Annotated in this window: 53 protein-coding genes and 1 riboswitch (2 of these 54 cut by a window edge); of the genes, 40 read left to right on the forward strand and 13 right to left on the reverse strand. The window is 50.9% G+C overall.

Annotated features, from left to right (window positions below):
* The 5 genes from rnz to AC2JF6_RS00310 form a co-directional block, all read left to right on the forward strand.
* Positions 1-834, forward strand: partial view of a ribonuclease Z gene (gene rnz, locus AC2JF6_RS00290; protein WP_500728743.1) — the 3' portion only. 108 nt of this gene lie to the left of the window's left edge; only the last 834 of its 942 coding nucleotides appear in the window; the start codon falls outside the window, past its left edge; it ends in the stop codon at positions 832-834.
* Positions 827-1,621: an SDR family NAD(P)-dependent oxidoreductase gene (locus AC2JF6_RS00295; protein WP_500728744.1), complete on the forward strand. Its 795-nt coding sequence runs from the start codon at positions 827-829 to the stop codon at positions 1,619-1,621. The genes rnz and AC2JF6_RS00295 overlap by 8 nt, the downstream gene beginning before the upstream one ends.
* Positions 1,622-1,630: 9 nt before the next feature.
* Positions 1,631-1,843 (forward strand): lipopolysaccharide assembly protein LapA domain-containing protein, encoded by a 213-nt coding sequence (locus tag AC2JF6_RS00300; RefSeq protein ID WP_500728745.1) that lies wholly within the window; start codon positions 1,631-1,633, stop codon positions 1,841-1,843.
* Between the two features lie 120 nt (positions 1,844-1,963).
* Positions 1,964-2,155 carry a 50S ribosomal protein L32 gene (gene rpmF / locus AC2JF6_RS00305; protein ID WP_500728746.1) on the forward strand — a complete coding sequence of 64 codons (192 nt, stop codon included), beginning with the start codon at positions 1,964-1,966 and terminating at the stop codon, positions 2,153-2,155.
* A 65-nt stretch (positions 2,156-2,220) separates the two neighbouring features.
* Positions 2,221-3,768: a bifunctional metallophosphatase/5'-nucleotidase gene (locus tag AC2JF6_RS00310; RefSeq protein WP_500728747.1), complete on the forward strand. Its 1,548-nt coding sequence runs from the start codon at positions 2,221-2,223 to the stop codon at positions 3,766-3,768.
* 49 nt (positions 3,769-3,817) lie between these two features.
* Here AC2JF6_RS00310 and AC2JF6_RS00315 read toward each other — a convergent pair whose 3' ends face one another.
* Positions 3,818-4,024, reverse strand: a complete 207-nt coding sequence (locus AC2JF6_RS00315) for a DUF2929 family protein (RefSeq protein ID WP_500728748.1) — start codon at positions 4,022-4,024, stop codon at positions 3,818-3,820.
* A 109-nt stretch (positions 4,025-4,133) separates the two neighbouring features.
* Here AC2JF6_RS00315 and AC2JF6_RS00320 point away from each other — a divergent pair, with 109 nt between their 5' ends.
* From AC2JF6_RS00320 to AC2JF6_RS00395, 16 genes are all read left to right on the forward strand, one after another.
* A complete protein-coding gene (locus AC2JF6_RS00320; protein ID WP_500728749.1) occupies positions 4,134-7,262 on the forward strand; it encodes a DNA polymerase III subunit alpha in 3,129 nt (1,042 codons plus the stop codon).
* Positions 7,263-7,427: 165 nt separating this feature from the next.
* A complete protein-coding gene (pfkA, locus tag AC2JF6_RS00325) occupies positions 7,428-8,387 on the forward strand; it encodes a 6-phosphofructokinase (protein WP_500728750.1) in 960 nt (319 codons plus the stop codon).
* Positions 8,388-8,417: 30 nt separating this feature from the next.
* A complete protein-coding gene (pyk, locus tag AC2JF6_RS00330) occupies positions 8,418-10,187 on the forward strand; it encodes a pyruvate kinase (RefSeq protein ID WP_500728751.1) in 1,770 nt (589 codons plus the stop codon).
* A 174-nt stretch (positions 10,188-10,361) separates the two neighbouring features.
* Positions 10,362-11,249, forward strand: a complete 888-nt coding sequence (locus tag AC2JF6_RS00335; protein ID WP_500728752.1) for a CvfB family protein — start codon at positions 10,362-10,364, stop codon at positions 11,247-11,249.
* Positions 11,242-12,141, forward strand: coding sequence for a site-specific tyrosine recombinase XerD (gene xerD / locus AC2JF6_RS00340; protein WP_500728753.1), 900 nt, complete (start codon positions 11,242-11,244; stop codon positions 12,139-12,141). The genes AC2JF6_RS00335 and xerD overlap by 8 nt, the downstream gene beginning before the upstream one ends.
* 8 nt (positions 12,142-12,149) lie before the next feature.
* On the forward strand, positions 12,150-12,509 hold the full coding sequence (locus AC2JF6_RS00345; RefSeq protein WP_500728754.1) for a reductase: 360 nt from the start codon (positions 12,150-12,152) through the stop codon (positions 12,507-12,509).
* Positions 12,503-13,243 carry a segregation and condensation protein A gene (locus AC2JF6_RS00350; RefSeq protein WP_500729091.1) on the forward strand — a complete coding sequence of 247 codons (741 nt, stop codon included), beginning with the start codon at positions 12,503-12,505 and terminating at the stop codon, positions 13,241-13,243. The genes AC2JF6_RS00345 and AC2JF6_RS00350 overlap by 7 nt, the downstream gene beginning before the upstream one ends.
* Positions 13,233-13,841: an SMC-Scp complex subunit ScpB gene (gene scpB, locus AC2JF6_RS00355; protein ID WP_500728755.1), complete on the forward strand. Its 609-nt coding sequence runs from the start codon at positions 13,233-13,235 to the stop codon at positions 13,839-13,841. The genes AC2JF6_RS00350 and scpB overlap by 11 nt, the downstream gene beginning before the upstream one ends.
* Positions 13,841-14,560 (forward strand): pseudouridine synthase, encoded by a 720-nt coding sequence (locus AC2JF6_RS00360; protein WP_500728756.1) that lies wholly within the window; start codon positions 13,841-13,843, stop codon positions 14,558-14,560. Before scpB ends, AC2JF6_RS00360 begins: the two co-directional genes overlap by 1 nt.
* A gap of 30 nt (positions 14,561-14,590) precedes the next feature.
* Positions 14,591-14,705: riboswitch (FMN riboswitch) on the forward strand.
* Between the two features lie 85 nt (positions 14,706-14,790).
* The gene (locus tag AC2JF6_RS00365) at positions 14,791-15,489 is read left to right on the forward strand and encodes an ECF transporter S component (protein ID WP_500728757.1); all 699 of its coding nucleotides are present in this window, start codon (positions 14,791-14,793) and stop codon (positions 15,487-15,489) included.
* Positions 15,490-15,597: 108 nt separating this feature from the next.
* On the forward strand, positions 15,598-16,098 hold the full coding sequence (locus AC2JF6_RS00370) for a LysM peptidoglycan-binding domain-containing protein (RefSeq protein ID WP_500728758.1): 501 nt from the start codon (positions 15,598-15,600) through the stop codon (positions 16,096-16,098).
* A gap of 41 nt (positions 16,099-16,139) precedes the next feature.
* Positions 16,140-16,826, forward strand: coding sequence for a (d)CMP kinase (gene cmk, locus AC2JF6_RS00375; protein ID WP_500728759.1), 687 nt, complete (start codon positions 16,140-16,142; stop codon positions 16,824-16,826).
* A gap of 60 nt (positions 16,827-16,886) precedes the next feature.
* Positions 16,887-18,092, forward strand: a complete 1,206-nt coding sequence (gene rpsA / locus AC2JF6_RS00380; RefSeq protein ID WP_500728760.1) for a 30S ribosomal protein S1 — start codon at positions 16,887-16,889, stop codon at positions 18,090-18,092.
* A 60-nt stretch (positions 18,093-18,152) separates the two neighbouring features.
* Entirely contained in the window at positions 18,153-19,460 is a 1,308-nt protein-coding gene (der, locus tag AC2JF6_RS00385; protein ID WP_500728761.1) for a ribosome biogenesis GTPase Der, read from the forward strand.
* A 182-nt stretch (positions 19,461-19,642) separates the two neighbouring features.
* The gene (hbs, locus tag AC2JF6_RS00390; protein ID WP_500728762.1) at positions 19,643-19,918 is read left to right on the forward strand and encodes a non-specific DNA-binding protein Hbs; all 276 of its coding nucleotides are present in this window, start codon (positions 19,643-19,645) and stop codon (positions 19,916-19,918) included.
* Between the two features lie 120 nt (positions 19,919-20,038).
* Positions 20,039-21,295: a tetratricopeptide repeat protein gene (locus AC2JF6_RS00395; RefSeq protein ID WP_500728763.1), complete on the forward strand. Its 1,257-nt coding sequence runs from the start codon at positions 20,039-20,041 to the stop codon at positions 21,293-21,295.
* Positions 21,296-21,331: 36 nt separating this feature from the next.
* Here AC2JF6_RS00395 and AC2JF6_RS00400 read toward each other — a convergent pair whose 3' ends face one another.
* Positions 21,332-22,219, reverse strand: coding sequence for a YitT family protein (locus AC2JF6_RS00400; RefSeq protein ID WP_500728764.1), 888 nt, complete (start codon positions 22,217-22,219; stop codon positions 21,332-21,334).
* Positions 22,220-22,319: 100 nt separating this feature from the next.
* On the opposite strand from AC2JF6_RS00400, the gene AC2JF6_RS00405 reads away from it, so the two are divergent.
* Positions 22,320-23,522 (forward strand): CCA tRNA nucleotidyltransferase, encoded by a 1,203-nt coding sequence (locus AC2JF6_RS00405; RefSeq protein WP_500728765.1) that lies wholly within the window; start codon positions 22,320-22,322, stop codon positions 23,520-23,522.
* A 6-nt stretch (positions 23,523-23,528) separates the two neighbouring features.
* On the opposite strand, the gene trhA is transcribed toward AC2JF6_RS00405, so the two are convergent.
* Positions 23,529-24,194, reverse strand: coding sequence for a PAQR family membrane homeostasis protein TrhA (gene trhA, locus AC2JF6_RS00410; RefSeq protein WP_500728766.1), 666 nt, complete (start codon positions 24,192-24,194; stop codon positions 23,529-23,531).
* Between the two features lie 121 nt (positions 24,195-24,315).
* On the opposite strand from trhA, the gene AC2JF6_RS00415 reads away from it, so the two are divergent.
* The 12 genes from AC2JF6_RS00415 to AC2JF6_RS00470 all read left to right on the forward strand — a co-directional run bounded on the left by AC2JF6_RS00415 (position 24,316) and on the right by AC2JF6_RS00470 (position 35,909).
* A complete protein-coding gene (locus tag AC2JF6_RS00415) occupies positions 24,316-25,176 on the forward strand; it encodes a DegV family protein (RefSeq protein WP_500728767.1) in 861 nt (286 codons plus the stop codon).
* 4 nt (positions 25,177-25,180) lie between these two features.
* Positions 25,181-25,411, forward strand: coding sequence for a YozE family protein (locus AC2JF6_RS00420; protein WP_500728768.1), 231 nt, complete (start codon positions 25,181-25,183; stop codon positions 25,409-25,411).
* A 52-nt stretch (positions 25,412-25,463) separates the two neighbouring features.
* Positions 25,464-26,303, forward strand: coding sequence for a ribosome biogenesis GTPase YlqF (ylqF, locus tag AC2JF6_RS00425; protein ID WP_500728769.1), 840 nt, complete (start codon positions 25,464-25,466; stop codon positions 26,301-26,303).
* A complete protein-coding gene (gene rnhB, locus AC2JF6_RS00430) occupies positions 26,300-27,061 on the forward strand; it encodes a ribonuclease HII (protein ID WP_500728770.1) in 762 nt (253 codons plus the stop codon). Before ylqF ends, rnhB begins: the two co-directional genes overlap by 4 nt.
* Positions 27,062-27,106: 45 nt before the next feature.
* Positions 27,107-27,958 carry a DNA-processing protein DprA gene (gene dprA / locus AC2JF6_RS00435; protein WP_500728771.1) on the forward strand — a complete coding sequence of 284 codons (852 nt, stop codon included), beginning with the start codon at positions 27,107-27,109 and terminating at the stop codon, positions 27,956-27,958.
* 71 nt (positions 27,959-28,029) lie between these two features.
* The gene (topA, locus tag AC2JF6_RS00440) at positions 28,030-30,135 is read left to right on the forward strand and encodes a type I DNA topoisomerase (protein WP_500728772.1); all 2,106 of its coding nucleotides are present in this window, start codon (positions 28,030-28,032) and stop codon (positions 30,133-30,135) included.
* A 92-nt stretch (positions 30,136-30,227) separates the two neighbouring features.
* Positions 30,228-31,544 (forward strand): methylenetetrahydrofolate--tRNA-(uracil(54)-C(5))-methyltransferase (FADH(2)-oxidizing) TrmFO, encoded by a 1,317-nt coding sequence (trmFO, locus tag AC2JF6_RS00445; protein WP_500728773.1) that lies wholly within the window; start codon positions 30,228-30,230, stop codon positions 31,542-31,544.
* Entirely contained in the window at positions 31,544-32,470 is a 927-nt protein-coding gene (gene xerA / locus AC2JF6_RS00450) for a site-specific tyrosine recombinase/integron integrase (protein WP_500728774.1), read from the forward strand. Before trmFO ends, xerA begins: the two co-directional genes overlap by 1 nt.
* A complete protein-coding gene (gene hslV, locus AC2JF6_RS00455) occupies positions 32,470-32,994 on the forward strand; it encodes an ATP-dependent protease subunit HslV (protein WP_500728775.1) in 525 nt (174 codons plus the stop codon). Before xerA ends, hslV begins: the two co-directional genes overlap by 1 nt.
* Before the next feature lie 15 nt (positions 32,995-33,009).
* Positions 33,010-33,579 carry an AAA family ATPase gene (locus AC2JF6_RS00460; protein WP_500728776.1) on the forward strand — a complete coding sequence of 190 codons (570 nt, stop codon included), beginning with the start codon at positions 33,010-33,012 and terminating at the stop codon, positions 33,577-33,579.
* A gap of 15 nt (positions 33,580-33,594) precedes the next feature.
* A complete protein-coding gene (gene hslU, locus AC2JF6_RS00465; protein ID WP_500728777.1) occupies positions 33,595-35,004 on the forward strand; it encodes an ATP-dependent protease ATPase subunit HslU in 1,410 nt (469 codons plus the stop codon).
* A 17-nt stretch (positions 35,005-35,021) separates the two neighbouring features.
* On the forward strand, positions 35,022-35,909 hold the full coding sequence (locus AC2JF6_RS00470; RefSeq protein ID WP_500728778.1) for an aldose 1-epimerase family protein: 888 nt from the start codon (positions 35,022-35,024) through the stop codon (positions 35,907-35,909).
* 125 nt (positions 35,910-36,034) lie between these two features.
* On the opposite strand, the gene plsY is transcribed toward AC2JF6_RS00470, so the two are convergent.
* Positions 36,035-36,670: a glycerol-3-phosphate 1-O-acyltransferase PlsY gene (gene plsY, locus AC2JF6_RS00475; RefSeq protein WP_500728779.1), complete on the reverse strand. Its 636-nt coding sequence runs from the start codon at positions 36,668-36,670 to the stop codon at positions 36,035-36,037.
* Positions 36,671-36,767: 97 nt separating this feature from the next.
* Between plsY and parE the strand changes: the two genes are divergently transcribed.
* From parE to AC2JF6_RS00495, 4 genes are all read left to right on the forward strand, one after another.
* Entirely contained in the window at positions 36,768-38,726 is a 1,959-nt protein-coding gene (parE, locus tag AC2JF6_RS00480; protein WP_500728780.1) for a DNA topoisomerase IV subunit B, read from the forward strand.
* Positions 38,727-38,740: 14 nt separating this feature from the next.
* A complete protein-coding gene (parC, locus tag AC2JF6_RS00485) occupies positions 38,741-41,194 on the forward strand; it encodes a DNA topoisomerase IV subunit A (RefSeq protein ID WP_500728781.1) in 2,454 nt (817 codons plus the stop codon).
* Between the two features lie 180 nt (positions 41,195-41,374).
* Positions 41,375-42,310 (forward strand): LysR family transcriptional regulator, encoded by a 936-nt coding sequence (locus AC2JF6_RS00490; RefSeq protein WP_500728782.1) that lies wholly within the window; start codon positions 41,375-41,377, stop codon positions 42,308-42,310.
* A gap of 64 nt (positions 42,311-42,374) precedes the next feature.
* Complete coding sequence (locus tag AC2JF6_RS00495; RefSeq protein ID WP_500728783.1) at positions 42,375-43,304, forward strand: manganese-dependent inorganic pyrophosphatase; 930 nt, start codon at positions 42,375-42,377, stop codon at positions 43,302-43,304.
* 52 nt (positions 43,305-43,356) lie between these two features.
* Here the strand turns inward: AC2JF6_RS00495 and AC2JF6_RS00500 are convergent, their stop codons facing one another.
* A complete protein-coding gene (locus AC2JF6_RS00500) occupies positions 43,357-43,716 on the reverse strand; it encodes a helix-turn-helix domain-containing protein (protein WP_500728784.1) in 360 nt (119 codons plus the stop codon).
* Positions 43,717-45,360: 1,644 nt separating this feature from the next.
* Between AC2JF6_RS00500 and xerS the strand changes: the two genes are divergently transcribed.
* The gene (xerS, locus tag AC2JF6_RS00505) at positions 45,361-46,452 is read left to right on the forward strand and encodes a tyrosine recombinase XerS (protein WP_500728785.1); all 1,092 of its coding nucleotides are present in this window, start codon (positions 45,361-45,363) and stop codon (positions 46,450-46,452) included.
* Between the two features lie 84 nt (positions 46,453-46,536).
* On the opposite strand, the gene AC2JF6_RS00510 is transcribed toward xerS, so the two are convergent.
* From AC2JF6_RS00510 to AC2JF6_RS00520, 3 genes are all read right to left on the reverse strand, one after another.
* Positions 46,537-47,172, reverse strand: a complete 636-nt coding sequence (locus AC2JF6_RS00510; protein ID WP_500728786.1) for an NUDIX hydrolase — start codon at positions 47,170-47,172, stop codon at positions 46,537-46,539.
* Positions 47,173-47,199: 27 nt separating this feature from the next.
* On the reverse strand, positions 47,200-48,093 hold the full coding sequence (locus AC2JF6_RS00515; protein ID WP_500728787.1) for a DegV family protein: 894 nt from the start codon (positions 48,091-48,093) through the stop codon (positions 47,200-47,202).
* Positions 48,094-48,168: 75 nt separating this feature from the next.
* Positions 48,169-48,582, reverse strand: coding sequence for a MarR family winged helix-turn-helix transcriptional regulator (locus AC2JF6_RS00520; protein ID WP_500728788.1), 414 nt, complete (start codon positions 48,580-48,582; stop codon positions 48,169-48,171).
* Between the two features lie 264 nt (positions 48,583-48,846).
* Between AC2JF6_RS00520 and AC2JF6_RS00525 the strand changes: the two genes are divergently transcribed.
* On the forward strand, positions 48,847-50,535 hold the full coding sequence (locus AC2JF6_RS00525; protein ID WP_500728789.1) for an Rqc2 family fibronectin-binding protein: 1,689 nt from the start codon (positions 48,847-48,849) through the stop codon (positions 50,533-50,535).
* Positions 50,536-50,585: 50 nt separating this feature from the next.
* Here the strand turns inward: AC2JF6_RS00525 and carB are convergent, their stop codons facing one another.
* The 5 genes in view from carB to AC2JF6_RS00550 are tightly spaced (at most 8 nt apart) and all read right to left on the reverse strand, a layout consistent with a single transcriptional unit that may run on beyond the window.
* Positions 50,586-53,765 (reverse strand): carbamoyl-phosphate synthase large subunit, encoded by a 3,180-nt coding sequence (gene carB / locus AC2JF6_RS00530; protein ID WP_500728790.1) that lies wholly within the window; start codon positions 53,763-53,765, stop codon positions 50,586-50,588.
* Between the two features lie 3 nt (positions 53,766-53,768).
* Positions 53,769-54,824, reverse strand: a complete 1,056-nt coding sequence (locus tag AC2JF6_RS00535) for a carbamoyl phosphate synthase small subunit (protein WP_500728791.1) — start codon at positions 54,822-54,824, stop codon at positions 53,769-53,771.
* A 4-nt stretch (positions 54,825-54,828) separates the two neighbouring features.
* Entirely contained in the window at positions 54,829-55,737 is a 909-nt protein-coding gene (locus AC2JF6_RS00540; protein WP_500728792.1) for an RluA family pseudouridine synthase, read from the reverse strand.
* Positions 55,727-56,194: a signal peptidase II gene (lspA, locus tag AC2JF6_RS00545; RefSeq protein WP_500728793.1), complete on the reverse strand. Its 468-nt coding sequence runs from the start codon at positions 56,192-56,194 to the stop codon at positions 55,727-55,729. The genes AC2JF6_RS00540 and lspA overlap by 11 nt, the downstream gene beginning before the upstream one ends.
* An 8-nt stretch (positions 56,195-56,202) precedes the next feature.
* Positions 56,203-57,671 carry the 3' portion of a formate--tetrahydrofolate ligase gene (locus AC2JF6_RS00550; protein ID WP_500728794.1) on the reverse strand. It continues 208 nt past the right edge of the window, so 1,469 of the gene's 1,677 nt are visible here — the last part of the coding sequence; its start codon lies off the right edge, out of view; the stop codon is at positions 56,203-56,205.

A 57,671-nucleotide genomic window follows, 5' to 3' on the forward strand; every position in this document is an offset into this window, starting at 1 on the left:
GATGTGGGTGAGGCCACGCAACACCAGATTTTGCGGACAAACATCAGGCTGCGCAAGGTGACCAAGATTTTCATCTCCCATAACCACGGTGACCATATCTTTGGCCTTCCGGGGCTCTTGGCAACAAGGTCGTTTCAGGGCGACGTCGGCCCCTTAACGATATATGGACCGCCCGGCCTGGAGCAGTTTGTGCGGACCGCATTAAAGGTTTCGCGGACGCAGGTTTCGTACCCGATCAGGTTTGTTAAGCTTGAAGAAAACGGCATCATCTTCCAGGGGCAGGGGTTCAAGGTCTACGCCGAAAAATTGGCGCACCGTGTCCCTAGCTTTGGCTTTCGTGTAGTCGAGGAGCCGCACCAGGGCGAGCTGTTAATGGATAAATTGGCGCGGTATAATGTACCTAACGGGCCGCTTCTGGGCAAATTGAAGAACGGTGAGCGGGTCGAGCTGGCCGATGGCACGATCCTAGATGGAAATGATTTTTTGGGGCCGAACAAGGCGGGACGGATCGTAACGATTATCTACGATACCCGGTCTACGCCGGCGATTGCCGAACTGGCACGCGATGCGGACGTGCTCGTCCACGAGTCGACCTTTGCGGGCGACGAGGCGGACATGGCGCACTCTTACTATCATTCCACGGCCCTGGAGGCCGCGAAGGTGGCACGCGCTAGCGGCGTCAAGCGCCTGTATTTGAACCACATTTCGGCCCGGTACCTCGGGTCCAAGGCCAAAAAACTAGAAGAGCAGGCAGAAAAAGTTTTCCCCCATACAAAGTTAGCAAATGATTTTGACCGGGTCGTAATTCCAATGGAAGGTGAAAAAAATGAGTGATTCTTTAAGGGACAAGGTTGTTGTTGTAACGGGTGCATCTAGCGGCATCGGCCGTTCCATTGCCCTGGAAAGCGCCGGCCGGGGCGCTACCGTTATTCTGGTTGCAAGGAGCCGGGACAAGCTTGAGCGCATTGCGGCCGAGGCGCACGAAATGTCTGGTGCGCCGACCCACGTTTTTGCGGCTGACATGAGCGACAGCGAAGCAATCGAGACAACCTTCAATGGCATTGTCAAGGTGACCAAGCACGTCGATTACCTGGTCAACTGTGCCGGTTTTGGTAAGTTTGGCAGCTTTGTCGAAATGGACCGGCGCCTGGTTACGGCGATGTTTCAGGTCAACGTCTTGGGGCTTATGTACTTCACGCGGCTGATTGGTCGCCTCATGATGGACCAAAAACACGGCCAGATTATTAACTTTGGCTCGATTGCAGGCAAGGTGCCGACCGCCAAGTCGGCCGCGTACAGTGCCTCCAAGGCTGCCGTCATTCAGTTCTCCAACGTTCTGCGCCTAGAACTCAAGCCCTTTGGCATCAAGGTGATGACCGTCAACCCGGGCCCCGTTTACACCAACTTTTTCAATATTGCGGATAAGAGCGGCACCTACGTTGAAAACGTCCAAAGGTTCATGCTGGATCCGGACGACGTTGCCTGGCAGGTTGTGCACTCCTTCGGCAGTAGTCGGCGTGAACTCAACTTGCCGCTCAGTCTGGCCTTTCTGGCTAAACTGTATAATTTGTTCCCAACAATCGGCGATCAAGTGTCACTCAAGTTTGCGTCAAGAAAGTAGGAAAGTGCAATGAAGAATAAAGCAAGTCAAGCAAAACTGGTGGTCACGCTGCTTCTTACCCTGCTGGCGGTGATTTTTGTCGTCCTCAACACCGACACCGTGGCAATCAACTTCGGTCTCTTCAAGTTTAAGCTGCCACTGATTATTATTTTGGTTTTGATGCTCATTATCGGCGTTTTGATCGGCTGGTTCTGGGGGTCAAGCAGACACAATCAGGAATAAGAATGACTATAGAGCTTGATTTATTCGCAATCAAATAGTATCATTAACAAGCGTGAAGTGTTTACGGGGCATTTTTATGCCTCCCAGAAACACAATTCTACAATAAAGGAGATCAAGTAAATGGCAGTTCCTAAGAGACATACTTCTAAGCAAAAGAAACGTTCACGTCGTGGTCATATCAAATTAGCTGTCCCAGCAATGCACTATGATGCAACTACTGGCGAATATCGTTTGAGCCACCGTGTATCACCAAAGGGTTATTACAAGGGTCGTCAAGTTGTTAGTGAAACTAATGGCAGCGACAACAATTAATTAAGAGGCACCGCGTTTGGTGTCTTTTTTTTGCCAAAATAAGTTTTACCAGGGGAAAAGCAATAATGAAACTAGTCTTTTTGAGTACCAGCGATATTCACGGTTACATCATGCCCACCACCTACGAGGATAATTCCAGCTATAATGCGCCGTTTGGTCTGAGCCGGGTCAGCAGCATAATCCAGGCTCAGCGTGCCGAGTATGGGGCGGACCACGTTGTGGTAACCGATAGCGGCGACTGCCTGCAGGGTTCCCCGCTGGCCGAATACGTTCACGCTACGGGCGAGCGGGGAAATTTGCGGGCGTTTACGGGCCTTTATAATGCCGTTAGCTATGACGCGCGCTGCTTGGGCAACCATGATTTTAATTTTGGCCTCAGCTACCTGAACTACTACGTCAAACACAGCAGTGCCCCGATTTTAACCGCTAATATCTTGGATGGTGCGACTGGCCGGCCGGCCCTGGGCCAGGCGTACCGGATAATTACCAGGAGCGGAATCAGGATCGGGCTTCTAGGGCTTACCACGCAGCGTGTGCCCGTGTGGGAGCCCACTGAGAATGTTGCGGGGCTGAAGTTTGCCTCCGCTTTTGCACGGGCAAAATACTACGCCAAGGTGCTGCGCCCGCGGGTTGATATCCTGGCCGTCATCTACCACGGCGGTTTTGAAGCCGACATTGAGAACGCGCTCGAAACGGAGCCGCCCACCGGTGAAAACGAGGGCTACCGCATTTTAACGGAGATTCCTGAGGTCGACGTCATGCTAACCGGTCACCAGCACCGCAGGCTTAGCGCGGTCAAGCGGGGCACGGCCATTGTCCAGCCCGGTTACCGTGGCGAGGCGGTCGGCAAGGTTGTGGTGGACATTGACGAGACGACCAAGAAAATCCGCTCAATGTCGACCGCGCTGCTTGATGCCAGTGGCAGCAAGCCCGATAAGGGGGTTGCACGTCTGGGCACAGGCCTGAACCAGGCAACGCAAAAGTGGCTCGACCAGCCAATTGCCCGTCTGGATAAACCCGCACCAATCGGAAGGCCGAACCAGGCACGCATTGAGGGTGCCCCCTTCATCAACCTCCTGCAGCAAATGCAGCTCTTTTTCACGGGCGCAGACATTTCGGCGACCGCGGTCATGAGCGAGACGGCCCCGGGGTTTAAGACGACGGTCACGATGCGCGACCTTATACTTAACTACCCGTACTCTAACCAGCTGTGCGTGGTAAGTGTGACGGGCAGTGAACTGCGGCGCATTATTGAGCACAGCCTGGCTTTTTTGGAAAAAAACGAGCGGGGCGGGGTGGACTTTGCGCCTAAGTGGCGTGACCAGCTCTTTAACTTCGACGTTTTTTACCCGCTGGTCTATGAGGCCGACGTCGCGCGGCCCGTAGGGCAGCGCCTGACCCGGCTGGAATTAAACGGGCGGGGACTAGAAGATAGCCGCACCTACCGCCTGGCCGTCAACAGCTACCGCGCTTGCGGCGGGGGCTTTTACCCCGTATACGGTCCCAGTCGGATTGAAAACATCATCGACAAGGACTACATTCAGATGTTTAAAGAATACCTGACCGCGCCCCACGTCAAAGTTGACGAACGCCGGAACTACCATTTTGAATAACAAAAAACCGCTAGCAGGAGACCCGTTAGCGGTTTTAATTTGCTTTTATTTACTTGAGTTTGGCATACTTGCTGTCGTCCTTAACCGAATGAGCGGTAATCGTTGGAATAATGGCCGCGAACACAACGCCAAAGACCACCCCAACAATCGCAGCTTCACCCAGGTTAAAAACGTTTTGCGTTAACGGTGCGGCGATAAAGCCCACAATCAACATGTAAACAACACTCCAGCCAACAGTCACAATATAACGACCCATAGCAGTTCCCTCTTTCATACATAGGAGAATTTTACCAAAGTTTATGCACGTTTTCAAACTAAAAGTGCGGTTTTTGGTATACTAATTTTATGGGAAAGGTGGCTTTAAAATGAAAATAGCTGCATTGCAAAACATAAGCGCGTTTACGCTGCTTGAGAGTCCCGTAAAAATCCGGGATCTCCTGACGGCCGCCAAGAGCCAGGGCTATGGTGCCGTCGCTTTAACCGACGTAAACGTTACCTACGGGTTGGTGAATTTTTACGAACTGGCTAGAGAGGTGGGCATCAAGCCCCTTTTGGGAATGCAGGTGCGCCTGAACGGCCTGATTGACACTGCGCGTCAGTATGACCTGATTGCGCTCGCCCGAACCGACGCGGGCTACCGCAATCTGCTGCGGCTTTCGAGCAGCATCAACCTGTTGACCGCGAACGGAACGAATAAGAAGGTGCTGACGCTTGCAAAATTAACCAAGTACCTTGAAGACATGGTGCTAATTGTTCCGGCAAACACGCACAGCGAACTGGTGAACCTGCAGGTGCAGGACGAACAGCTGGGGAATGATTTTGTGCGCCGGCTCGCCGGTCTAGTTCCGGGGTCCAGCAGTCTCTACCTGGGCGTTTACGCTGCTGACCGGCAGAAAAACTACATTGCCTACGTCAGGGCGCTGGCCAAGCAATTCGACCTGCCCGTTGTCTGTGTAGAGGATACCTGCTACCTGAAGCCCCAAGACCAGTTTCTGCGCAAGACGCTTTTGGCGGTTAAAGACGGCAGTCTTGTGGAAGATGCAGCGGACCTGGCCAAACAGAAGGGGTCGCATTACCTGGCCTCCGTGGCGGAGCTGAGTGCACGCGCCCATGACCTAGGCCTGGACGACGCGGTCGACAACACGTGGAAAATAGCCCAGGAATGCGATGCCCACGTGCGTTTTCAAACGCCCGTCTTGCCCAAGTACAAGCAAAACAAGTTTGCTACCTCCAAAGAGTACCTCGGCTTCTTGGCGCAGCGCGGCTTGCAGGAGCGCTTTAGCAACCAACAGATACCGGCCCGCTACCAAAAGCAGCTTGACTATGAACTCGGCGTGATCGATCAGATGGGCTTCAACGATTATTTCCTGATCGTGTGGGACGTCATCAATTACTGCCACCGGGTGCGCATCGCGACCGGCCCCGGGCGGGGTTCAGCGTGCGGGTCGCTCGTTTCATACGCACTGCGCATTACCGAGGTTGATCCGCTGGAGTACAACCTGCTGTTTGAGCGCTTCCTCAACCCGGCAAGGCATGAAATGCCTGATATTGACCTGGATATTCCGGACAACCGCCGCGATGACGTGATTAAGTACATGTTCACCAAGTACGGCATGGACCACGTGGCCCAGATTCTGACCTTCGGGACCCTGGCTGCTAAGCAGGTGCTGCGGGACACGGGCCGCGTTTTTGGCTTGAGCGAGGCTGAACTGGGCGAGTGGTCGCGCAGCGTGCCTTTTTCCAAGGGCAAGATTACCCTGGCCCAGTCCTACGAGGAGTCGGGCGCAATGCGGATGCTGTGCGGCGCGAGTGCAAAGAATGAGTTGCTGTTTAAGACTGCCAAAAGCCTGGAGGGGCTGCCCCGGCACTATTCGATTCATGCTGCTGGCCTGGTCCTCAGCGATAATTCGATTGCGGCCATTGCGGGGCTGCAGTCGGGCCAGCTCGGCATCCCCATTACCCAGCAGACCAAGAAGTACGTTGAGGCCCTGGGCCTGCTCAAGATTGACTTTTTGGGCCTGCGCAACCTGACCATTTTGGGCAACACAGTGGAAATAATCGCAGAGCAGGGGAAAAATATTGTCCTCAACCAGATTCCGCTCGATGACCCCAAGACGATTAAGCTGTTTCAGCAGGGCGCAACGGACCTGGTCTTCCAGTTCGAATCGGGGGGAATAAGGGACGTCTTGCGCGAACTGCACCCCGATAACTTTGAGGATCTGGTTGCGGTCAACGCGCTTTACAGGCCGGGCCCGATGCAGAACATTCGCTCCTTCATCGCCCGCAAAAAGGGCAAGCAGAAGGTGACGTACCCGGACCCGAGCCTGAAGGAAATACTTGCGCCCACCTATGGCATACTGGTTTACCAGGAACAGGTCATGAAGACGGCCCAGGTTTTAGCCGGTTTCTCTTTAGGAGAAGCCGATATCCTGCGCCGCGCAATATCCAAAAAGGACCCCCAGGTCATCGAGCAGGAACGCGTGAAGTTTGTCTCCGGGGCGGTAAACAAGGGGCGTTCCCGCGAAGTAGCAGAGCGCGTTTACAGCTACATCGAGCAGTTTGCCAATTACGGTTTTAACCGGTCCCACGCCGTTGCGTATACCATGATTGCCTTTTGGCTGGCCTACCTGCAGGTTCACTACCCGGCCGCATTTTATGCGGCAATGCTTAATTCTAACAGCGGCAATCGCCTCAAGGTTAACGACTACGTAATGCGGGCCCAGGGGGCAGGGGTTAAGATCCTGCCGCCGGACATTAATAAAAGCGGTATGGACTACCAGGTGGTCGACGGCCAGCTCTTGGTGAGCCTGCGCGCCATCAAGGGGCTGCGCATCGATTTTCTCAAACAAATAATTGCAGTGCGGGTCGACAAGCCCTTCACGTCCCTCGGCAACTTTTTGCGCCGGATCAGTCCCAACTTTATCCAGGTCAAGGTCATTGAATTGATGATTAAGGCGGGCTGCTTTGATCATACCGGTGCTAGCCGCAGCGTGCTGCTTGAAAACTGCCAGGAAATCGTCGAGAACGTCGAGTTGACGGGGCAAAACCTTGCGCTTTCCGAAAGTCTCGGCGGCGTGCCGCTTAAGCCGGCTAAAGAAGCAACAAAGCAGGAAAAGGCGGCGATGGAAGAGGAGGCACTGGGCTTTTCGACCATGACCTCGCCGCTTGTGGCCGCCCAAAAATACGCGGAGAAGTTTAACGCGCGGCTGTTGAGCCAGTTTGATATTGGTGACAGTGGGGTTGCCGTGGGCAAGCTGATGACTTTGAAGCTAATCAGAACCAAGAAGGGCACGACGATGGCCTTCGGCAGCTTTGCCGATTCGACCAGCAGGCAGGACGTGACGATTTTCCCTAGCGTCTATGAGCACGACCAGGCAATCCTCAAGGAGGGCGGCATTTACCTTCTTGGCATCAAGGTCCAGGCCGACCGCTTTGATCCGGGCAAAAAGCAGTATATATTAACTAACCTGAAGGCAGTCAATTTTAAGGGCTAGGACAGAGTGGACGTGAGTTTGCGTAAGGTTTGTTCTGGTAGCGCTAACATTAAAAAGACTGCTAAATAAAGAAAATATATTGTTTTTGTGAGATTTTTTGCAAAAATAATGTTAAAATTTAGGGGATGTGAGAAATTACACAATAAAATCTTGATGAGGTGAATTATGAAACGAATTGGTATTTTAACGAGTGGTGGCGACGCCCCCGGCATGAATGCAGCCGTTAGGGCGGTCACTAAAACTGCTATTCACAACGGTCTCGGCGTTGTCGGCATCCGTTACGGCTATGCGGGCTTGGTTGCTGGCGATTTTGTTCCGTTGACTGCTGAAAGCGTTGACCACTTGATTAACCTGGGCGGCACATTTCTCTACAGCGCGCGTTACCCGGAGTTTGCGCAGGACGAGATCCAAGAAAAGGGCGTCGAGCAGCTGAAGAAGCACGGAATCGACACGGTTATCGTCATTGGCGGCGATGGTTCATACCACGGCGCACTTGCTCTAACCCGGCGGGGCATTAACTCGATCGGCCTTCCTGGAACCATTGACAATGATATTCCGTGCACCGATTATACGATTGGCCTGGACACGGCGTGCAACACGGCGATGCAGGCAATCGACCGCATTCGCGACACCGCCAGCAGCCACCACCGCGTGTTCGTTGTCAACGTGATGGGCCGCAACTGCGGCGATATTGCAATGCGGGTTGGTCTTGCCAGCGGCGCGGATGCAATTGTCGTTCCGGAGCGGGAGTACAATGTTAAAGAAATTGCCAAGACACTGAAGCGCGGCTTCCAAGACGGTAAGGACCATGGTATCATCGTATTGGCTGAGGGCGTGATGAACGCGGCCGACTTTAGGAGCGAACTGCTCAAGTATGGTGACTTTGACGTTCGGGCCAACGTTATCGGACACATGCAGCGCGGCGGCGCACCTACGGTCATGGACCGGATGAACGCCACCAAAATGGGCAATTATGCGGTTAAGCTGCTTCTTGACGGCAAGGGCGGCCTGGCCGTCGGAATGAAGAACGGCCAGCTTGAAACCCATGATATCCTTGACCTGTTTGAAGAAAAGCACAATAGTGAAGAAGTGCTGATTGATATAAATGAAGAAATGACTAAGTAGTTAGTCAATTTTGAGGAGATTTTTTAAATAATGAAGAAAACTAAAATTATTAGTACATTAGGGCCAGCTTCTAACGATATTGAGACAATTACTGCTTTGGCAAAGGCTGGCGCAAATGTCTTTCGTTTTAACTTTTCACACGGCGACCACGCGGAACACTTGTCAAGAATGAAAATGGTGCGTCAGGTTGAAAAGGAAACGGGGCTGGTTCTCGGCATCGACCTCGATACCAAGGGTGCTGAGATTAGAACCACCGACCAAGAAGGCGGCAAGTTCACCATCAACACGGGTGATGAGATTCGGGTTTCAATGGATGACTCGCAGGCGGGCAACAAGGACAGGATCCACGTCACTTACCCAGGCCTGTACGATGACACCCACATTGGCGGCCACGTTTTAATCGATGACGGTTTAGTTGATTTATTAATTAAGAAAAAGGACGAGCAAAACCGGGAATTGGTCTGTGAAGCCCAAAATACCGGCGTAATCGGTTCTAAGAAGGGTGTCAACGCGCCGGGCGTGGAAATTCGCCTTCCGGGTATTACCGCAAAGGATACGGAAGACATCAAGTTTGGCCTTGCGCATGGCATTAACTTTATTACCGCTTCCTTTGCGCGCAAGGCGCAGGACATCTTAGACATCCGCAAGCTTTGTGAGGATGCCGATTGTGACTACGTCAAGATCTACCCTAAGATTGAGTCCCAAGAAGGAATTGACAACGCCGACGAAATCCTGCAGGTTTCGGACGGATTGATGGTTGCCCGCGGCGACATGGGCGTTGAAATCCCGTTCATCGACGTTCCGTTCGTTCAAAAAGACCTGATCAAGAAGGCCAATGCACTCGGCAAGCCGGTTATTACCGCAACGCAGATGCTGGACTCGATGCAGGAAAACCCACGTCCAACCCGTGCTGAGGTTTCCGACGTTGCCAACGCGGTCCTGGACGGCACGGACGCAACCATGCTGTCCGGCGAGTCTGCTAACGGACTTTACCCGGTTAAGGCGGTTAAGGCAATGGCCGAGATCGACGAGCGGACCGAACAGGACCTGCTCAAGCGCAATACATTGGCACTGCAGCGGTTTGAAGAGTACAAGGGTTCTAACGTTACCGAGGCAATCGGTGAATCCGTTGTCCGGACCGCTCAGGAGCTAGGCGTCAAGACCATTATCACGGCCACGAACTCCGGCTACACGGCGCGGATGATCTCGAAGTACCGGCCAAACGCCGACATCCTGGCTCTGACCTTTGACGAAAAGATTCAGCACTCGCTTGGTATTACCTGGGGCGTTCAACCGTTATTGACCGAAAAACCAGCCTCAACCGACGACATGTTTGAACTGGCAGCCAAGGTTGCCAAGGAACAGGGCTACGTCAAGGACGGTGACCTGGTGATCATCGTGGCCGGCGTTCCTGTGGGTGACTCGGGCACAACCAACCTGATGAAGCTGCAGATCATCGGCAGCAAGCTTGCCCAGGGCCTCGGCGTTGGCAACGGCTCCGTAGTCGGCAAGACCGTTGTCGTAAATAGTGCTGAAGAGGCCAACAGCAAGGCCAAGGAGGGCGACATTATCGTTGCCCAGACCACGGACCCTGACTACATGCCTGCAATTAAGAAGGCCTCCGGCCTGGTTGTAGAGGCCTCCGGGTTGACCTCGCACGCAGCCGTTGTTGGTCTGTCGCTCGGCATTCCGGTTGTTGTCGGGGTGACCGGCGCAACCACAAAGATTGTCGGCGGCACGACGATTACGGTTGATGCGCGGCGCGGTGCAATTTACCAGGGCGAGATTGCCAACCTTTAATTAACGTGATTTAACAATAGCCAGTACATGCTGGCTATTTGTTTGCCCGTAAATTGGCTGCGTGCCCGGCCGGAATAGCGCAGTCGGGGGAAATTTAAATTGACTTATGTTAACTTAACCGGGTAAAATGTTATACTTATTAAAAGAATTAAACTAATTTAGGAGAATAGCATAATGCTGGGCATAATTTCGACGGGTAAAATAATTGATCAAAATGAAAATTCATATTATGTTCAGGTGGATGGCGTTACTTATGAGTTGAAACGCAAAGAAATAACGCAGGAAGAAAAGCCTGAACTGGGCGATGAAATCCGGGGCTTTTTATACGATGACAAGCAGCACAGACGTGAAATGACTCAATTCTTGCCGTTTGCCCAGGCCGACCAGTACGGCTGGAGCAAGGTTACCGACGTTAAACCGGACCTCGGCGTTTTTCTCGATGTCGGTCTGCCCGACAAGGACGTGGTCTTGTCAGTTGACGACCTGCCCTTCAACAAGGCACTTTGGCCGCGTGAGGATGACCAGCTGCTGGTTCACCTGGAAACCGACCAGAAGGACCGGATATGGGCCAAGATGGCCGATGAAAACATCTTTGAGCAGCTGGCGGCGCATTTTCCGAGTGACATGAAGAACAAGGACGTGTTCGGCACGGTCTATTCAAGCCGTGAGGTTGGTGCGTTCGTAATCACGAGCGACTACTACTTGAGCTTTGTGCACGCTACGCAAATGATTCGCCCCCTGCGCTTGGGCGAACAGTTCAATGGCCGCGTAATAGGCGTAAGCCAGTATGGGCGCCTGAACCTGAGCTGCTTGCCGCGTGCCTTTGAGGAAATTGACGACGACGCCCAGATGATTTTGATGAGTCTGCGGCGCAAGCGCACCAAGTCCCTGCCGTTTTACGATAAGTCCGATGCCGAGGAAATCAAGAATTACTTCGGCATCTCGAAATCGGCCTTTAAGCGGGCGCTGGGCCACCTGCTCAAGGCTAAGTACATCGCCGAGGACAAAGAAGAGGGCACAATTACCCTGATTAATGATCCCGAAGCCGCCGAAAATGAGTAATTTGCGCCGGGACGTTGAAGATTATTTGCGTTATAGTCAAATTGAGCGCGGCCTGAGCAACAATACGATTGCGGCTTACCGCCAGGACTTGACCACCTTTTTGGCGTTTTTAAAAGAGGAAGGCATCAATTCATGGCCGACCAAGGCGGTCGACATTGACGCCTTCTTGGCGCAGCTGCGTGACGAGGGCAAGGCCAGCAGTTCGATTAGCCGCATGATTTCGAGTCTGCGCAAGCTCTACCAGTGGCTGGTTCGGCAGGATATCCAGAAGCTGAACCCGATGCTGGAAATTGATTCGCCGAAAAAAGACCACCGGCTGCCCGTTACCCTAAGTGTTGATGAGGTGACAAAGCTGCTGGAGCAGCCCGACGTCACGCAGCAACTCGGTCTGCGCGACCGTTCACTGCTTGAAACGCTGTATGCGACGGGCATCAGGGTGAGTGAACTGATCGGCCTCAAGTTTACCGACCTCCATGAGGAACTGAAATTACTGAAGGTTTTGGGCAAGGGCGCAAAGGAACGCCTGATCCCAATCAGCGACGTGGCCATTTCCTGGATCAAAAAGTACCAGGAGGAGGTGCGCGAACCCCTTCTTCTCCGGGTGGGTAAGGACAACGACTTCATCTTTCTCAACAGCCGCGGTGGCGCCTTGAGCCGGCAGGCGGTCTGGCAGATTATTAAGCATTACTGCCTGCTTGCTGGCATTCAGAAGAACGTCACCCCGCACACCCTGCGGCATACCTTTGCCACCCACCTCCTTGAGAATGGGGCCGATCTGCGGGTGGTGCAGGAGATATTGGGGCACTCAGACATCAGCACCACGCAGATTTACACCAACCTGTCACAGAAACATATTTTGGATGTGTATGCCAATACGCATCCGCGCATATAGGTAATAGCATGTTAATCGAATGTAAAAATGATAAAGAAAAGGTGGCCATGGGCTTATTGTCCTACCTGCCCGACTTTAAGAGTCTGGATAATCTTCAAGATGAGATCAGGCTAAACAAAAACAGTGCGGAATTCAAGCTCTACCTCTACCGCGTTAAGGCCCCCAACTTTATTGGCCTGGTCGGGACGCAGACAAGCAGCCATTTCATTGTTATTCGCTACCTCTCACTCGCACCGGACTACAGGTCGACCAAGTATGAGGCGCAGATTGTCCGGGAGATGGCGGCCGTCAATCCGCAAAAAAGGCTGACGGCGGTGCCTGAATACATCTATTTAATGAAATATGCAGTTAAAAACAAGAAATCATGACGAGCAATTTAACTTTAGAATTACCAAATTTCGAAGGTCCGCTTGACCTGCTGCTGCACCTGATCAAGTCGCAAAAAATCGATATCTACGATATTCCCATCGCGCAGATCACCAGCCAGTACTTGGCGTATCTGCACGAAATGCAGCGGTTGAATCTAACCATTGCCGGGGAATACTTCGTCATGTCGTCAATGCTTTTGCGGATCAAGTCCCAATCGCTTTTGCCCCAAAACGATTTTGCCAATGCAGATGAAGCTGAGGAAGACCCCCGTGACGAATTGGTCCAGCAGCTTATTCAGTATTCTGTCTTTAAGAAGATTGCGGCTTACTTAAAACAGCGCGGCGATGAGGTGCCGATTACCGCGGCCAAGGAGGAAAGCGCACCCCAAACCAAGGAAATCCAGCCGCTTCCGCCTGGTCAGGCAACGTCCGCCGAATTGGCCCGCGCTTTTGTCCTGGTTCTGCACCGGCAAAAGATAAGGAATCCCGAGGTTATGGCGGTTGAGGCCAGTGAAACGCCAATCGCCGCGATGACTGATTACCTGCACAAGAAGCTCGCTCACAGCAAGAAGGTTAGCTTCTTTGCCTGCAGCGCGCAGATGAAGAACCTGTCCGACGTGATTGGCCTGTTTCTGGCACTCCTTGAACTCTGCAAAAAGCGTGAGGTCAGGGTCGTGCAGGCGCGAATTTTTGGTGACCTAGAACTGGAGGGAATTGATAATAATGGCGAGTAAATTAGCGCAATTGGGGGCCTTGCTGTACCTTGCCGGCGATAGCGGCATTAGCAAGACAGACCTATGCGCAGTGCTTGAGATCGAAGCGCCGGCCCTGCGGGAACTGGCCCAGAGACTGACGGAAAAACTGGCTCAAGACCAGGACGCGGGCTTGCAGGTGCTGCACCTTAACCATAAGTACAAACTGACGACAAGACCGGAAGTGGGGGAGGTCGTAGCCAGTTACTTTCAAAAGGACGTGTCTAAGACCCTGAGTCAGTCGGCCCTGGAAATTCTGGCGATTATTGCATACCGGCAGCCGATCACGCGGGTTGAAGTTGATGCAATCAGGGGCGTCAACTCGTCTGGCGCGCTGCAGACACTGATCTGGCGCGGCCTAATCAAGGTTAACGGCAAGAAGGAGGCACCCGGTCACCCCAATTTATACGTGACCAGTGACTATTTTTTGCAATACTTTGGCTACGAAAGCCTGAACGACCTGCCCCTGATTGAAGACTTTGAAGACGGTGACATTAACGAAGCCGGTGAAATAAACTTGTTTGCGGCCAAGGGCCGTGCAGACAAGGGGTTAGCGCAGGCGCATGAAGGAGAACAATAATGGTTTTACAACGTTTACAAAAGGTAATTGCTGAGGCGGGGGTCGCATCGCGACGCAGTGCAGAAAAAATGATTACACAGGGACGCGTGACGGTCGATGGCAGAGTTGTCACCAAGCTGGGCACCAAGGTTGAAACCTTTAGCAACATCACGGTCGACGGTGAACCCATTGAGCGTGAGAGCCACCACACGTACCTGTTTTACAAGCCGCGCGGCGTGGTCTCAACGGCCAGCGATAATAAGGGGCGCAAGACGGTGGTAGACTACTTTTTAGACGTGCCGTACCGTTTATACCCGGTGGGGCGTCTGGACTATGACACGTCAGGACTGCTGCTCATGACCAACGACGGCGAGTTGGCCAACCAGCTGATGCACCCGCGCAACAATGTGGCTAAGGTCTATGTGGCCAAGATTGAAGGTCAGCTTCTGCCGGAAGAGATTGCCCGGCTGACGCACGGCGTGGAAATCGATCACCGCAAAACGGCCCCGGCAAGGGTGAAGGTTGTCCGGACTGATCGCAAGAAGAAAATCCAGATTGTGCAGCTCACGATTCATGAGGGCCACTATCACCAGGTGAAGAAGATGTTCAAGGCGGTTAACCACCCGGTACAAAAACTGGCCCGGGAAAAATATGCTTTCTTGACGCTGGATTCGCTTGTTTCGGGCAAGTACCGCGAATTGACGCACGCCGAGGTTGACAGATTAAAGCACGTGGACTAGTATATAAATTGTTAATTGAATATTTAAGTTTGTTGTCTTCATGGCAGGGTGCAAGTCCCGACCGGTGGTGCAAGTCCACGACCCACGCAAGTGGTGGAATCTTTTGAGATACCGATAGTTACAGTCTAGATGAAAGAAGACAGGCTAAACTAAAATAAGTTTATTAAGCTTACTTTTAATCGGTCTGTTGCTAGAAGCAACAGACCGATTATTTTTTGGAGGTAAGTATTGTGAAGAGGAAAAATGCTAGTAATTTGGCTAACATTATTGCTTATGCACTGATCGGAACGATTGCGTTTATCTTAATGGAGATAGCCTTTCCACTTCCGGTAGCGAGTTTTTTAAAGTTTGACTTTTCGGACGTAATCATCACTATTGGGACATTTTTATTCGGCCCACTCCCGGGTATTTTTATTGCCCTGATTAGAATGCTGATCGACCTGATCTACAAGGGTTTTGCCCTGCCGAGCGTCGTTGGTCAGCTGGCAGCCTTGCTTGCATCGATATCCTTTGCGCTACCATTCTACTATGCCACAAAGAACGTCACCGCAAATACGGAGAATACGCCCAAGAGCAGTGCGGCTAAGCGCTACTTGAAGCCGCTTTTGGGAATTGTTCTCGGCATCATCGCCATGACGATTGTGCTGGCAACATTGAACGCCCTGGTTTTAACCCCGTTTTACGCCGTCACAACGGTGCCTAACTTGCCAGCCATCCACGGCTACGCGGGCCTGCTCGGCTTTACCGAAAAGGTCTACCTGGGGCAGCTGCTCCACATCCCGTCCATGAGCGCCTACATCTTTGGCATCATCGTGCCGTTCAACCTGCTTAAGGGCGCAATCAATGGCACAGTGGTCTACCTCTTGTTTGAAACGGTGCTGCGCAATTTAAAGCCGTTTGTCCGCAAGTACTTCAAACTGAAAAATTGATTTTTTAGCACATAAAGATTAATCGACCGTCACTTGGTCGATTTTTTTGTCCAATTTAAGGCTTAAATATGCTAGAATTAAACAAGTTAGTTGAGGGAGGTTTTTTAGATGAGGCAGAAACAGAAGGGGCCATATCAGCATTACCAGCGCCCAACGGTCCCGCGGACGGTGACGTACAGGTCTACGAGGCGAAAATGGTTTGTTCTCGAGGTTGCAATTGTGCTTGTGCTGGTGGCCCTGGTACCGGTCGGGTATTACTTGGCTTCTAATCTAATAACTGACAAGCAGGTGGTTAACGTGCAGAAGAAGGTCAAGAAACACGCCCCTGCAAAAAGCGCTTCGTCTGCAAAGGGCCAGACTAAAACGAAGGCCAAAGCCAAAGCCCCAAGCAAGCCTAAGACCAAGATTAAGACTGCGGCCCAGCCCCAAAAGGGGCCTCAGTCCAAGGCCAAAAAGACGGCCGGCGCTAAAAAATATACGGTTAAGGTGGGAGAATCCTTAACCGGAATTGCACAAGACCACCACATGACGGTGAGCAAGCTTGCGCAGCTTAACGATCTTGATGTCAACAGCCGGGTCGAAATCGGTCAGGTTCTTAAATTAAAATAACTAGAGAAAGGGTAGGGACGTGGTGTCCCTTTTTTATTGGAATGCAGGTAGCAATTGATGGGCCAGCTTCAGCTGGCAAAAGTACGGTCGCAAAAATTATTGCACAAAAGTTATCGTTTATCTACGTCGACACGGGGGCAATGTACCGTGCCTGCACGGTTATTGCACGTGCTAACGGGCTGGATTACGGTGATGAAGCGGGGATTTTGGCGGCAATTGACCGCACGGGCATTGAGCTCAAGGTTGTCGACGGCGAGCAGAAAGTTTACGTTGGCGACCGGGACGTCTCCCGGGAAATTCGCACCCCCGAAATATCGGATAATGTTTCGGAAGTTTCCGCCCTCAGCGGCATCCGGCAAAAAATGGTGGCCCTGCAGCGGCAGATGGCTGGCAAAATGAACGTTGTGATGGACGGCCGGGACATCGGCACCACCGTTCTGCCGCACGCCCAGGTCAAAATCTTCCTGGTGGCTTCCGCGCATTCGCGCGCCGTGCGCCGGATGCTTGACTTTAAGGAACGCGGAATCAAGACGGATAAAACGGTTGCCGAAATCGAGGAAGACATTGCAAGCCGGGATTATAAAGATTCTCACCGGGCGGTTTCGCCGTTAAAAAAGGCAGCCGATGCCATCGAAATTGACACGACTTCTATGACAATTGATGAGGTAGTCGCACAAATTATGGCCCAAATCGCAAAAAGTCAAAAAAAACTGCAAAAAAGGGGCTAAAAGAGTAGAAAAAAATCTAACTTTCATTTAAAATTAGGTTATGATATTGGGAGGTAAATAATGTCAGAAAACAGTAATCAATTTTTAGATGCACTAAAGCAAATGCAAGGAGTTGAGGTCGGCGATATTGTAGATGTTGAAGTCCTGGACGTTGAAGAAGGTCAAATCGATGTTGGCGTAACCAATGCCGGTATCGAAGGCGTGATTCCACGTCGTGAATTCACGACAGACCGCAACCTTGATTTACGCGAGGCAGTTAAGCCCGAAGACAAGTTCAAGGCTCTGGTTTTGAGAAAGGCCGGCGGCGACAAGGAGAACGGTGAATTCTTCTTCTCAGTTACCCGCTTGAAGGAAAGAGAAGCTTACGACGAACTGCAAAAGGACTTTGAAGCGGGCAACACCATCGAAGGTACTGTAACTTCATCAGTACGGGGCGGTTTGCTTGTTGATGTTGGTACGAGGGGCTTCTTGCCAGCATCACTCATTTCCAACCGCTACGTTTCAGATCTTAAGCCGTTCATTGGCAAGACAATGAAGCTCAAGATCACCGAGATCGATCCGAGCAAGAACCGTCTGATTCTTTCCCACAAGGACCTGATCGAGGAAGAACGTGAAGAGGCCTTTGATAAAGTTTCATCACAACTGGTTGTTGGTGATGTAGTTGAAGGAAAAGTTTCGCGCTTGACTAACTTTGGTGCGTTTGTTGATGTCGGTGGTGTAGACGGTTTGGTTCACATCTCTGAGATTTCGTACAAGCACGTTGATAAGCCTAGCGACGTTTTAAAGACTGGTCAAGATGTTAAAGTCAAGGTAATTGGTATTGACGATGACAGACATCGCATCTCCCTTTCAATTAAACAGACTGAACCTTCTCCATTTGAACAAGCAACGACAGACTTGCACGAAGGCGACATTTTTGAAGGCGAAGTTAAGTCTTTGACCAATTTTGGTGCTTTTGTCGAAGTTGCTGATGGTATTCAAGGTTTAGTCCACGTTTCAGAAATATCATACAAACACGTAGATAAGCCTAGTGACGTTTTAGAGATTGGCCAAACAGTTAAAGTTAAGGTCTTGAACATTGATCCTAGCGAACGCAGAATTTCTCTTTCAATGAAAGCAGTAGATTCTAAGGGTTCAAGCAATGAAGGCTCTCATTCACACGGTTCATACAACAGAAATTCGGTTAATAAGAAATATATGAACAATGATGACAGTGGTTTTGCTTTAGGTGACATTATTGGTGACCAATTAAAAGATCGTCGTTAATTGTAATAAAAGAGCCGACTTGTTTAAGTCGGCTCTTTTTATTTTAAGGAGGCTGAAAATATGGTTTTACCCGTAGTGGCAATCGTAGGACAACCAAATGTTGGTAAATCGACGCTTTTCAACCGGATTATCAATGAACGCCTGGCAATCGTCGAGGACAAGCCCGGCGTCACCCGTGACCGCAATTACGCTCAGGCGGAGTGGCTGGGGCACAAGTTCGAACTGATTGACACGGGCGGCATCACCTGGGAAGATGGTCGGATTGAGGACGAAATCCGGGCCCAGGCGGAGATTGCGATCGATGAGGCCGACGTAATCGTCGTCTTGACGAGCGTTACCAACCACCTGACGGACCTGGACGAGCGGATTTCGCAGATGCTTTACCGGACCAAGAAGCCCGTAATCATAGCGGTCAACAAGGCGGACAACCCCGAGCAGCGGCAAGACATCTATGATTTTTACAGCATGGGCTTTGGCGACCCCATCCCCATCTCCAGTGTTCACGGAACGGGCATCGGCGACCTGCTTGACCGTATTGTCGCAGAGCTGCCCAAGGACCTGGATATAAAAGACGAGGAGCAGATCTCCTTTAGCGTTATCGGGCGGCCGAACGTCGGCAAGTCATCGATCGTCAACAGCCTGGTCGGGACCGACCGCGTGATTGTCAACAACGAGGAGGGCACGACGCGGGATGCCGTTGATACGCCCTTTAGCGGTGAAGACGGCACCAAGTATCGGATAGTCGATACGGCCGGCATTCGGCGGCGGGGCAAGGTTTATGAAAAGACCGAGAAGTATTCCGTGATGCGCGCCCAGAGTGCCATCGAGCACTCCGACGTGGTCTGCATGGTTCTGGATGCAAGTACCGGCATTAGGGAACAGGACAAGCACGTTGCCGGCTACGCCCACGAAGCCGGCCGCGGCATCGTTATCGTGGTCAATAAGTGGGACCTGACCAAAAAAACATCCAGCAGCAAAGACTTTGAACAAACTATCCGTGATGAGTTTCAGTACCTAGACTATGCACCGATCTTGTTTGTTTCCGCCAAGACGGGGCAGGGGATTGCGGATCTGCCCGAAGCGGTCAAGCGGGTCTACCATAACCAGACCCAGCGCATTAAGTCGAGCGTTTTGAACGACCTTCTGCTTGAGGCAAGCAAGCTCGTGCCCACGCCGATGATTAAGGGCAAGCGGCTCCGGGTCTACTACATGACCCAGGTTGCGGTTAAGCCCCCGGCATTCGTTGTTTTTGTCAACGATCCGGAACTGATGCATTTTTCGTATCAGCGTTTTTTGATCAACCAGTTGCGCGCTAATTTCGACTTTCGGGGAACCCCAATCAAGATTATTGCCCGCAAGAGAAAATAATTTTATCCTGGTCCTGGCATAAAACGATGATTTTTGCAGAAAGTGCTTGTTGTACCGCGTGATTTGTGCTATTTTGAAAACAAGGAAGCGATGATTCGTCATGGTCATTTATTCCTCGTTCCTCTTTTGGGGAATAGGCTCTGAACCGCAACATGAGGTTCATTTTGGGAGGTGAATTACAGATGGCAAATAAGGCTGAATTAATTACTGAGGTTGCATCAAAAACCGAATTGACAAAAAAAGATGCAGCTATTGCTGTTGATGCAATTTTTAGTTCAATTCAAGAGGAACTTGCTAAAGGCGAAAAAGTTCAACTAATTGGATTTGGTACTTTTGAAGTGCGTCAGCGTGCAGCCAGGAAGGGACGCAACCCGCAGACTGGCAAGGAAATCAAAATTCCTGCAAGCGTAGTCCCTGCGTTTAGACCGGGCAAGGCACTCAAGGAAGCTGTTAAGTAATTTTAATAGTTTGCTAAAAAAGATGGCGGCATCGCGCTGCCATCTTTTTTGTGATATCATTTTCAGGTTGGGCTGCTGTTATAAGCAGGCCCATACGATCTAGCCAACGGAGGAATAAACATGAGTTATTCAAAACAACTGCTTGATACGATTGAACAGCAGGACTTTTCCCAGGAAAAAATCCTGCTGAAAAAGGCGCTGGACAACGACCAGCCGGAAATTTTGGCATCACTGGCCGAAAGCCTAACGGGACTTGGCTTTACCGACCTTGCAAAGGAGGTCTACCGGAGCCTGATTGCCCGTTTCCCGCACGAGGACCTGTTCAAGATCTACCTGGCTGAAATCCTCCTCAACGACGGCGAGGAGGACGACGGCCTGGCGCTTCTCTATGCTATTCCCGTGACGTCCGCGGACTACCTGGACAGCCTTTTGGTGCAGGCCGACTACTACCAGACTAACGGCCTGCTTGAGACCGCCTACAACAAGCTGCTTGAGGCGACCAAAATCGCCCCCCAAGAGGATGCCGTTAAGTTTGGCCTGGCCGAACTGGACTACCTTACGGGGAACTATGACCGGGCGCTATCCCGCTACGAGGACCTGCTCAAGCGCCAAAAGAACTTTGGCGAAGTTAATTTGAATGACCGGCTCTTTCAGACGCTGGCCAAATTGGGCCGCTACGAGGAAGCCAGCCGGGTAATTGCGCAAAACGGCGGCGATATCCTTGATATCGATACGAAGTACCAGGCGGCGCTCGTCTTAATCGCCGTGGGTAAAGACGATCAGGCGATCAGGTACCTAAACGAGGTGCTCGATCAGAGTCCCGACTACGCTAACGCATACCGGCTCCTGGCTGCTGCCTATGAGCACAAGAATAATGACGACCAGGTCCTGCGGTCAGCCCAGGCGGGCATTGCTTACAACGAGCTGGACCCGGTCCTGTACGAGAAGGGGGCACGGGCCGCCCTGAAGCTCAATGATGCCAAGACCGCCGAAGAGCTGCTGAAAAAGGGCCTCAAGTGCTTGCCGGAAAACATGGCGCTGCGCATGCAGCTGTCCAACCTGTACGTGCATGAAAACAGGAATACAGACAACCTGAACTTGATCAAGGGCATCGCCAGTGAGGACCTTGAACCCCAATTCCACTGGAATGCGGCACTTTCTCACCAGGCACTTGAACAAAATGACCAGGCCAAGAGCGAGTTTCTGCTTGCATACCCGTCGTTTAGGAATGATGCGGCCTTTTTGAAGCAGATGATCCGCTTTTTCACTGCCGAGGCTGATTCAACGGCCATCGTGAAGCAGCTCCTGGAGGAATACTTAGAATTAGAACCCGAGGATACGGAAATGCAGGACATGTACAATGACCTGCAATTATGATCAATAAAAAAGGGGCCGCACTGCTGCGGCTCCTTTTTACTTGCGGATGAAGAAATGGTTGTGCTTCTGCTTGTAGGTAAAGCCCTCGCCCAGGACCTCATGGACCTCAATTACGCTCACAAACGCCTGGGGATCCTCGGCGGCAATCAGCTCTTTAACGGCCGGGACCTCGCGGGGCGACACGACCAGATAAATTACCGGTCGGTCGGCCTGGCTGTAACCCCCACTGGATTTGAGGTAGGTGAAGCCCCGTTCTAGTTTGAGGTCGATCATCTGGGCAATTTTTTCGTAGCGCCCGGAGATGATCAGCAGGCCCCGGGCAGAAGAGGCCCCCTGCTGAACGGCATCCATGACGCGTGAGAGGATGAAGGACGCAACAAGCGTGTACATAATGTGCGTGATGTCCAGGTAGGACAGAGAAGCAAGGAGGACAAGCGTATCGAAGAACAAAAGCGCCTTGCCGGAGGAGACCCCGTAGCGCATCTGGAGGATGCGTGCGATAATGTCGGTGCCGCCGGAGGTGCCGTTATAGCGGAAGACAAGGCCCAATCCTATGCCTGAAAGCGTGCCGGCAAGGGCCGCCGACAAGAAGAGGTCGTCTTTCAAGTTCAATTGGTCTATAATAGGGACTGAACGCCAGAACCAGAGGAAAAAGGACAGCCACAGGGTGCCCCAGATGGTGTAGGCCAAGAGCCGCTTGCCCAAGAAGCGGTAGCCCAATATAATCAGGGGAATGTTTAGTAAAAGGGAAGACAGCCCCAGGTTGATGCCCCAAAAGTGCCTGATGAGCAGCGTGATGCCGCTTATGCCGCCGTCGGTTAGGCGGTTGGGCACTGAGATCATGTCGAGGCTGAAGCCGTAGATGGCGCATCCAAGCACAATCATGGCCAGTTCAAGAACGTTTCGCTTACTAATTTTTGGCATAATATCATCCTCTCGAGAAATAGAACTTGAGTAAAGCTTGCTATTTTAACCCTAACATAAATTTGAAAAGATAAACACTAACAAAAGAGCTGATTAACTAATGATGAAGATAACCAATTTACCCGCAATTTTTGGGGAAGCCCTGCCCGTGCTAGAAAAGCTTGAGCGGGCTGGCTTTGAGGCCTACTTCGTGGGGGGCTCAATCCGTGACTTGCTGCTGAAGCGCCACATTCACGACATTGATATTGCAACCAGCGCTTACCCCCAAGAGGTCAAGAAGATATTTGCCAAAACAATCGATACGGGGATCAAGCACGGCACGGTGACCGTTCTGTACAACCGGTCAAGTTATGAAATCACAACCTTCAGAACCGAGTCGGGCTACCAGGACTTCCGCAGGCCCGATCACGTGACCTTTGTGCGCAACTTGAGCGAAGACCTCAAGCGGCGCGACTTTACCGTCAACGCGCTGGCAATGGATACCCAGGGCAATATTATCGACCTGTTCAACGGTCTCGGCGACCTGCACCGCCACCTTATCAAGGCGGTCGGTGACCCCAAGGAGCGTTTTCACGAAGACGCGCTGCGGATGATGCGCGCCGTCCGCTTCATGAGCCAATTGAAGTTCAGGCTCGAGGAGCAGACGGAACGCGCCGTTAGTGACCTGCACCACTTGCTGCCCAAAATCTCGGTCGAGCGGATTCGCGATGAATTCGTTAAGATGGGGATTGGTCCAAACTCGCGGGCGGCCTTCCAGGTTTTCTTGAAAACCAGGTTGAGTGAAGGGGCTCCCGATTTTGGCGGCAAGGGTGACCTGCTGGCAGTCTACCCCCGTTTGCGGTTCAGCCCGACGGTGGAAACCAGCTTGTGGGCCGTCATTATCATCCTCTTAAAAGTGCCAACGGCGGAAATTGGCCAGTTTATGCGCGACTGGAAAAACTCCAACGCGATGACTTCCCAAGTAGAGAAAATCGTTGCGTTTTTTGACTTAGTTTCCGCAGTCTCACCTTCAAATTACGAGCTGTTTGAAGCGGGCAAAGAGACCCTGCTCAATACGATTGACGTTGCTCATATTCTGGGTCAGCCGGTTGACGCCAAGGCCCTCGTGGACCGCTACATGGCACTGCCGATCAAATCGGCTGACGAGTTAGCGGTCGACGGGCGGTTTTTGATTCAGGCGGGGATTAAGCCCGGCCCCGGCCTGGGCCAATTGCTTGCGATCATTAAGGAACGGGTGCTGGCGGGTCAGCTGGAAAATACTGAGGACGCGATTGGTAAATTTTTGGCGGATGAAGGGGCATAGGCTAGCCTATACGTAGAAGAGAATTGAGAAATACATCAGGGCAGAACCCAAAATGACAAAGAGGTGCCAGACAACGTGGATGTAAGGGATTCGCTTCATGGTGTAAAAGAACGCACCAACGGTGTACGCAACGCCACCGCCTGCGAGCAGCCAGAGGCCAGTGGGAGCGAGCTTGACGGCTAACTCCCGGCCGACGAGGACGACGAGCCAGCCCATCCCGATGTAGAGGATGGTATCCAAGATCACGTGCTTGCCGCGGTTGAAGATGTAGTAGAGAATGCCAAAAATTGCCAGCAGCCAGACTAAAATCAGCAGCATCCAGCCGGACGTGCCCCCAATCGTAACCAGGGAATAGGGGGTATAGGAGCCGGCAATCAGGAGAAAGATCGAGGAGTGGTCGAATATTTGGAAGACGTTCCGTGCCCGGGTGAAGATCAGACTATGAAAAAGGGTGGAAAACAGGTATAGTAGCAGTAGGCAGACACCATAGATGGTGAAGGTAGTAAGTCTTAGCACGCTGTGGGTAGAGATGGCCTTGTTAATTAATAGGACAAAGCCGATAACCGCAAAGCAAAATCCAATACCATGAACAATGGCACTGAGAGTGTTGTCTAGAACATAATAATTTTTGGGTCTTTTTGGGGGTTCTTGCAAAATATCCTTTAATTTCATTATGAAACTACTCATTCGCTTTCTTTTTTTACTAGTTTTTTTGCTATAATAATTTATAATTGATACAGCTCACATTCTATCATAAAATGTAAGCAGCAATTCAGAATTGAGGGCGAATACGTTGGCAAATATCAAAATTTTAACCGATTCTTCGGCACAGTTAACGCCGGAAGAAATAGAAAAATATCACATCACCGTTGTGCCGTTGTCAATTACGATTGATGGTCAGACGTACGTCGATGGCGTCGACATTACCAGGCAGGAATTTGTTCAAAAAATGAGTGAATCCGTTGAACTACCTAAGACCAGCCAGCCGCCTATTGGCCGTTTTGTTGAAACAATCAATGAATTGACGGCCGATGGCAGCGAAGTCGTCGGTATTTTTCTTGCTAAAGCGCTGAGTGGTACGGTCGATGCCGCGCGGCAGGCAGCAGCTATTTCTGCCAAGTCAGGTATGGTCCATATTATTGATTCGGAACTAACCGACCGCGCTGAGGGCTTTCAGGTCTTAGCGGCGGCGCGTGATGCAGAGGCCGGGTGCACGGTTGAAGAGATCACCGCCCATATTGACCGCATCAAGAAGTCGCAGTGTCTGCGCATGATGATTGTCAACTTGGAAAACATCATCAAGGGGGGCAGGCTAGGCGCTATTTCCGGCAAGATTGCCAGCCTGCTCAATATACGGATTGAGCTTCAGATGCCCAACGGGCAGTTGAAGGTGGCCAAGAAGGGCCGCGGCAAAAAGTTTTCGCTTGCTTTCGACAGCAATGTTTTAGAAGATATTGAAGCCAACAAGGATAAGATTAAAGAAGTGGGTATTTCGTACGTTGCACTGGACGGCGTGCCGCAAAAGCTAGTTGAGTTTGCGGATAAAATCAAGGCAATCAATTCTGAAATTGACGTCCTCGTGCGCGAAACCAGCCCGATTATTGCTACGCATGCCGGCATGGGCGCGTATGCAATACTATATTATACGGAGTAAGCAAGTGAAGTACCGCGAAAGTTTTTACCGCTATTTAATGACGCAGCGTAATGCCGATTCGAATAGCGAGGTCGCACAATTTGCAAATAACGCACAGAACGATCAGTCTTTTCCCAAGCAAGAAGAAGATTACGAAAAATTATCGAATTATCTGGAGTTAAATGCGGGTTACCTGTCTAGCATGAGCATCTTTGACGCTGCATACCAGATGTACCAGGAAAAGATGTCATATTAAGGTAGTGTTCTCATTATTTTGAGAATTTTTTAGTGTACAAGAAGGCAAAACAATGGTGAATATCCAGTGGTATCCGGGCCACATGAACAAGGCCCGCAACCAGCTTGAAGACAAGATGGGTCTGATTGATGTGCTCGTAGAAGTTTTGGATGCACGCATCCCGCAGTCGTCACGCAATCCGATGATTGAGGAGCTAGTTGCTGATAAGCCCCACTTGATTATATTGAACAAGGCGGATCTGGCTGACCCCGTGTTGACCAAAAGGTGGCAGAAGCACTTGGCCGGCAAGGGCAAGTTTGTGATGGCCCTAGATTCGCTGCACGCAAACGATATGCAAATTTTGGTTCACATGATTAAGAAGGCGGCAGCGGAGAAGATTAGCGCGTTGGAATCCAAGGGCGCGTCTAATCCGGTAATCAGAATCGCCCTGGCCGGGGTTCCAAACTGTGGCAAGTCGACCATCATTAACCGGTTAGTGGGACGCAATGTGGCGGCAGTCGGCAACAAGCCGGGCGTGACCAAGGGGCAAAGCTGGCTGAGAACGCAGTCCAACATTCAAATTTTAGACACGCCGGGCATTTTGTGGCCTAAATTTGAGGATCAGGATGTGGGCTATAAGTTGGCGGCATTCGGATCAATCAAGGACAGCATCTTTAGCGGCGATGACGTTGCCCTCTATGTGCTGGCGCGGCTGCGCAAGTATTACCTTGCGGACCTGGTCAAGTTCAGCCGTTCACCGCGCGACGAGGTGGAACGGGTCAATGATACGGACCTGCTTTTGGCGTTGACCGCGGAATACGGCATGCGGGACGATTATGACCGCTTTTCCCTTTATTTTTTGCAGCGGCTGCGCAAGGGCAAGGTGGGCAGAATCACCTTGGACCGCGTATGACGATTGCAGAGATTAGGCAGCTGCTAGCCAGCAACCGGGTCAGTCCAAATGAGCTGGCCGAATTGGCCCAGGATGATAGGGCCGGGGTTCAGAACCTTCTGGCTAGCTATCAAAGGCGTCAGGTCAAGCTGGACCAAAAAAAGGCTGCGTTTGCCCAACGCTTTGCCTATGAACAAGATTTTTGGCGGCGGGGGCAAATCGTTGCTGGGGTTGACGAAGTGGGCAGGGGCCCGCTTGCCGGTCCAGTGGTGACTGCAGCTGTCATTATTGACCAGGACTTCGACCTAGTCGATGTCAATGACTCCAAAAAATTGAGTGCACGTAGACGGCTGCAGCTGTACCCGCAAATCCTGCAGGAGGCAGTCAGCGTTGCCGTCGGCGTCAAGAGCGCCGAGGTGATCGACCGGATTAATATTTACGAAGCAGACCGCCTGGCAATGAAGCAGGCGGTGAATAACCTGGACCAGAGGCCCGATGCCCTGCTGGTTGACGCGATGAACGTTCCCGTCGACTTGCCCCAGGTGCGTTTGATTAAGGGGGATGCGAAGTCGAACTCGATTGCGGCCGCCTCAATCGTTGCGAAGGTTTTCCGGGACAAGCTCATGGAAGACTACGGCCGGCTGTATCCCGAATACCGCTTCGATAAGAACGCGGGCTACGGCACTAAGGCGCACTTGGCCGCGCTTAAGCAATTGGGGCCAACGCCGATTCACCGCAGGACCTTTGCGCCCGTGAATACATTCTTCACTAACAAATAAAAATGTTCCTCTCTTTTTACGTACATGTAAGTAGGAGGATTTTTTATGAACGTGACAGACTTTCTTTTGCGGCTGAAATTACAAAAAGGCACCGGGTATGTTAAGATGTTACAAATTGCCGGGCAGCTGGACGCCGGCGGTATCGACAGGCAGGACATTGAGAACATGGATCTTCCCGGCAGTTTGACAAGAGTTGCGCGGGCGGCTTACGATGACCCCGACGCAGAAAAAGTGATTGCGCGGATCAGGCGCCAGTGCCGGGTGGTGGACTTTTTTAACGAGGCCTACCCGGAAAAACTGCGCCAGATCTACCGGCCGCCCCTCGTTTTGTTTGTCCGGGGCAACACTGCTTTGCTAAAGGAAAAAACCGTGACAATAGTCGGCGCACGGCTGGCCACGTCATACAGTCAAATGGTCCTGGACAAATTGGTGCCCAACCTGATCAAAAACGATTGGGTGATTGCCAGCGGCCTGGCCAAGGGCGTCGACGTGATGGCACACAAGGCCGCGCTGAAAAACAGGGGCGAGACGATTGCGGTCGTCGGCAACGGACTGAATTATTTTTATCCGGTCGAAAATTACCACGTGCAGGAACAGATTGCGCGCCGCGGGCTCATAGTGAGCGAATACCTGCCGGATACGCCGCCGCGGCCCTTTCGTTTTCCGGAACGCAACCGCATTCTAGCGGGACTGGCCCGCAGTGTGATCGTGACCGAGGCCAAAGAAAAGTCCGGTTCGCTGATCACCGCCAACCTGGCGTTGCAGGAAAACCGCAATGTTTACGCGGTTCCGGGACCAATTACCAGTGCCTTGTCTGCCGGCACTAATAAGTTGATCGAAGCCGGCGCCAACCCGATCACCGATTTTGAGATGCAGCTTGAAAGATTTGACAATTAGCTGGTAAATATTCTATTCTCAGTCTAGTATTTAAAAATAAGAACAAATAAATTTAATTGAGGAGGCTTTTGATGCCTACGAAGTCAAAGCCAAAAAAACGCAAGAAAACATTAGTAATAGTCGAGTCGCCGGCGAAGGCGAAGACGATTGAAAAGTACCTGGGACGCAACTACCACGTCATTGCATCCAAGGGCCACATTCGTGATTTGCCGAAATCGCAGATGGGAATTGATTTCGACAATAATTACAAGCCTAAGTATATTTCGATTCGGGGCAAGGGCGACACCATCAAGGAACTGAAGAAGGAGGCCAAGAAGGCCAAGGACGTCTACCTGGCATCTGACCCCGACCGTGAGGGCGAGGCGATTGCCTGGCACGTTGCCCACGCTTTGAACCTGGATGATACGGCCAAAAACCGGGTTACCTTCAACGAGGTCACCAAGGATGCCGTTAAAAACAGCTTTAAGCATCCGCGTGCGATTGACATGGACACGGTTAACGCGCAGCAGGCCCGCCGCATTCTCGACCGGATTGTCGGCTATTCCTTGTCGCCAATTTTGTGGGATAAAGTTAAAAAGGGGCTGAGTGCGGGCCGGGTCCAGTCCGTTGCACTTAAGCTCGTGATTGACCGTGAAAAAGAAATTACGAATTTCAAGCCCCAGGAATACTGGTCCATTGACGCCGAGTTTAAGCATAAAACCAAGCTGTTCAAGGCCCAGTTTTGGGGCCTCAACGGCAAAAAACAGGATTTGCCCAACAACGAGGCGGTTCAAGCGGTTTTAGCCAAAATCGCCAAAAAAGAGGATTTTGAGATAGCTAGCGTCAACAAGCGGGAGCGGCGCAGGCAGGCGGCTGCGCCCTTTACGACGTCGACGCTGCAGCAGGAAGCAAACAAGCGGCTGAATTACCGGACGAGACGAACGATGAGCATTGCCCAGCAGCTGTATGAGGGCATCAGCTTAGGCAAGCAGGGGACAGTGGGACTCATCACCTACATGAGAACCGACTCCAAGCGGACCTCTCCCCTTGCCCAGGCTGAAGCCTCCAAGTTTATCAATGAAGAATACGGCAAGGAATACGCGGCCAAGGGTGCAAGACACTTCAAAAACCAGGGTGATGCCCAAGATGCCCACGAGGCAATCCGACCGACTAGCGTCTACCGGACGCCGGAAATGCTCAAGGACGCTTTGACCACTGAGCAGTACCGGCTGTACAAGCTGATTTGGTCACGCTTTGTGGCCAGTGAAATGACCCCGGCCGTCTACGATACGGTGCGCGCGGATGTTGTTCAAAATGGCGTCATTTTCCGGACAACCGGTTCTAAAATGAAATTTGCCGGCTTTACCAAGGTCTATGACAATCAGCAGGAAAAGACCGTTGAATTGCCCGACCTAAACGACGGCGACCAGGTCAAGATGACCAAGTCAGACAACAAGCAGCACTTTACGCAGCCCCCGGCACGCTATACGGAAGCAAGCCTGGTCCATAGCCTGGAAGAAAATGGGGTTGGGCGGCCGTCCACCTACGCGCCCACAATCGATACAATTCAGCGCCGGTATTACGTCAAGCTCGAAGGCAAGGCAATTGTGCCCACCGAGCTGGGGACAATTGTCGATGACCTGATCGAAAAGTTTTTCCCGGACATCGTGAACGTTGACTTTACCGCCCAGTTGGAAAGTGACCTCGACCGCGTGGAAGAGGGCAAGAAAAATTGGGTAAAGGTGATTGATGAATACTACCACCCCTTCAAAAAGGAACTAGACAAGGCCGATGCGGACATTAAAAAAGTCCAGATCAAAGATGAACCGGCCGGATTTAACTGTGATATTTGTGGCGCGCCAATGGTCATTAAGATGGGGCGCTACGGCAAGTTCTACGCGTGTTCGCGCTTTCCGGACTGCCGCAACACCAAGGCCATTGTCAAAAAAGTTGGGGTCACTTGTCCCAAGTGCGGCAAGGGCGATGTGGTTGAAAAGAAATCGAAGCGCAACCGGAAGTTTTACGGCTGCTCACGCTACCCGGAATGCGACTTTGTTTCCTGGGATAAGCCGATCGGCCGCTCCTGTCCCAATGATGGGCATTTTCTCGTTGAGAAGCGCTATAAAAAGGGGCTCGTCATCCAATGTCCAAATGGTGACTATAAGGAAGAGCCTAAGGAAACAGAGCCTATAAAATAAAGTTAAATTTGTGTAAATATCATCAAATCGATGCGGATTTGATGATATTCTTTGATATAAGCAATTATTTTTTTAGTAAAGGAATACCGGATATGCCAAAAAGTGTAACTGTAGTAGGGGGCGGCCTGGCCGGCAGCGAGGCCGCGTGGCAATTGGCCAAGCGCGGCGTGCCCGTTGACCTATATGAAATGCGGCCGCAGAAGATGACCCCGGCCCACCAAACGGGCAATTTAGCCGAATTGGTCTGCACGAATTCGATGCGGTCCAATCAGTTAGCAAACGCGGTGGGCCTGTTGAAAGAGGAGATGCGCCAGCTTGATTCCATCATCTTGGCGGCTGCGGATCAGACGCAAGTACCGGCCGGAGGGGCTTTGGCAGTGGACCGTGACAACTTTAGCGCGTACGTCACCCAGAAATTGCGTTCCCTGCCCAATGTGACTTTTCACGGGGAAGAAATCCAGCAATTGCCCCAAGAGGGCATTGCGATTGTCGCTACTGGTCCCTTAACCAGTGCGGCCCTGGCGGACCAGATTCAGCAATTTGCGGGTGCGCACAGCCTCCACTTTTTTGATGCGGCTGCGCCAATCATCGCTGCGGACTCAATTGACCAGGATATTATCTACAAAAAATCCCGCTATGATCGCGGCGATGCAGCCTACCTCAACTGCCCCATGAATCAAGAGGAGTATGAGCGCTTTGCTAACGAACTGGTGCACGCTGAAACGGCCGAGCTGCATGACTTTGAAAGTGCAGACGTCTTCGAAGGCTGCATGCCCATTGAGGTGATGGCCGCCCGCGGTGCCCAGACCATGCTGTTTGGACCGCTTAAGCCCGTGGGACTGGAGAATCCGCGTACTGGCAAAACGCCCTACGCCGTGGTGCAATTGCGCCAGGACAATGCGGCGGCTTCCATGTACAACATTGTTGGCTTCCAGACGCACCTCAAGTATGGTGAGCAAAAGCGGGTGTTTTCACTGATTCCCGGGTTGGCACACGCGCGCTTTATCCGTTACGGCAAGATGCACCGCAATACGTACATGGCATCGCCAGAAGTGTTAAACAACTGCTATGAGGCCAAGAAACAACCGGGGCTCTTTTTTGCCGGACAGGTAACGGGCGTAGAGGGCTACGTTGAAAGCGCCGGGAGCGGGATAGTAGCCGGCATTAATGCGGCTAGGGAATTTGCGGGCAAAGCACCTGTTGCCTTCCCCAAGATTACGGCGCTGGGGTCAATGGCCAATTATGTCACAACGACCAGCGTCAAGCACTTTCAGCCCATGAATGCCAGCTTTGCGTTGATTCCAGGACTCGAGGGCAAAAAGGTTCGCAACAAGCGCGAGCGCCACGTAAAAATCAGCGAGCGCAGCTTGGTGGAGCTTGCCCGCTTCAAAGAAGAAGAGTTAGACTAATGACAGCCGGTGAAAATGATGCGCTGCAGCTCTTCGTTTCGTACTTGCAAAACGAGCGCCGCTATAGCACGAATACAATCAGGGCCTACCAAACCGACCTGCTCGAGGCAAGGACGTTTTGGCAAGACAATGGCGACTTTAGGGGCTGGGTGAACGTGACCCGCCGCGACGTTGAGGTCTTTTTACAAGACCTTGCGCAAAGGCAGCTAACGCGAACTACGCAGGCACGCAAGATGTCGAGCTTGCGGTCTTTTTACCGCTTTTTAACCAGACGCAAGATCGTGCTTGTTGATCCAACGCAGACGATTACGCTGCGGACTAGGGAACACAGACTGCCGCAATTTTTCTACCCGACGGAGGTCAAGCAGGTCATCGCATCCCTGCAAGGCAGCAATCCGCTAACAATGCGCAACCTGGCAATGCTGGCCCTGTTTTATACGACCGGCATGCGGGTGAGCGAAGTGAGCGGGCTGCAGATCAGCCAGGTTGATCTGACTCTCAAGGTGATTCTGGTGCACGGCAAGGGCGGCAAGGACCGCTATGTGGCCTTCGATGCGCTGACGTCTACGGCGCTCAACAACTACCTTGACGGGGCGCGGGGGCAGCTTTTGGCTGACCGCGAGGATCCGGGAACGGTATTTTTGAATAGCCGCGGGGAGCCGTTGACGCCCCGGGGGATCGAATACATCACGCAGCGCGTGTTTACCAAGGCTGGTATCAACGGCAAGGTCCACCCGCACGAACTGCGGCACTCATTTGCGACCGCAATGCTCAACAACGGGGCCGACCTGCGCAGTGTCCAGGAGCTATTAGGACACAGCAACCTGTCGACGACACAGATCTACACGCACGTGACCATGAGTCACTTGCAGCAAAATTATGATCAGTTTTTTGCACGTAATGATAAGAAAGACGAGGCAACGTAATGACAACAATATGTTCAGTAAAGTTTAACGGCAAGACCGCAATCGCGGGGGACGGCCAGGTTACCCTGGGCGAAAAGGTAATCGCCAAGGCAAGTGCCAAGAAGATCCGCCGGATTTATCACGATCAGGTGGTTATCGGTTTTGCGGGTGGCGTGGCCGATGCCGTAAGCCTGCAGGAAATGCTTGAGGGCAAGCTCGAGGCCTTTAGCGGCGACCTGCGCCGTGCGGCCGTGGAGATGGCCCAGGCGTGGCGCAAGGACGCAACGCTGCAAAAATTAAACGCGATGCTGATTGCCTTTAACGAGCGGGACCTGCTGCTTATTTCCGGCAACGGCGAGGTGCTTGAACCCGATGAAAACGTTGTTGCAATCGGTTCGGGCGGCAACTTTGCCCAGGCGGCAGCAATCGCAATGACACGGCATTCCACGGGAATGGCGGCCGGGGAGATTGCCCGCGAGGCGGTTGAAATCGCATCGGGTATCGACGTCTTCACCGACAACCAAATAAACGTTGATGAACTTTAAAAGCAGGTGAAATTAATGGAAACAAAAACACCGAAACAAATCGTCAGTCTACTCAACGAGTACATCATTGGTCAGGATGAGGCCAAGAAGGCCGTTGCCGTTGCGCTCTACAACCGTTACCGCCGCATGCAGCTGCCACAGAAGATGCAAGAAGACATTACGCCCAAGAATCTGCTCATGGCGGGGCCAACCGGTGTGGGCAAAACCGAAATAGCGCGCAGGCTGGCACTAATTGTTAAGGCACCATTCGTCAAGGTCGAGGCCTTTAGCGGCGACCTGCGCCGTGCGGCCGTGGAGATGGCCCAGGCGTGGCGCAAGGACGCAACGCTGCAAAAATTAAACGCGATGCTGATTGCCTTTAACGAGCGGGACCTGCTGCTTATTTCCGGCAACGGCGAGGTGCTTGAACCCGATGAAAACGTTGTTGCAATCGGTTCGGGCGGCAACTTTGCCCAGGCGGCAGCAATCGCAATGACACGGCATTCCACGGGAATGGCGGCCGGGGAGATTGCCCGCGAGGCGGTTGAAATCGCATCGGGTATCGACGTCTTCACCGACAACCAAATAAACGTTGATGAACTTTAAAAGCAGGTGAAATTAATGGAAACAAAAACACCGAAACAAATCGTCAGTCTACTCAACGAGTACATCATTGGTCAGGATGAGGCCAAGAAGGCCGTTGCCGTTGCGCTCTACAACCGTTACCGCCGCATGCAGCTGCCACAGAAGATGCAAGAAGACATTACGCCCAAGAATCTGCTCATGGCGGGGCCAACCGGTGTGGGCAAAACCGAAATAGCGCGCAGGCTGGCACTAATTGTTAAGGCACCATTCGTCAAGGTCGAGGCAACCAAGTTTACCGAGGTGGGCTACGTCGGCCGGGACGTGGAGTCGATGGTGCGGGATTTGGTTAATGAGGCCGTCCGCATGGAAGAAAAGGACCAGTTTGACCGAATCCGCCCCCAGGCCGCGAAGGAGGCCAACAAGATTTTGGTGCGCCTGCTGGTTCCAGGCATCAAGCGCGAAAAGCGGGCCAATCAGATGCAGGAGCTGCAGGACATGATGTCGATGATGATGTCCGGCAAGCCCGAGGCCGATAACGGGCAGGAATCTGACCAGGAAGAGGTAACCGATGAGATTCGCAACGAACGGCTGTCCGTTTCTGAACAGCTGAACAAGGGGCTCCTGGAAGAGCGTGAGGTAACGGTTGAAGTCGAACAGGCGCCCAAGGTAAACCCGATGGAAAACGCGATGAGCCAGATGGGCGTCGACATGAGTTCGCTGCTTAATGGACTGGTTCCGAAGAAGCGCGTCAAAAGAACGCTGACGGTCAGGGATGCGCGTGAGCTCTTGATTCAGGAAGAGTCACGCAAAATGGTCGACTACGATGCCATCTACCAAAAGGCAATCGAGCGCACGGCCAACAACGGCATCATTTTTATTGATGAAATCGATAAGATTGCTGCGGGCAGCAAAAAGACTTCTGGCGAGGTGTCCCGTGAGGGGGTACAACGCGATATTCTGCCGATTGTTGAGGGTTCAACCGTGCAAACCAAGTACGGCCCGGTTTCCACCGACCACATCCTCTTCATCGCTGCCGGTGCATTCTCCGAATCCAAGCCCAGCGACCTCATTCCCGAACTACAGGGGCGCTTCCCAATTAGGGTCGAGCTAAACGCCCTGACCAAGGACGACTTTGTCAGGGTGCTGAAGGATCCGGCCGATTCGCTGCTTGAGCAGTACGTTGCCCTCATGCACGCCGACGGCATCAAGTTAGTATTTACACAAGAAGCCGTTGAACGCATTGCCCAGATCGCGTATGACGTTAACCAGGGAACGGACAATATTGGGGCAAGAAGACTGTCCACAATCTTGGAAAAATTACTTGAGGACGTGCTCTACGAGGGGCCCGACATGACAATGGGCGAAATAACGGTAACGGAATCATATGTTAATGAAAAACTTAGTGATATAATAACGAATAAAGATTTAACTAAGTTTATCCTTTAACAAAGGCGATGAAAAACATGGATTATACTATTAAGAATAGTTTCTTGCGGGTGGTCGTTTCAAGCAGGGGTGCCGAAGTCCAGAGCGTGAAAAGCCGGCACAGCGATTACGAATATATTTGGCAGGCCGACCCCGCTGTTTGGGGCAGACACGCACCGGTTTTATTTCCGATTGTGGGCAGGCTCAAAAATGACCAGTACACTTACCGGGGGAAGACCTACCACATGACGCAGCACGGGTTTGCGCGGGATATGGACTTTACGGTTGAACATCAAACTGATGAAAGCATTACCTTTCTGTTAACCGATACCGCGCAAACGAGGGCGGTCTACCCCTTCAAGTTTGAACTGCGCGTGAATTACAACCTGCTCAACAACCTGCTGGAAGAAAATTTCAGCGTCACCAACGCTTCCGCAGACACAATGATTTTTGGCATTGGCGGACATCCGGGCTTTAACCTCCCGGTCGATGACACCATTACCAAGGAGGACTTCTACTTTGCCACGCAGCCGTCGCTTGCCCGGGTGCAGATTCCCCTCAGTGGCGCGTTCTTGGATTGGTCCAACCGCTCGCTGGCATCGACCAACAGCCTGATTACGCTGAGCGACCACCTGTTTAAGAATGATGCGCTCATCTTCCAGATGAGGGGCCACGATAACCGCGTTTCGCTCCGGACGGACACCAGCAACTTTCACGTTAACGTCTGGCTGCGGGATGCCCCGTTTGTGGGCGTGTGGTCGCAGTATCCTAAGACCGCTGACTACGTCTGCATTGAACCCTGGTGGGGGATTGCCGACCGCAGCGATACCAGCGGCAAGCTGGAAGAAAAATACGGCATGAATCACCTCGAAGCCGGCCAAACCTTCACGGGCGGCTTCAGCATGGCCTTTCACGACCAGGATTAAAAAAAGCACGTAACGTGCTTTTTTTACTAGCCGCTTAATTAAGCAAGTCAGTACTTGCGAACTAATGTTCATATGACCTATAATATAAAAGCCAGCATTTGATTGCTGGCTGTATTTATTCTAGCTTACAATTTGTTGTGCTTCTTCTTGTACCAGTACCAGAGTCCGAACGGGATAATGTTTTCCTGGTGGTGGATGAGGCGCTTAATATTGCTGCGGTGCCTCGTGTAAAGAACAACCATGATGCAGCCGAGGATCACCTCAAGGTAAACGTCGTGAAAGAAAAAAGTCACGATAAAGATGAGGACAACTGAAATCAGGCTGGCAAGGCTGACGTACGAGGTGATGAAGACCAGGGGCAGAAAAATCAGGGCACAGATGCCGAAAAACTGCAGGTTGTAGCCCAAAAAGACCCCGGCACTGGTCGCAACGGCTTTGCCCCCCTTAAACTTGAGGAAGATGGAACAGGTGTGCCCCAAGATTGCCAGCCCACCGCAGACCAGAAGCAGGTACTTGGGGCCGGGCAGGTGCAATAGGCGGGGCAGACTAGTGGCCAGGGTTCCCTTGAGAACGTCAACAACCAGGACAAAGCTGCCCGCAAAGGGACCAAACACCCGAAACGAGTTCGTGGTGCCAATGTTGCCCGAGCCGTGATTGCGAATGTCTTCGGCGAAAAATATTTTGCCGATCACAACGCCCGTCGGGAACGATCCGATTAAGTATGCTAGAATAAATACCAGTATTAATTTTAGGTTGATCATTTGTATCCTACTCTCTTCATATCTAAGGCTATTTTAGCAAAGATTGGATGGGTTGAGGATTAAATTAAGTAAATGTTTCAAAACTGGAGGAGTTTATTTGGCTAAAGCAAATCAAAAAGAAAATTCTTATGATGACTCATCGATCCAGATTCTTCATGGCCTGGAAGCTGTCCGCAAGCGGCCAGGGATGTACATCGGGTCAACGGATATCCACGGACTGAACCAGCTGGTCTACGAGATTGTCGATAATTCGGTTGACGAGGCAATGGCTGGATTCGGTCAGGAGATTGACGTGACGATTCACAAGGATAACTCCGTGACCGTGCGTGACTTTGGGCGGGGTATCCCGACGGGCATGCACAAGTCGGGCCGACCGACAATTGAAGTCATCCTCACGGTTCTGCACGCCGGTGGCAAGTTTACCGAGCAGAACTACAAGACTTCCGGTGGCCTGCACGGCGTTGGTTCGTCCGTTGTCAACGCTCTGTCGAGTTACATGGACGTCAAGGTTGTGCGTGACGGCATCCTTTACGAAGAAGAGTTTAAAGACGGCGGCCATCCCGTTGACACGTTAAAGCGCTTGGGCAAGACCAAGGATGCGACCGGTACAACGATTACCTTTAAGCCGGACGAGAAGATTTTTTCTACGACCAAGTACAAGTATGAAACCATCCAGGAGCGCATTCGCGAGTCTGCCTTCCTCCTGAAGGGCGTCTGCTTTGAACTGACCGACGAGCGCGAACCGAGCCACCACGATACCTTCAAGTACGATGACGGAATCGAGTCCTTCGTGTCCTACCTCAACGAGGGCAAGGACACCCTGAGCGATGTCTTCTATTTTAACGGCAAGCAGGATGAGATTGAGGTTGAATTTAGCGGTCAGTACAGCGACGGCTATTCGGAAAACCTTGTCTCATTCGTCAACAACGTGCGCACTTCCGATGGGGGCACGCACGAGGTGGGGGCGCGAAGCGGATTTACCCGGGCCTTCAACGATTACGCCAAAAAGCAGGGCCTGCTGGGGAAAAAGGACAAGAACATTGACGGTTCCGACTACCGTGAGGGGCTCAGCGCCGTCCTGTCCGTTAAAATTCCCGAAGAGCTGCTTGAGTTTGAGGGGCAGACCAAGGGCAAGCTGGGCACGCCGCAGGCGCGGTCGATCGTGGATGCAATCGTCTACGAGCAGATGTCCTATTACCTGCTGGAAAATGGCGAACTGGCCCAGGAACTGGTAAAGAAGGCCCAGAGGGCGCGGGATGCACGTGAAGCCGCCAAAAAGGCTCGTAATGAGACCCGCAACGGCAAAAAACGGCACAAGAAGGAAGTGCTGTCCGGAAAACTAACGCCGGCCCAGTCACGCAACCCCAAGAAAAACGAATTGTTCCTGGTGGAGGGCGATTCTGCCGGAGGCTCCGCCAAGCAGGGACGCGACCGTCGTTTCCAGGCGATTTTGCCCTTGCGGGGCAAGGTCTTGAACACCCAAAAGGCCAAACTGCAGGACATCTTTAAAAATGAAGAAATCAACACGATGATATACACGATTGGTGCAGGTGTCGGTGCCGAATTCAAGGTTGCAGATGCTAATTACGACAAGGTAATCATCATGACGGACGCCGATGACGACGGTGCCCACATCCAGATTTTGCTGCTGACGTTTTTCTACCGCTACATGCGGCCGATGATTGAAGAGGGCAAGGTCTACATTGCGCTGCCGCCGCTCTACCGCCTGCAGAAGGGCCGGAATAAGAAGGTCCAGGTCAAGTACTCCTGGACCGACGAGGAACTGGCAGACGACGAAAAGAAAATAGGACCGGGCTACAGTCTGCAACGCTTCAAGGGTCTGGGCGAAATGAACGCCGAGCAACTATGGCAGACGACGATGAACCCCGAGTCCAGGATGCTGATCCGCGTCAAAATTGATGATGCGGCACTGGCCGAGCGGCGCGTAACCACGCTCATGGGCGACAAGGTTGCCGTCAGGAGAAAGTGGATTGAAGAAAACGTTAAGTTCAGAATGGGCGAGAACGCATCGATTTTGGAAGAAGAAAACGAGTAAAGGGGTCTTAGTTAATGGCTACAAATGAACGAATTCGTGAAATGCCGCTTGAACAGGTCATGGGTGAACGGTTCGGACGGTACTCAAAGTACATCATCCAAGAACGTGCCCTGCCGGACATTCGGGACGGGCTGAAGCCGGTGCAGCGCCGGATTCTTTACGCAATGTACCGGGACAACAACACCTATGACAAGCCCTTTAAGAAGGCGGCTAAGGCTGTCGGCAACATCATGGGTAACTTTCACCCCCACGGCGACAGTTCAATCTACGGTGCGCTGGTTCACCTTTCCCAGAACTGGAAGATGCGCGAAACGCTGGTCGAGATGCACGGCAACAACGGCTCGATGGACGGGGATGGTCCGGCCGCCATGCGGTATACCGAGTCACGACTCAGCAAAATCTCCAACATGCTTCTGACGGACATTGACAAAGAAACCGTCAACATGGTGCTCAACTTCGATGACACCGAAAACGAACCGACGGTTTTGCCCGTTCGCTTCCCCAACCTGCTGGTTAACGGCTCGACGGGCATCTCCGCCGGTTACGCTACGGAAATCCCGCCCCACAACCTGTCCGAGGTTATCGATGCAACAATCTACTTGCTCAAGAATCCGGATGCGACGCTTGAAGAATTGATGGGCTTCGTTAAGGGCCCAGACTTTCCTACCGGAGCAATCGTTATGGGTAAGGAAGGGCTGAAAGAGGCTTACCAGACCGGGCGGGGACGCATTCAGGTCCGGGCTAAGTCTGCGATTCAGGAAATCCGGGGCCACCGCGAGGAGATTGTTATTACCGAGATTCCCTATGCGGTCAACAAGGCCTTACTAGTCAAAAAAATGGACGAAATTCGCCTGAATAAGGAGATTGACGGCATTGCGGAAGTGCGCGACGAAACGGACCGACACGGCTTGTCAATTATGGTTGAACTGAAGAAGGGTGCCGATGCGCAGAACATTTTAAACTACTTGTTTAAAAATACCGAGCTTCAGGTGTCGTATAACTTTAACATGGTTGCAATCGACCACATGACGCCAATGCAGGTCGGCTTGAAGCACATTTTGTCCGCTTACTTAGAACATGAAACGGATGTGGTTACCAGGCGAACCAAGTTTGACCTGAACAAGGCCCAGAATCGTCTGGAAATAATTCAGGGTCTGATTCACGCAATGGACGTTCTTGACCAGGTAATTAAGGTCATCCGGGCATCCAAGAACAAGATGGAAGCCAAGAAAAACCTGGCGACTGAGTTTGACTTTACGGCCCGTCAGGCTGAAGCAATCGTGTCCCTGCAGCTGTACAGATTGACGAACACAGACGTGGATGCACTGGTTGCGGAGCAGGCCGAATTAAATAAAAAAGTTGCGCGGTACCAGGAATTGTTAGCAAATCCCAAAGCCCTGGAAAAGGAAATCATCGCGGAGTTGTCGGCAGTCAAGCGGGCGTTTGGCAATCCGCGGCGAACGGAAATATCGGGCAAAACCGCAAAGATTAAAATCAATGAAAAGGCACTGGTGGCGGACGAACAGGTGCGCGTTTTGATTAGTCGCGACGGGTACCTGAAGCGTTCTTCCTTGCGTTCCTGGCAGTCTAGCGATGACGCGGATAATGGGTTGCCGGACGGCGACGAGGTCGTTTACGAACAGACCCTGTCTACTTTGTCTAACCTATATCTGTTTACCAACCAGGGCAATGTCATCTATCGGCCAGTTAACGAACTGGTAGAAGCCAAGTGGAAGGAAACCGGGCAGCACTTGTCGCAAGAGATTGGCTTGAGCGGTGAGGAACAGATCATTCGCGTATTTACGTTTGACCGACTGGACACCGACCTTGACTTCCTTTTGGCAAGTAGCGACGGCTACATCAAGCGGCTTAAGCTGGCCAACCTGCAGCCGACACGAACATACCGCTCCCGCGCAATCACTGCAATGAAGATGAAGACGCAAGACAGCAGGGTAGTTCGGGTTGATCAGGCTGCTGTCGATTCGAAGGCCGAAATCATCTTGTTTACCCGTAATGCATACGCGGTTCGCTATGACCTGAGTGAAGTGCCAGAATTGGGGGCCAAGGCTGTCGGCGTTAAGTCAGTCAACCTCAAGTCCGGCGATGCGGTTGTGTCCTACGTCTTAGTTGAACCTGCCTATGTTGACGTGCTGCACGTGGGCCTGGTTACGCAGCGGGGGGCGTTCAAGCAGCTTAAGGCCAGCATCATCAACAAGGTTTCGCGCGCTAAGCGGGGCGTCCTCGTGCTGCGCGAACTGAAGTCTAAGCCGCATAGGATTGCCGCCTTGAGTGCATACGGGCAGGAACACGCATTGACGATAATTACCAGCAGCCGGAGGAGGATCAAGCTGCAAACCAGCGAGTACCCGCTGGGCGATCGTTATTCTAACGGGTCGTTCGTCGTTGACGTGACTAGCGACGGCCAACCGGTTGATTTAAAACTGGGTAGGCCGTTACCTTCAAAATAAAACAATATTTTATATAGTATTAGTGTGATTTAACTCTTAAAAATTATGAAAACGTTATATTAAAAACTGAAGTAAGCTTTGACACAGAGAGTTTTTTGATCAATAATAGCAAGTAAGTGAGGACATATTAGTGCTAAGGTAAGTGGGGCCATATTACTGCTAAGGATAGAAGGGGTTTTTATGCCTAAGACAAATACAATACTCTCAACAAAGTCTTTACATTATTTTTTGCAGCTAATTGACACGATGAACTATACCCAAGCGGCCCAAATTTTGGGGATTACGCAGCCGGCGCTGACGCAGCAGATCAAAAAACTGGAGCATGCAATCGGAACGCCCTTATTCGGTCAAATGGGGAAAAAACTCTATCTGACCGAGGCCGGCAAGCAACTGCAAACTGGAGCAATTAAGCTCATCGGCACAATCAACGCGGTTGTCAATGACATCCAGGAGTTTACCCAAGCGGATAAGGGCAATATTGCCATCGGCGTGCTGGAAAGCGTTGATTCTGAGTTGCTCCGGCGTTTCCTGGTTGACTTTAACCGTCAAACAGTGGGGATAACGATTAGCGTCAACTATTTCAACCACAAGGACTTGTGGTACAACCTTGATAACAATTTAATCGACCTGGCCCTTCTGTATATTCCTAAAGACACTAAAAAGAGCCAAATTAATTTACATAACCAGTACGAACACATGGAAGTCTGTGCAGATCAGTTGACCATTCTGACTCATGACACCACGCTGGAAGCCGGTGCGTCCTATCCGGCCGCAAAACTGATGGACAGAAAATGGGTTGCGTACCCGGATAGTTTCTACCTGACCCAATTAATGAAAGAAAAATTCGGCAGCAAGATTAACGCCAAGGATGGCCTCAAGGTACCACTGAGCTTTTCATCCAGTAGGCAGGTTGTAGCGACGGCCGAAGAGACTGACTACGACACATTTGTCAGCTACTCATACTACCGGCGCCACCGCGCCAAGATAAGCTTGACGCCGGTTCACCTGCAGGGCGACAGGAAGTTTTCGGTGTCGTTAATCTACCGGAAAGGCAAGGAAGACGTCCCCCGCATAAAAAAAATCCTAACTGAATTCAAAAAATTCTTGGAGAAATAAGCGCTATTCGTTAAACTAGATTTAGATTGATTTTATGGCATAAAAAGAAAGAGGAAAAATTTTAATGGAAAAAGAGTTAGTTTTTGGTCACCAGAACCCTGATACTGACGCAATTGGTACTGCGATTGCATACTCATACCTCCAAAACAAGCTGGGCTACAATACGGAGGCGGTCGCACTGGGCAAACCTAACGATGAAACCGCATTTGCCCTAAAGAAGTTTGGTTTTGAAGCCCCCCGGGTTATAAAAACTGCTGCTAACGAAGTAGCAAAAGTGATGCTGGTTGACCACAACGAACCGCAGCAAAGCGTTGCCGACATCGACAAGGTTGAAGTAACGCACGTTGTTGACCACCACCGGATTATGAACTTTGATACAAGCATGCCGCTGTTCTATCTTGCCGAGCCGGTAGGCTGCACGAGCACGATTATGTGGAAATTGTACAGGCAGTTCGGCGTAGAAATTCCCCAAAATATTGCTGGAATTATGCTTTCTGCAATTATATCGGACACGCTGCTGCTGAAGTCGCCGACCACCACGAATGACGACAGAAAAGCCGTCGAGGCGCTGGCCCAAATCGCCAGGGTTGATTACCAAAAGTACGGGCTGGAAGAACTGAAGGCCGGTACCAATATCGCAGGCAAGTCGGAAGAAGAGCTGATTGACCTTGACGCCAAGAGCTTTGATTTAAACGGCCAGAAGGCCCGCGTAGCCCAGATTAACGTCGTTGACCTACCGGAGGCAATGGAGCGCAAAAAAGCCTTCTTGAAGGCCATGAATGCCGCTTCTGAGGCCGAAGGATATGACTTGTTTATGCTCCTCATAACCAACGTCCTGGACTCCAACTCAACTGCATTGGTTGTGGGAACAAGCGCAGCCCAGTCTGCGTTTGAGCGGGCCTTCGGCACGATAAAAGATGCGGAAATCAGCTTACCGGGCGTGGTATCGCGCAAGAAACAGGTAGTGCCACAACTGACCGATGCATTTAACTAGCAGATAACAAAAAACGAGGTAGCTAACTAAGCTTCCTCGTTTTTTGTTGAAATTAGTCTTTATTGATTTCCTTGGTCAGTATAATGAAAGATTTGCAGACGCGCTCGGCCTTTTCGGCAGGCATCTTTCTTAATTCATTAACAACCTTCTTAATGAATACAGGCGTATTATCCTGGTGACCCTCAACCTTGACTTCCTTGAAGCGGTATGCGTTCATGATAATATCTGGCGTAGTAGTGTTAAGGGCCCTTGCAATCGAGTCAAGCTTTTGAATACTGATGTTCTGATTTTTTGTCCGCTCAAGACGCGAAATAAAGTTCACGGACAAGTCACTCAGTTCAGCAAGATCCTCCTGGGTCAGCTTTTGCTCACGACGACGACGGCATATTTCTTTTCCTAAATTTATACTCATGGAATAAATTCAACCTTTCTAAAAATAACCTTAACCCTATAAACTGACGGAAACAGTCATAGTGTCAAATAATAAAAATAGCGTATAAAACAATTAATTTCAACTAAAACTTAAAAGAAAGACAGAAATCGGAAGAATTGTTTTAAATATATACCCCATGGATAGTATTGTAAGCTAAATACACAAAAAATTAAATAAAAATGCACTAAAAAAATAAGACTAAAATAAAAATATAAAAATTGGCAAATATTATTTTGAGCGGTGTAAGTACCTGTTATGATTGCTAATACAAAGCAGACCTACAAAACTATTAATAAAATATTACCAATATATAAATTTAGGTTAAAAAATACACTTATTTAAATTATTGCTGAAATTAATTTAAGCATTCAATTAATAAATCATTTTCATTTGATTAGCTAAAGTTAATAAATGATTTAATTGTGGGCTCAATTAGCCGAATTCTCTTGAGAGCACCAAAGACAAAAGAATACTTGCCAGGCGATTAATAAATTATAGCTAGCTGTGCAATCTTTTCATTGCGCGCCAGCGGAAAGGGATAGGATAGGCGGTAGTGACAAGCATTCCTCAATAACTTCGTATAATATATATTATGTAAAGTTAAGCTGTAACCAATCGTATTGCTGCCGCGGCAAGGCATGGGTTGCCAGTGAACAATCCACGTTAAGCAGCAATCCGGTTCAGCGTAAACACGCACAGTTTTGCTCTTCCTATTGCATTTTATTGCATTGGACCGGTCCCAGGTGCGGGTAGTTATATGCCCATCCGCGGTTAAATTCACGCCAGATGACACTGCCAGGCACTAAATACAGTTCATCACAATAACTGGACACGGACAGCTGACGTGGACTTTTTGGCGGCGTTAAATTATTTTTAGGTGTAAAGGTGTCCCATGGTCGCATCTAACACGCCAACCGGATTTGCAGCATGCGTTGGCGGGATTCATCAACACATAACACATCAAAGTTATGTCGCCAGCAGCCAATTGCACGCTAAGTCGTGTGGCTGGGACAGGCACAGGCAGAAAGCACAAGCAGCTGAATTTGATCTGGCAACTAAAGAAATTCTGACTAGAAATCGGCTGTATTGCGCACGGCCGATTATAATTTTATAACGGGTGCTCAACCAGGTTTAAGTCTTTTTCTATCATTAAAACTATAATTTTAATGATAGGTAAATGTAAGGCCCTGCATGGATTTGCGAGCTTTCTTGCCGTGATTTCATGCTTGGGTTTATCGTTTAACTTTTAAATTTTTTGCCGTAATTTTAATAATTCATAATCTTATCAATTCATGTCGATGCTAGTCCCAATAATTCTGTATGCTGGCAGAGCTCATGTGTCCAAATTTGGGAGCAGCAATTGTGCTTGGAGCAAAAGCAAACTTGGTCGCTGTGCCATTGTTCGCTATTCAGCAGCCATAACCGGCATGCCTGCCGCTCGCTTGGCTTCACTGCTTATAAAATTTATTTTAACTTACGCCAAATGCTGCTGCTTTAGACCGCGGGTGACTGGTCCCCCTCTTCGTCCCCTCCTGCTCTTTTATAAAGCAAATCCAAACATACATTCTATTTTTACTTTATAATTAATAAGACAGCAACATTGCAATTAGGAGAATGATAAACATGGAAACCAAAAAGTACCTTGATCTTATTGAAGAAGAATTGCGCAAAATGCCGGATTTTGTTAAGGAATACAACTTCGGGTCTAACCTTTCCCTCACCACCTCCTACCAGTACCTGACTGAAATAAGGCGCTTTTTTGACTGGCTGCGCCAGGAGTCGATTTCCCCTGCCCCAGATAACAAGCACATCGAGACAGCAACGCTGGCCAACCTGCACCGCAACGATATTATGCTCTATATCAACTACCTGGGTCACGTCAAGAACCAGCAGGGCCACCTCAACGCGCCAACGACAATCAACCGCTCGATCAACGCACTGCGTTCGCTCTTCAAGTTTTTGACCATCACAGCCGACAACAATGAGGGTCAGCCCTACTTTGAACGGAACGTGATGCTGAAGATTGATTCGCTTAACAATACGAAGACGCTCAACTACCGTGCGCACATCCTCGAATCGCACATGTATGTTGGAAAACTGAAGTACCAGTTCTTGGACTTTATTACCAATGATTATGAAAAAAGCTGCAACAAACATGCCCTGCCGGCGTTTAGGGTCAACAAGGAGCGTGACCTGGCAATCGTTGCACTGATTCTCGGGACGGGCATCCGGGTTTCTGAATGCGCCGGGGTCAACGTGGCCGACCTTAACTTGAAAAAGGCGCTGCTTGACGTGACCCGCAAGGGCGGACAGCGTGACAGCGTGCCGATTGCTGAATGGACGCTGGATTACATTCGGGACTACCAAAAAGTCCGCAGGCAGCGCTATGCGGCTTCTAAAAAAGAAACGGCCTTTTTTCTCACTAGGTGGCACGACCAGACCAAACGAATGACCACCAACGCAATCGAAAAAATGGTTAACAAGTATTCCGCTGCCTTCGGTCATCCGCTCACGCCCCATAAGCTGCGGCACACGCTTGCCTCTGAGCTCTACAGCGTGACCAAGGACCAGGTGCTGGTTGCGCAGCAGCTCGGTCAAAAAGGCACTTCAGCAACCGATCTCTACACGCACGTTGACCAGAGCAAGCAGCGTGCGGCCTTGAACGAAATTGCGGCAAGTGACGGCGATGATGCAGCAAACCTAAAAAGCAAATAAAAAACACTGGCTTTTGATGTAAACCCCAAGATTAAACAAATTTTGAGGCCATATCATTCGCCGGTGTTTTTATTTACAATTCTTTCAGTCAAACCTGGTCTGCCAGTTAGGATCGTTACTGGCATCAAAGCACATCCTAATTTCCTCTTTGCTGTTTCGTTGAAGGGAAAGCGGGGGTAAGTGGTCATAATCGAAGTAGCAGCACGCGCTGGTTTCGCTGTTTTGGCCAAAAGTGCCACCCAAATCGCTGCACAAAAAGAAAATATTGCAGACGTTGATTGCCCGTGTAACCCTATTTTCGTTGTGAATATTAGTGTTGTGATTGCATATTGCAACCACGCGGTCTACCGCAATATCATGGCCGGATTCTTCGCGGGCTTCCTTAACGCAATTATCCTTGACAGACACGTTGGGCTCGCACCAGCCGCCGGGCAACGACCACCGCTCATCCGTCGTTTCGCGGACCAGTAGAATCTTCTGGTCTCTAAAAATCGCGGCTCTGGTTCCTAACTTGGGCGTCTGGTAGCCGTCTTCGCTGCTAAAAAGGTGCCTGACCTGCTTTAGTGGCAAGCCCGTCTTTAATGTCATCATTTCCGTTGCAATTGCCCTAATACGGGCATAGCGCTCCCGGTCGAAGCGATCATGGCCATACTCAAGTCCGTTTTGCGCCAGACTTTGCAATTCAACTGCCCAGTTAGTAAGGCGATCCTGTTCTTTCATTAATATCCTCCCTAACCCTTTTACGTACTAAAAGCCCTTGCCGTTTTGGGTCAGGTCAATCTTGTCGATGTCAATCATCCAGCCAATGGCCAGCGCTTTTTCGCCTAAGTGTGTGGCAATTACGGGGCTGAATTGCGTGAGCGAAATATTCTGCTCCGGGAAATTTTCCTGCAGAAAGGCCTTGGCCTCTTCAACCTGGCTGCTGTCATTGGAATCAATGATGAACAGCTTTATCTTATCCTTGTACGGGAGCACAGTGATTTTATCAAGGGTGAGACTCTTGATTTTGGTGAAGGCCCGTTTCATCGACCGAATTTTGTCGAACGCAACGATATTGCCGTCTTTGAACGTCAGGAGCGGCTTAATGTTCAGCATGGAACCGATAAAGGCGCTTGCATTGCTCAAACGGCCGCCGCGACTCAAGTTTTTGAGGTCATTGACAACAAAGATTTCATCGATTGTCGACCTGATTTGTTCGAGGCGTTTAAGTATATCGTCCAGCGCAACCCCATTCTCAATCATCCGGGCAGCGGCTAGCACCAAATTCCCCTGCAAGCGGACGGTCATCTGCGTGTCGATCGGGTGCAGGTTGTACTTAGGCGTATTCTGGGCGATATTGCATAAGGTCTGGTAGAAGCCGGAGATTCCGCTCGATAGGGTAATTGCGATGATGGCTTCGTACCCTTCATCGTGCAGCCCATCAAAAAGATGAATCAGATCGCCCATGCTCGGCTGCGAGGTTTTGGGAAAAGCCGCCCCCTGCCGTTGTATCTCAAAAAGCCGCTCGGAAGTAATGTTAACGCCCTCTAAGTATTCCTTGTTTCCGATGATGATTGGAATCGGCACAACAATAATGTTATTATCCGCTGCCTCTTGTTCGCTTATAACGCTAGTACTATCCGTAACTAATGCAATTTTCATCTAATTAACCTTTCGCTTGTACGTGCAATATAGGGAAAATTATAGCATAAAAAAACAAGCGATTCGACTACTTGCTTAAATTGAGTTTTCCTCTTTGATTTTTTGAATTAGTTTATCAAATACACGGTTAAAGCCGCCGATCTCCTGCTGGGAAAAGTCACCCATCATTTTTTCTTCGATGGCTGCAAGAACCAGTCTCAATTCTGCTGCCTTCATAAGACCCTCGGGGCTTAGTGCAACCGACTTGCTCGAATCGGTTGCAGAACGGGTGACGCAGATGAGGCTGCGCGTCTTTTTCTGCTGGAGCTGTCTGCTTAACGTTGACAACGATATCTTCAAGTCACCGGCTAGGTTGCCCATTTTGAGGGCGGTGTTTTTGGTCTGATAAAAGTAAAGCAGAATCCGCGTTTGGGACATGTTAAGTCCACACCTGCGGGCAATTTCCTTTTTGATATTTTCTGCAACTAGGTTAAAAGATAAAATATTCATTTTGCTACCTTTTCTCGCTTTGGCGTGAAACAATCGCTTGCGCCAATACCTTGATTATTAATTTTTGCTTATGAAAAATTGCATCAATAACCATTAATCTATATTATCAGTATAACAGCTTTAACCGGTTGTTTGTCAATAAAATCTTGCTTAATTAATATATGAATAATGGTACTCTTTTTTAAGGTCACAGGGGCAAGAGTCTCCTTATACTTATTGCCTAATAATTGCTATAATAGAAGTTATTAGTTGAGGTGATTATTTATGGCATTTGATGGATTATTCATTCATAGCCTTTTAAACAGTATTAAACCAATTGTAGTAGACGGACGTCTTGCTAAAATTTACCAGCCCTTCGAGTATGACTTAGTGTTGACGTTTAGAAAGGAACGCAAGAACTACCAGCTGCTTATTTCTGCTAATCCGCAGTCGCCCAAGTTATACATAACCAAGCAGGCAATCAGCAATCCAGACAAGGCTCCGACCTTCGTCATGGTGCTGCGCAAGTACCTCGAGGGGGCGGTCTTACAGTCAATCAGGCAAGTTGGCGTCGACCGAATCGTCAACTTTTACTTTAAAACCCGCAACGAGTTGGGGGATCAGGTCCAACTGGTGCTGTCCGTAGAGTTAATGGGCCGGCACAGCAACGTTATCCTTTATGATAAAACCAGCGGCCACATCATTGATTTGCTCAAGCGAATCAATCCGGAGGAAAACCGCGTGCGGCTTCTCCTGCCTAAGGCCAAGTATGAGCTTCCCCCCCTTACGCCGGGAATCAACGGCTTTGAATTGAGCCAAACAGAATTTGACCAGCGGCGGCGTTCTAATAGTCCGGGTGAATTTGCACGCGCAGTGAACGGCCTTGACCGCGACGACCGCGACGAGCTGTTGGGCTACTTAAAAGACGATTATTCTTACGCCTCGTTTAAGACTTTTATGGGTCAGTTTAACAAGGACGGTGCCTTTGTTTTAAGAACGCCTGATAACAAACGCAAGATTTTCCCCTACCTGCCCTACCACCTCGACTTGGTCAAGGAAAGTGCCGACCCCAACATCAACCATGCACTGGAACAGTTTTACCTCGAACAGTCAAATAGCGCTTGGGTAAAGCAAAAGGCGGGTTTAATCGAGCGTGTGGTCAAGAACGAACAAAAGAAGCTGTCCCGCAAGGTGGTCAAGCTTCAAAAACAGCTCGTTCAGGCAGAAAATTCGGAAAGCTATCGTGTCTGCGGCGAATTAATCAACGCCAACCTGGCGCAGATTAAGCCGGGGATGACGGAAGTGAAGCTGCCCAATTATTACGAGGACAACAAGCTGATGACAATCAAGCTCGATTCAGCCCTGTCCCCCGCCCGCAACGGACAAAAGTATTTCACCAAGTACAAAAAGCTGCGCGATTCGATCAAGCACGTCAAGGAGCAGATTGAACTTGCTAAGACCTCCCTGGACTACTTTGATTCAATCCAGACGGCGATTGATAACGCGGATCCCCAGGACATTGACCAAATTAATGATGAGTTGGTCAATCAGGGCTATCTTGGGCGGCCGCAAAAGCAAAAGCGCCGCAAGAAAATTACGGAACGAAATCTCAACAAGTTCCGCTTATCCACGGGCAAAATCGTCCTGGTTGGCAAAAATAATTATCAAAATGATTGGCTGACGCTGAAAAAGGCCAATAAAACCGATATGTGGTTTCACGTCAAGAACATACCCGGTTCACACGTAATCCTGCAAGACCCCCAGCCAACGCCGGCAGAGATTGCTGAAGCAGCCGAAATCGCGGCCTATTTTTCCAAGGCCAGGAATTCCGCGCACGTGCAGGTCGATTACATCCAAGCCAAACGGGTCAAAAAGCCGGGCGGCGCCAAGCCGGGCTTCGTGATATATACCGGGCAAAACTCGATTGAAGTTACGCCAGAAAAGGAACGTGTTCTGAACAAAAAAGTAGAATAAAAAGAGGATGCACTTCAACGTGCATCCTCTTTTTTTGCAGAAATTAAATTTTAAACCGGCTGGGTTGTCAGCGAAAGTGATTCCAAAACCGCCAAGATCAGTTCCGTTGTTTCAACGCTGGAAAAGACCGGCACGTGAATGCTCAGGGCCTCGTCCCTGATTCGAATCGCATCGCCACTCGCCGTATCAGACAGGTCGGTAATGTTGATGACCATGACAACCTTGCGCTGGCGAATTTTTTCGAGCAGGTTGCTGGAACCGCTGTGGACCTTGGTTACTACACCCGTTGTAATCCCCGCTTCCGCCAGAACGTTGGCTGTTCCTTCCGTTGCAACAATCTTAAATCCCAGCCGGTAGAAGCGCTGGGCCAGTTCCGTAGCCCTTTTTTTGTCTTTGTCACGAACAGAAATAAAGATTGTTCCGTAGCTGGGGATCAAAAGGCCGCTTGCCTCGTATCCCTTGTACAGCGCCTTGGTCAGTTCGGTGTCGCGACCCATAACGGAGCCGGAGGACTTCATCTTCGAGTCAAAGGTATTGTCGCTGTTGTAATTGACGTAGGAAAAGACCGGCATCTTGACGTAAATAAAGCCGCTGGAATGCCACAACCCGGTCTTATAACCGAGACTAGCCAGGTTGTTGCCCATCAAGACTTCCGTGGCACACCTTGTGATGTCCTTGTCCAGCGCCTTGGACAGAAATGCAACGTTGTGCCCCGCGTAGGGCTTGATCTGGAGCAGGTAAATATTCTTGTTGACGGTTAAAAAGTGTAGCGTAAAAATTCCCCGCATTTGAACCCGTTTGATCAATGCGACCGCGTACTCGGTGAGGAGCTTCTTGCCCGCCTTAGAAAGGTTCTGCGGCTTAAAAACGGCGATCGAATCCGACGCGTGGGAGCCGGTCTGTTCTAGGTGTTCGATAATTCCGGGAAGTGCCACGTCCTTGCCATCGGAAATCGCCGTAATTTCATACTTGTTGCCCTCGATAAAGTGTGACAAGGAAACTTTTGATAATTGATTTTCCTCAAGGTACTTCTCTAAAGCGGGCTTATCATAAACAACGGCTGACTTCTGCTTGACCCCCTGGTTGTTGAAGCCGCCAACCAAAATGGGAAAGCCGTGCTGGGTGATAAAGTCCTGGAGTTCCTTTTGGTCGACAGTCGTCAGGAGGGGATTTTGCTTGAGCGCCTTGAGCGGCGACGATAACACCTGGTCAATCTTGTCCTTGGCGTTGACGCCCTGGTTACCGAAGACGTTGAGCCCGTTTTCGATCAGCTTCTTGCTCAGTGCATTGACCTCCTTGCCTGAAAACTGCACTAAAACGTCCCTTATTCCCTCTTTTGCGGCAATATCAAGGATATTCTCAAGCGTGATGGGCTCAAAGTATACCTTGTCGGCACGGCGGTAGCTGGTGGCAACAGATTCATCATTATTGGACAGCAGCACAGTGGCATAATTATTATTATGTAAAGTATCCAGTGCGTGGCTAATCATATAGTCAAATTCATTGGTTACAGATACCTGGAGCGGCAGCATGCCGATGACCAGGACCTTTTTGCTATTGGCGGCCAGTCCGACAGATTCGTCCTGGACGCCAAACGCGGAGTAATAAGCGTGCACCTGCGGCTGAACCGTGCCCGCCGAGCCGTCAATTTGCAGGTAAGCCGGCTTAAGGTGGGCTTTTTCAAGCTGCTTCTTCAATGCCACCATATTTATTTTGGTCATGCCTGAAATCAGCTGGTTGCTAAAGCCGCGTGCCTTGGCTTCCGCGAGCAGGCCATCGTCGGCCTCGCCTTCACTCAGCCGCGTGCCAATCTTGACGATGTGCTCAAGCTTTTGGTAGTACACCGGATTGATGTTGATTAGCCGCTGCAGTTCGTGGTAGTCAAACCCAGCGGAAATTGCAGCCAAAAGTCTGACCAGGTGCAACTCGTCGGGGTGCAGAAGGTCCGCAGCGATTTCCGCTTTTTCCTTGACCTCTTCATTCCTAAAGGCGGTCAATCCCATCTTAATGTTCACCGTTGAGCTGATGCCCTTTAAGAAGGCGGCCTCGAAGTTGCGTCCCACTCCGATTGCTTCGCCGCTTGCCTGTACCCTGCTGCTTAAGTCGTAGTGGTTGCTGCCGGACTGAATCAATGACCAAAATGGCATCCTGATTGCAACCTTGTCAAAGGTTGGTTCGATCGCGGCCGATAGGCCCGACATCGGATCCTTGATCTCGTTTAGCCCGTACCCCACGGCCACCTTGCTGACAATATAGCCCGCACTGTAGAGGCCAATTCGCTGCGCCCAGATTGCGCTCCTGGTCAGGCGCGGCTGAATAGTTAAGATTTTTACCGCAAACTTCGTTCCCTGGTGCTTGACTGCGAAGTGAATATTTAGGATGCCCACTATTTTGAGACTGGCAGCAATTTTTTGGGCAACTTCACGAATCATCTGCACCTGATCGTTGTTCAGCGTTAAGGCCGGAAGCACGGCCGCGGAATCACCGGAATTAACGGCAACGGATTCAATCGTGTCCGCCAGGTTGGTAAGGACAACGTTGCCGTTATTATCACGGATAACATTGACAATAACTTCGCCCCAAGCGGACAAGTCTTCGGTCAAGTGGTAGCGCGTGGGAACAAAGTCTTCGCTCTGCCGTTCCTTTTTGATGTAGTCGACCACGTCTTGGGCGTGATCGAAGACCTGCTGCTCGTTATGCAGGTAGCGTCTCTCCTTGATCACAAGAACAGGAAAAGCGACTTGCGCAGTCAGCTGCTCTTTTAGGTTTGCCGGCGCGAAGTCGGACAGATTCCAGTAGCGATTGATGTTAATGTCGTTTTGCTCCAAAAAAGCGGTCATTTTCTGGTGCGTGTTAATCATGAGCGTCTGCTCGTTTAGGGTTAAAAGACGAATGCCCATCTGCTGCAGAATGCCATCGCGCACTAGTTCGCGGGTGACCTTCAGCCCCATGGTTGACCCGTAGGCCGGAATAATCGCATTGGGTTCCTCCATGCGGATTATTCGCTTGAGAAAGTCAAGCGTCATGGGTTCCAGGTAAACGGTCACTCCCGGCTGCTTGTCGGTTGAAATAGTTGCCGGATTGGGGTTGACCAGGATGACTTGAATATCTTCTTCAAGGAGGGCCTTGATCGCGTCCACGGTTAGTACATCAGTTTCAGAGACGTTGCCGATGAGGGTCGGTCCCGAACCGATGAGCAGCACTTTATCCAAATCTTTTTCTAAGGGCATTTTTTACACCATCATCTTTATAAAATCATCAAAAATACTGAGGGCATCGAGGCTGCCAGGAGCCCCCTCGGCGTTAAACGCCGTCGCAATCAGCTTGTTTTTCTTGTTGCTGAAGCCGGCGAGGAGCTCGCTATGCATGTCGTAATAAGCCCGCTCCATTTCCAGGTGGACGCTATTGGGCAGCACCAGGCGGTCAATATTCATCGCCACCTGCCATATTTGGTTTGAATTCTGTTCAATCACCGGGTAGTTGGTGCCGTTAAAGGCTGCAGGCAGGCCCACCAGTTCGAGGTGCAGGTAATCACTGAGTGCCAGGAAGCCCAGACCAATCCCCCAGATGGGGTACTGCTTGTAAAAGGCATCCAAAATAGGCTTAAGGTCATCCCTGACTTCCTCGACTTTTCCGGGACCGCCGGAGATAATTATGCCTTCTGGCCGCAGGTTCTTGATATCGGGAACGGCGACGTTATATGGCAGCACAGTCGCATTAATCTTTCTTAGCGACAATTCGCGCAGCATCGAATGCTTGAGTCCCAGGTCAATGATTGCGACGGTCTTGCCCACGTTGGGGGCAGCGTAGGCATTTTTGGTGGAAACGGCCGCCGACTTGTTTTTGGGCAAGACGAGCGCCCTGATCTGGTCAAAGGCGTGTTCATCGTTTGTATCCATGATTGACGCCTTGATCACCCTGTTTTCGGTCAAGCAGTGGACCAGCGCACGCGTGTCAACATTATATATTGCCGGAATCTTTTTTTCCTGCAGGAAGGAGTCCAGGTCCTGAAAACTGTTGCTGTCCGAAATGTTTCTGGCCACATCGTTGGCAATTATCCCCTTGACCGTCGGGGTTATGCTCTCATAATCGATTGCATTAATTCCGTTGCCCCCAATCATCGGGGTGGTAAAGACAAGAATCTTGCCCGCGTTGGTCGGGTCGGTCAATGCCTCCTGGTAGCCAAAGTTGCCCGTTTGGACCGCCAATTCGCCCGTCGAAATAATCGAGGAGCCGAGCCCCTCACCGGCATAGGAGCTGCCGTCTTCAAGAATCAAATATCGTTTCATTTCTTCACTTTTTTCCCCTTAATTCGGCTAGCCGCTGCGCAAAAATGGCGGGTGGAGCAACCTTGAATTCATACCACTCGCCGGTACGCGGCTGGGTGAAGCCCAGGACCTGGGCGTGCAAAAACTGCCCGTTGCCCCTGAGGGTGCGGTGGGGCCCGTACAACGGGTCGCCCGCAACGGGATGACCGATATAGGCCAGATGAACCCTGATTTGGTGCGTGCGGCCGGTTTCCAGCTGGCAGCGAATCAAGCTATAGCCGGCAAATTGCTCCAGCACCGTGAAGTGGGTGACCGCCTCCTTGCCATTTTCAACCACCGCCATTTTCTTGCGGTTATGGTGATCGCGACCAATCGGAGCATCAACCACGCCCGACTCTTCGCTGAAATTGCCGTGCACGATTGCCAGGTACTGCCTCTTGTTTCTTTTGTGCGCCAGCTGCGACTCCAGGCTAACCCGTGCCTGTGCATTTTTGGCAACCATTAATAAGCCCGAAGTATCCTTATCAATCCGGTGGACTATTCCAGGGCGAAAGCCCTCGGGACTTTCCGCGAGACTTTTCGTATGGTAGAGCAGTGCGTTGACGAGGGTGTGGTCCGGGTGCCCCGCAGCCGGATGAACGACCATGCCCTGGGGCTTATTGACTACGAGGACATCATCGTCTTCGTACACAATATCAAGCGGGATGTCTTCCGGAACCACGGCCAGGGGCTTAAGCGCGGGCACAGTAACAAAAACGTGATCGTCCTTTTGCACCTTGTACGAAACCTTCGTGCTCTGACCGTTTACCAGAATATTCTGCTCCTTGACCAGTTCCTTAATGCGTGTGCGCGATAGTGAACTGACCAGGGCGGTCAGCACCTTGTCCAGCCTGCCCTCTTCGTCATTAATGATAAATTCGTATTTAGTGGCCATCTGTTTCTTTACCCTCGTCAAATAAAAGCAGGTACACAAAGACAAGGACAATGCCCACGCTGATGGCTGCATCCGCTATGTTGAAAATATTGAAACGGACAAAGTCGACCTGAACCATGTCAATGACATACTTAAGGTGGATGCGGTCGATCAAGTTGCCGATAATTCCACCCAAAACAAGGGACAGGCCAAAGTTGAACAGCCTGCTCCTGTATTTTTTATTAAATAAGTAATAGAGGCACGCAAAAATGGCCACTGCACTGATAATGTAGAAGAACCACATCTGCCCCGTGAGTATGTTCCAGGCCGCCCCGTCATTTTGCACATACGTAAACGAAAAAACGTGCGGGATAACCTGGTGTACTTCGCCCAGGCTGTAGTTGTGCGCAATGAAATTCTTCAGCGCTTGGTCTGCGGTTACAACTGCCAGGGAAATAATTAAGTATAAAATCTGCATAGTAAAATTTAGAATAGACCGCTGATCTTGCCGTTGTTATCGATGTCGATGTCGAGTGCTGCTGGGTGCTTAGGTAATCCCGGCATGTCTAAAACACTGCCAGTTGTAATTACGATAAAGCCCGCACCATTCTTTAGGCTGGCACCCTTAACGTGCAAGCAAAAGTCGGTCGGTGCTCCCAGCTGCTTTTTGTCATCGGTAAACGAATACTGCGTCTTGGCGATGATGACGGGCAGCTTATCCTTTCCCATCTTCTCTAGTTCGTGAATGTCTTCCTCTGCCTGGGCAAAATATTCAACGCTTGCGGCGTGATAGATCTTTTCTGCCACCTTTTCAATCTTGGTCTTAACTGAATCCTGCTCGTGGTAAATGGGAGTCAGGCTTGCTTGACCTGAATCGGCCAGGTCGACCACGGCTTGTGCAGCGGCGACGCCACCCTCTGAGCCCTCTTCGTGGTAGTCAACAACAAAGGCGTTAAGTCCCTGCTCTTTGACTAGCTCCTGCAGGAGGTTGAGTTCCTTGGCCGTATCGGTTGCAAAGTGATTGATTAAAACGATGACGGGCACGCCGTAGTTGCGCATGTTGTTCATGTGCCGCTCCAGGTTTTTGAAACCCGTCCGCAGTGCCGCGAGATTTTCCTGGTCGAGGTGGGCGGTTGTGCCTTCCGCCTGGTACTTGAGTGCCCGAACGGTTGCAACGACAACGCTTGCATCCGGTTTCTTTTCCAGGTGCTTTGAAACAAAGTCCATAAACTTTTGTCCGCCCAAGTCACTGCCAAAACCGGCTTCCGTCAGCACGTAGTCACCCAGGTGCAGGGCCAGGTTGGTGGCCATGACAGAGTTAGCGCCGTGCGCAATATTGGCAAAGGGGCCGCCGTGAACCAGCGCGGGCGTATGCTCAATCGTCTGAACCAAGTTGGGCTTGAGCGCATTGCCCAGAAGCGTTGCAATCGCACCTTCAAAGCCGAGATCCTTAACGTAAACCGGTTGGTCGTCCCTCGTGTAGCCGACTAGCATGAGGCCAATCCGCTTCTTGAGGTCATCGATATCGCGGGCCAGACAGAGAATCGCCATCAATTCGTTTGCTACCGTAATTGCAAAGCTTGACTGGTGCTCAACGCCGTTGAACTTGGAGCCCTGGCCAACTGTAACGCTGCGCAAGCTGCGATCGTTAACGTCGATTCCGCGTTTTAGCAAAATCCGCTCTGGATCAAGGTCGAGCTCGTTGTCCTGGTAGATATAATTATCGACCAAGGCGGCCAGCGTATCAATAGCGGCGGTTAACGCGTGCATATCGCCCGTAAAGTGCAGGTTGATGTCTTCCATCGGAATCACCTGCGCCCGTCCGCCACCGGTGGCGCCCCCCTTTAGTCCAAAGACCGGACCCATCGAGGGTTCACGCAAGGCAATCACCGTTTTACGGTGGAGCCGGTTATTAATCGCATCCCCGAGACCAATTGTCATCGTTGATTTGCCCT

The sequence above is a fragment of the Lactobacillus sp. XV13L genome, assembly GCF_059900875.1.

Coding starts and splice junctions, on each gene's coding strand:
- hslU (WP_500728777.1), top strand. CDS start 33,595: ATGGAAACAAAAACACCGAAACAAATCGTCAGTCTACTCAACGAGTAC.
- ylqF (WP_500728769.1), top strand. CDS start 25,464: ATGGTGAATATCCAGTGGTATCCGGGCCACATGAACAAGGCCCGCAAC.
- AC2JF6_RS00495 (WP_500728783.1), top strand. CDS start 42,375: ATGGAAAAAGAGTTAGTTTTTGGTCACCAGAACCCTGATACTGACGCA.
- AC2JF6_RS00345 (WP_500728754.1), top strand. CDS start 12,150: ATGTTAATCGAATGTAAAAATGATAAAGAAAAGGTGGCCATGGGCTTA.
- AC2JF6_RS00535 (WP_500728791.1), bottom strand. CDS start 54,824: ATGAAACGATATTTGATTCTTGAAGACGGCAGCTCCTATGCCGGTGAG.
- xerA (WP_500728774.1), top strand. CDS start 31,544: ATGACAGCCGGTGAAAATGATGCGCTGCAGCTCTTCGTTTCGTACTTG.
- topA (WP_500728772.1), top strand. CDS start 28,030: ATGCCTACGAAGTCAAAGCCAAAAAAACGCAAGAAAACATTAGTAATA.
- AC2JF6_RS00360 (WP_500728756.1), top strand. CDS start 13,841: ATGGTTTTACAACGTTTACAAAAGGTAATTGCTGAGGCGGGGGTCGCA.
- AC2JF6_RS00310 (WP_500728747.1), top strand. CDS start 2,221: ATGAAACTAGTCTTTTTGAGTACCAGCGATATTCACGGTTACATCATG.
- pfkA (WP_500728750.1), top strand. CDS start 7,428: ATGAAACGAATTGGTATTTTAACGAGTGGTGGCGACGCCCCCGGCATG.
- carB (WP_500728790.1), bottom strand. CDS start 53,765: ATGCCCTTAGAAAAAGATTTGGATAAAGTGCTGCTCATCGGTTCGGGA.
- parC (WP_500728781.1), top strand. CDS start 38,741: ATGGCTACAAATGAACGAATTCGTGAAATGCCGCTTGAACAGGTCATG.
- AC2JF6_RS00520 (WP_500728788.1), bottom strand. CDS start 48,582: ATGAATATTTTATCTTTTAACCTAGTTGCAGAAAATATCAAAAAGGAA.
- pyk (WP_500728751.1), top strand. CDS start 8,418: ATGAAGAAAACTAAAATTATTAGTACATTAGGGCCAGCTTCTAACGAT.
- AC2JF6_RS00405 (WP_500728765.1), top strand. CDS start 22,320: ATGATGAAGATAACCAATTTACCCGCAATTTTTGGGGAAGCCCTGCCC.
- hslV (WP_500728775.1), top strand. CDS start 32,470: ATGACAACAATATGTTCAGTAAAGTTTAACGGCAAGACCGCAATCGCG.
- AC2JF6_RS00400 (WP_500728764.1), bottom strand. CDS start 22,219: ATGCCAAAAATTAGTAAGCGAAACGTTCTTGAACTGGCCATGATTGTG.
- xerS (WP_500728785.1), top strand. CDS start 45,361: ATGGAAACCAAAAAGTACCTTGATCTTATTGAAGAAGAATTGCGCAAA.
- trhA (WP_500728766.1), bottom strand. CDS start 24,194: ATGAAATTAAAGGATATTTTGCAAGAACCCCCAAAAAGACCCAAAAAT.
- AC2JF6_RS00300 (WP_500728745.1), top strand. CDS start 1,631: ATGAAGAATAAAGCAAGTCAAGCAAAACTGGTGGTCACGCTGCTTCTT.
- AC2JF6_RS00315 (WP_500728748.1), bottom strand. CDS start 4,024: ATGGGTCGTTATATTGTGACTGTTGGCTGGAGTGTTGTTTACATGTTG.
- der (WP_500728761.1), top strand. CDS start 18,153: ATGGTTTTACCCGTAGTGGCAATCGTAGGACAACCAAATGTTGGTAAA.
- scpB (WP_500728755.1), top strand. CDS start 13,233: ATGGCGAGTAAATTAGCGCAATTGGGGGCCTTGCTGTACCTTGCCGGC.
- AC2JF6_RS00460 (WP_500728776.1), top strand. CDS start 33,010: ATGGAAACAAAAACACCGAAACAAATCGTCAGTCTACTCAACGAGTAC.
- xerD (WP_500728753.1), top strand. CDS start 11,242: ATGAGTAATTTGCGCCGGGACGTTGAAGATTATTTGCGTTATAGTCAA.
- AC2JF6_RS00515 (WP_500728787.1), bottom strand. CDS start 48,093: ATGAAAATTGCATTAGTTACGGATAGTACTAGCGTTATAAGCGAACAA.
- AC2JF6_RS00500 (WP_500728784.1), bottom strand. CDS start 43,716: ATGAGTATAAATTTAGGAAAAGAAATATGCCGTCGTCGTCGTGAGCAA.
- AC2JF6_RS00470 (WP_500728778.1), top strand. CDS start 35,022: ATGGATTATACTATTAAGAATAGTTTCTTGCGGGTGGTCGTTTCAAGC.
- AC2JF6_RS00335 (WP_500728752.1), top strand. CDS start 10,362: ATGCTGGGCATAATTTCGACGGGTAAAATAATTGATCAAAATGAAAAT.
- trmFO (WP_500728773.1), top strand. CDS start 30,228: ATGCCAAAAAGTGTAACTGTAGTAGGGGGCGGCCTGGCCGGCAGCGAG.
- hbs (WP_500728762.1), top strand. CDS start 19,643: ATGGCAAATAAGGCTGAATTAATTACTGAGGTTGCATCAAAAACCGAA.
- AC2JF6_RS00370 (WP_500728758.1), top strand. CDS start 15,598: ATGAGGCAGAAACAGAAGGGGCCATATCAGCATTACCAGCGCCCAACG.
- plsY (WP_500728779.1), bottom strand. CDS start 36,670: ATGATCAACCTAAAATTAATACTGGTATTTATTCTAGCATACTTAATC.
- AC2JF6_RS00320 (WP_500728749.1), top strand. CDS start 4,134: ATGAAAATAGCTGCATTGCAAAACATAAGCGCGTTTACGCTGCTTGAG.
- AC2JF6_RS00525 (WP_500728789.1), top strand. CDS start 48,847: ATGGCATTTGATGGATTATTCATTCATAGCCTTTTAAACAGTATTAAA.
- AC2JF6_RS00510 (WP_500728786.1), bottom strand. CDS start 47,172: ATGAAAGAACAGGATCGCCTTACTAACTGGGCAGTTGAATTGCAAAGT.
- AC2JF6_RS00490 (WP_500728782.1), top strand. CDS start 41,375: ATGCCTAAGACAAATACAATACTCTCAACAAAGTCTTTACATTATTTT.
- lspA (WP_500728793.1), bottom strand. CDS start 56,194: ATGCAGATTTTATACTTAATTATTTCCCTGGCAGTTGTAACCGCAGAC.
- cmk (WP_500728759.1), top strand. CDS start 16,140: ATGCAGGTAGCAATTGATGGGCCAGCTTCAGCTGGCAAAAGTACGGTC.
- AC2JF6_RS00540 (WP_500728792.1), bottom strand. CDS start 55,737: ATGGCCACTAAATACGAATTTATCATTAATGACGAAGAGGGCAGGCTG.
- rnhB (WP_500728770.1), top strand. CDS start 26,300: ATGACGATTGCAGAGATTAGGCAGCTGCTAGCCAGCAACCGGGTCAGT.
- dprA (WP_500728771.1), top strand. CDS start 27,107: ATGAACGTGACAGACTTTCTTTTGCGGCTGAAATTACAAAAAGGCACC.
- rpsA (WP_500728760.1), top strand. CDS start 16,887: ATGTCAGAAAACAGTAATCAATTTTTAGATGCACTAAAGCAAATGCAA.
- AC2JF6_RS00295 (WP_500728744.1), top strand. CDS start 827: ATGAGTGATTCTTTAAGGGACAAGGTTGTTGTTGTAACGGGTGCATCT.
- AC2JF6_RS00395 (WP_500728763.1), top strand. CDS start 20,039: ATGAGTTATTCAAAACAACTGCTTGATACGATTGAACAGCAGGACTTT.
- rpmF (WP_500728746.1), top strand. CDS start 1,964: ATGGCAGTTCCTAAGAGACATACTTCTAAGCAAAAGAAACGTTCACGT.